The following is a 55469-nucleotide window of genomic DNA, read 5'->3' as shown; positions in this document are numbered from 1 at the left end:
ATCGTGCTGGTCCAGCATGTGGACCAGGTGTTTGCCGCAGGCATGGCCGAGTGGCTCAGCAGCGCGGCAGGCCTGCCGGTGCGCCTGGCCCGTCAAGGCGAACCGCCGCAGCCAGGGCAGGTACTCCTGGCCGGTACCAACCACCACATTCGCCTGCTACAGGGCGGCCAACTGGCCTACACTGCCGAACCTGTGAATGAAATCTACCGGCCCTCGATCGATGTGTTCTTTGAGAGCGTGGCACGTTACTGGAATGGTGATGCGGTGGGCGTGCTGCTCACCGGCATGGGCCGCGACGGTGCCCAAGGCCTGAAGCTGATGCGTCAGCAGGGCTTTCTGACCATTGCCCAGGACCAGGCCAGCAGCGCGGTGTACGGCATGCCCAAGGCTGCTGCGGCTATTGATGCCGCGGTGGAAATTCGCCCGCTGGAACGCATAGCCGGGCGCTTGACTGAATTTTTCGCAAAATGACGAAATGTATTGAATCACGCCGCCAGGCCGGTAGTGATCGGGTGAACAATGATGAATGATTTACCGATCGAAGGTTTCGCGACCACCAATGAGAACTCGGCGATGGTGCTGCTGGTCGACGATCAGGCCATGATCGGCGAAGCGGTGCGGCGTGGCTTGGCCGATGAGGACAATATCGACTTCCACTTCTGTGCCGACCCGCACCAGGCGGTGGCCCAGGCCATGCGCATCAAGCCCACGGTCATTCTTCAAGACCTGATCATGCCTGGCCTGGACGGCTTGACCCTGGTGCGCGAGTACCGCAACAACCCGGTCACCCAGGACATCCCGATCATCGTCCTGTCGACCAAGGAAGACCCGCTGGTCAAGAGTGCGGCATTTGCCGCCGGGGCCAACGACTACCTGGTCAAGCTGCCTGACACCATCGAACTGGTGGCCCGCATCCGCTACCACTCGCGTTCCTACCTGACCCTGCTGCAGCGCGACGAGGCCTACCGTGCCCTGCGCGTCAGCCAGCAGCAGTTGCTTGATTCCAACCTGATGCTGCAGCGGCTGATGAACTCCGATGGCCTGACCGGGCTTTCCAACCGTCGCCACTTCGACGAGTACCTGGAGCTGGAGTGGCGCCGGGCCATGCGTGAACAGCAGCAGTTGTCGTTGCTGATGATCGACGTGGATTACTTCAAAGTCTACAACGACAGCTTTGGCCATCTGGCCGGTGACGAGGCCTTGCGCCAGGTCGCCGAAGCCATCCGTAGCTCGTGCTCGCGGCCGACCGACCTGCCGGCGCGCTATGGCGGCGAAGAGTTCGCCCTGGTGCTGCCCAATACCTCGCCAGGCGGGGCGAGGCTGGTGGCCGAAAAACTGCGCCAGACCGTGCTGGGCCTTGGCATCCCGCATACTGCGCCGACGGCTGATACGTGCTTGACCGTGAGCATCGGCCTGGCCACCCAGACTCCGGCTATCGGCAGCCATTGCCGGCAGCTGATTTCGGCGGCCGATAAAGGTCTTTACCTGGCCAAGAACGGTGGGCGTAACCAAGTCGGTATCGCCTGAGCTCCTGGAGACGGCGCGGCCTGCGTGAGAGCGCAGGTTGCCCTATCTACATACGACCGCCCGGCGGGTCTGCCGCCATGCTGCGGACTCGGTTATACTCGCGGGCTTTTCACCGAATTCGCACGAGTAGCCCGCCCATGGAAATCCAACCGATCCTGAACACCATCAAGGACCTCACCGAGCGTTCCCAGTCAATTCGGGGGTATCTTTGACTACGATCACAAGCATGACCGCCTGATCGAAGTCAACCGCGAGCTGGAAGACCCCAACGTCTGGAACAAGCCTGAGTACGCCCAGGCACTGGGCCGCGAGCGTGCCATGCTGGCCCAGGTCGTCGAGACCCTGGACAAGCTGTCCAACGGCCTGGGTGACTGCCAGGACCTGCTCGACATGGCCGTCGAGGAAAATGACGAAAGCGCCGTCGGCGACGTCGTGACCGAGCTGGAAGGCCTGGAAGAAAACCTGGCCCAGCTTGAGTTCCGTCGCATGTTCAGCGGCGAGATGGACATGAACAACGCCTACCTGGACATCCAGGCCGGCTCCGGTGGTACTGAGGCGCAGGACTGGGCCAACATCCTGCTGCGCATGTACCTGCGCTGGGCCGACAAGCGTGGTTTCGACGCCACCATCATCGAGCTTTCCGAAGGCGAGGTCGCCGGTATCAAGGGCGCCACCGTGCACATCAAGGGCGAGTACGCCTTCGGCTGGCTGCGCACCGAGATCGGCGTGCACCGCCTTGTGCGCAAAAGCCCGTTCGACTCCGGCGCCCGTCGTCACACGTCGTTCTCGGCGGTGTTCGTGTCGCCTGAGATCGACGACAAGGTCGAGATCGACATCAACCCGTCCGACCTGCGTATCGACACCTACCGCTCCTCGGGTGCCGGTGGTCAGCACGTGAACACCACCGACTCTGCGGTGCGTATCACCCACGTGCCTACCAACACCGTGGTGGCCTGCCAGAACGAACGCTCCCAGCACGCCAACAAGGACACCGCCATGAAAATGCTGCGGGCCAAGTTGTACGAGCTGGAAATGCAGAAGCGCAACGCTGCTTCGCAGGCGCTGGAAGACAGCAAGTCGGACATCGGCTGGGGCCACCAGATTCGCTCCTACGTGCTGGATGACTCGCGCATCAAGGACCTGCGTACCGGCGTCGAACGCAGCGACTGCCAGAAGGTCCTCGATGGCGACCTTGACCAGTACCTGGAAGCGAGCCTCAAGCAGGGCCTGTAAGCCGCACACCCATGCCGCGCTACCTGGCCAGCCGCCGGTAGCGCGTGCCCTGCCCGGAACGGGCAACGAATACCTGATGGAAAGAATGACGACATGAGCGACCTGAAGACCGAATCGCAAGACCTGCAACAGGAAGAAAACGCCCTGATCGCCCTGCGCAAGGAAAAACTTGCCGCCGAGCGTGCCAAGGGCAATGCCTTCCCCAACGACTTCCGTCGCGACAGCTACTGCAACGACCTGCAGAAGCAGTACGCGGACAAGACCAAGGAAGAGCTGGAAGCAGCCGCGATCCCGGTCAAGGTAGCCGGCCGCATCATGCTCAACCGTGGCTCGTTCATGGTTATCCAGGACATGACTGGCCGTATTCAGGTCTACGTCAACCGCAAGACCCTGCCGGAAGAAACCCTGGCCGCGGTCAAGACCTGGGACCTGGGCGACATCATCAGCGCCGAAGGCACCCTGGCCCGTTCCGGCAAGGGCGACCTGTACGTCGAAATGACCAACGTACGGCTGCTGACCAAGTCGCTGCGCCCGCTGCCCGACAAGCACCACGGCCTGACCGACACCGAGCAGCGCTACCGCCAGCGCTACGTCGACCTGATGGTCAACGAAGAAACCCGCCACACCTTCCGTGTGCGTTCGCAGGTGATCTCGCACATCCGCAAGTTCCTCATCGAGCGCGACTTCCTTGAAGTCGAAACGCCGATGCTGCAGACCATCCCGGGCGGTGCGGCAGCCAAGCCGTTCGAAACCCACCACAACGCCCTGGACATGGCCATGTTCCTGCGTATCGCGCCGGAGCTGTACCTCAAGCGCCTGGTCGTGGGTGGCTTCGAAAAAGTGTTCGAGATCAACCGTAACTTCCGCAACGAAGGCGTTTCGACTCGTCACAACCCTGAGTTCACCATGCTCGAGTTCTACCAGGCCTACGCCGACTACCGCGACAACATGGACCTCACCGAGGAACTGTTCCGCGAGCTGGCGCAACTGGTACTGGGCTCTACCGACGTACCGTACGGCGACAAGGTCTTCCACTTCGGCGAGCCGTTCGTACGCCTGTCGGTGTTCGACTCGATCCTCAAGTACAACCCGGAGCTGACCGCTGCCGACCTGCAGGACGTCGACCGCGCCCGTGAGATTGCCAAGAAGGCCGGCGCCAAGGTGCTGGGCCATGAAGGCCTGGGCAAGCTGCAGGTGATGATTTTCGAAGAGCTGGTCGAGCACAAGCTGGAACAGCCGCACTTCATTACCGAGTACCCGTTCGAAGTGTCGCCGCTGGCCCGTCGCAACGACGACAACCCGGCCGTTACCGACCGTTTCGAGCTGTTCATCGGTGGCCGCGAGATCGCCAACGCCTACTCCGAGCTCAACGATGCCGAAGATCAGGCCGAGCGCTTCCTGGCCCAGGTGGCCGAGAAGGACGCGGGTGACGATGAAGCCATGCACTATGACGCCGACTTCGTTCGTGCGCTGGAGTACGGCATGCCGCCGACCGCCGGTGAAGGTATCGGCATCGACCGCCTGGTGATGCTGCTGACCAACTCGCCGTCGATCCGCGACGTCATCCTGTTCCCGCACATGCGTCCGCAGGCTTGAGTGAGCTGAACGAGCCGCCTTTCGAGGCGGCTTTTTCTTGCCTGAAGCTTTATGTTGTCAGTACCGGCCTCTTCGCGGGTAAACCCGCTCCTACAAAGGCCTTGTAGGAGCGGGTTTACCCGCGAAGGGGCCAGCACTGACGAAACACCGCCCATGAGGTATCCCCCGTGACACCCGCCATGCCTGACCAAGGCGCCGCCGGCATCGCCACCGCCGTCGCCGAAAGCGTGCAATACCAAGGCCGCAAGACTGCCCGCCAAGGCAGCGAACAGCGTCGCCAGTTGATTCTCGATGCCGCCATGCGCATTGTCGTGCGCGATGGCGTGCGCGGTGTGCGCCACCGGGCAGTGGCCGCCGAGGCCGGCGTGCCATTGTCGGCCACCACCTACTACTTCAAGGACATCGAGGACCTGCTCACCGATACCTTTGCCCAGTACGTCGAGCGCAGTGCGGCTTACATGGCCAAGCTGTGGGCCAACACCGAGGTGGTGTTGCGCCAGTTGCTGGCACAGGGCGATGGCAGCCCGCAGGCCCGGGCGCGGCTGGCTGACGAGGTGGCGCGCATGACCGCCGACTACGTTCAGCGGCAACTGCTGAACCGCCGTGACTTCCTGATGGCCGAGCAGGCCTTTCGCCAGGAAGCATTGCTGTGCCCGCGACTGGCTGAGCTGGTGTGCGCTCATGAGCAGATCCTGCTGCACGGCACCCGGCAATTGCTGCAAGTCGTGGGCTCGCGGCAGCCGGAGCAGGATGCACAGATGTTGACGGCGATTATCGAGCAGTTGGAATATCAAGGCCTGCTCAAGCAAGCGAATGCGCAAGCCGATGGGCAGATGCTCGCTATGCTTACCCGATACCTGCAGCTGGTGCTGGCATCGGCCTGAGCCGAGAACGACCTTTTCAAGGAGAACCTGATGAGAGCCTGGCGTGTGGTGTTGTTGACTTTGTCATTCCTGCTGCTGGGCGGTTGTCTGGTGACCTTCCATGAGCCTTTGCCCAGCAACCAGGCAGCGCCCAAGGCCTTGCTCGGCAAGTGGAGCAGCAAGGACGCCTGGGGAGAGCCGTTGAAACTGGTGATCAGCCGTAGCGGTGGCGACGCCTACAAGGCAGTGGCCACCGCCAAGGGCAAGGCGCCTGAAGAGTACGTGTTCACCGTGTCACGCCATGGCAACCGCTGGTACTTGTCGGCCGGCGTGCCCAAGCGCCTGGGTGGCAATTTCCTGATTGGCGGCTTCGATATCGTCGACGGCAAGGAGCTGGTGGTCTACAACCTGGATGTCGAGCAGGTACAGCAGGCGGTGGACAACAAGGAACTGACCGGTCGCAGTACCGAAGTGCCGGACGACAACGGCGATGGCGTGCTGATCGATAGCCCGGCGGCGCGGGTGCTGGCCTACCTGGACGACCCGGCCAACTCCGACCTGTTCGTCGAAGTGGCGCGGTTCCAGCGTTCCGGCAAGTAGTGGCCTGTACCGGCCTCTTTGCGGGCAGGCCCGCTCCTACAGGGGCCTTACCAAGCCTGGGCTCCGTGATATCCCTGTAGGAGCGGGCTTGCCCGCGAAGAGGCCGGTACAGGTTTCGTGTACTAGAAAGGAGTCCCCGGTGGACGAATACCAGCAAACCATCCGCGCCCTGTCCGACCGCATCGTCGCGGCACAGACGCCTATCCGGGTCCTGGACGCGGTGAAGTGGGACGACAACATCCGCCAGGGCTTTCTCAAGGCCAAGGGCAAGGAGCCGCCGGCGGTTGATCGTGCCTACTACCAATCGCGTCCGCTGTCGTTCGACTCCAGCGCGGTCAAGGCCGAGTTCCAGGGCATCGAGCGCGACATCATTCGCCAGTTGGGCCAGTTCAACCCGGTCGGGCAGATCATGAAGCGCATGTGCCGCGAATACCGCATGGTGGTGCGCATGCTTGAAGCGCGCGGTACCGAGGACTTCGGCCTGATCTCCCAGGAGCTGTACGGCGCCGCCTCGGATGCTTTCCACGCCGGTGATCCGACCCTGGCCGACCTTGGCCTGATGCTGTCGGACTACCTGAACAACATCGATGGCCGTGGTGACCTCAAGGATGAGCCAAAGAATCTCACCGCCAAGGAGGCGGTGGAGATCCTCCAGCACCGGCTGAACAACGTGTTCGGCGAGGCTGAAGGGACCATTCGCGTGTTCGAGTCCGACGGTATCGTCGCCGATGCCGCAGCCGGTGCCGACTACATCAAGGTGCGTGCCGATGCCATGTTCAACGCCCGCGATGTGCGCGCCCTGGAGGTGCATGAAGGGTTGGTGCATGTCGGCACCACGCTCAATGGCCTGAACCAGCCGATCTGCACCTTCCTGGCCAAAGGCCCGCCCTCATCGACGGTAACCCAGGAGGGCCTGGCGATTCTCATGGAGGTGATCGCCTTTGCCTCCTACCCCAGCCGCCTGCGCAAGCTCACCAACCGCACCCGTGCCATCCACATGGTCGAGGAGGGTGCAGACTTCATGCAGGTCTACGGTTTCTTCCGCGAGCAGGGCTTTGAGATGGCGCAGAGCTACAGCAACGCCAGCCGGGTGTTCCGCGGGTCGGTACCCAACGGCCTGCCATTCACCAAGGACTTGTCCTATCTCAAGGGCTTCATCATGGTTTACAACTACATTCAGTTGGCCGTGAAGAAGGGCAAACTGGAACAGATCCCGTTGCTGTTCTGTGGCAAGACCACCCTGGAAGACATGCGCACCCTGCGCCAACTTGTCGAGGAAGGGTTGGTCGAGCCGCCCAAGTACCTGCCTGAACAGTTCCGCGACCTGAGTGCGTTGTCGGCCTGGATGTGCTTCTCCAACTTCCTCAACCACCTGAGCCTGGATCGCATTGAAGCCGACTACGCGAACATTCTCTGAGCACTGCCGCCTGCTCGTCCTCGGCCTGGCCCTGCTGAGCCTTGGCGGTTGCAGCAGCCTGTTGTTCTACCCCGAGCGTGGTCAGGCCTTCACCCCTGAGCGTGCCAAGCTGGAATACCGCGATGTCACGCTGACCACTGCTGATGGCATCCGCCTTCACGGTTGGTGGCTGCCAGCCAAGGCCGGGGTCGAAGTCAAGGGCACGGTGCTGCACCTGCACGGCAACGGCGGTAACCTGCCAGGGCACCTGGGGGGTAGCTACTGGCTGCCGGAGCAGGGCTACCAGGTGTTGATGATCGATTACCGCGGCTATGGCTTGTCTCAGGGCCAGCCGAGCCTGCCGGAGGTGTACCAGGACATTGCTGCAGCCATGGCCTGGCTGGAGCAGGCGCCCGAGGTCAAGGGCAAGCCACTGGTACTGCTGGGGCAGAGCCTGGGCGGTGCCATGGCCATTCATTACCTGGCGGCCCACCCCGAGCAGCGTCAGCGCTTCAGCGCCCTGGTGTTCGATGGTGTGCCGGCCAGTTACCGCGCGGTGGGGCGCTTTGCGCTCAGCACCTCCTGGATGACCTGGCCATTGCAGGTTCCGCTGTCGTGGCTAGTGCCGGACGGCGACAGCGCGATCCGCTCGATCGAGCGATTGAGCAGCCCGCCCAAGTTGTTTTTCCACAGCATCGACGACAACCTGGTGCCGATGGACAACGGCATCCGCCTTTATCAGCACGCGCCACCACCGCGGGTGCTGCAACTGACCCGGGGGGGGCACGTGCAGACCTTCGCCGACCCTACCTGGCGTCAGGTGATGCTGCGGTTTCTCGATGACCCCAGCCATTTCAACGGCCTGCGGCGGCTTGCCGAAGTGCCCAATTTCCCTGACGAGAAGAACAAGCAATGAGTGAAGAACGCAACGCCATCCCGCTGATCCTGACCGGCGTCGGTAGCATCATCGTGACGGTGGGGGCCTTGTGGTATTACGGTTACCTGCATTTCGCCAAGCCCGAAGATGCCCTGCTGCTGCAGGATTTCACCATGCTCAAGACCATCCCCGGCGAGGACTACAAGGTATCGCTGGACCCGGCGCCGCAAGTGGCCCAGTGCGTCGACGGCGTGCTGGTGCTGTTCGACACCCAGCAGAAAGGCCTGACCGGCGTGCTGGTGGACAACCGCAAGCGCGCGGTGCGCTGCATGGGCGAGGAAACACCGCAGCAGGTGCAGTGAGCCGGCTCTTTCGCGGGCAAGCCCGCGCCTGCGACGACTTCATTGCCCCCTGTAGGAGCGGGTTCACCCGCGAAGAGGCCAGAACAGGCAAAAGAAAGCCCCGCGTCGATCGCGGGGCTTGTCCTTTCAGCTAGCCAGCCTTAGCGCTGAACCTGGCTCACCGAGCGTGGTGCCACCGGCTGGTTGTCGTTGGAGATGGTCACCTCCACCCGACGGTTCTGCGCACGTCCCGAGTTGCTCGAGTTGTCCGCTACTGGGTACTCCTTGCCATAGCCCTGGGAAACGATACGCGCCGGATCTACCCCGGCACGCACCAGTGCCATGCGCACGCTGTTGGCACGGCGCTCGGACAGGGTCTGGTTGTAGTTGGCCGAGCCGACGCTGTCGGTGTAGCCCTCGACGATCACCTTGCGTTCCGGGTTTTCCTGAAGGAACTGGGCCAGCTTGGTGATGTTCGGGTAAGCGCTGCTCTTGAGTTCGGCCTTGTTGAAGTCGAACAGCACGTCGCCGAAGGTCACCAGCGTTCCGCGGTCGGTCTGCTTGGCGTTGAGGCTGTCCTGCAGCTTGGCGATCTGCGCGTCGCGGGCATCCAGCTTGGCCTGGGCGCGCTGGGCCGAGGCATTCTTCAGTTCAGCTTCGGCGGTGCGCAGGGCAATGGTCTGCTTGGCCACTTCGACGCGCTGGTTGGTCAGGTAGGCCAATTGGTCGACTTTCTTCTCGTCTTCACGGTCCATGTAGGCCTTGTCGGCCTTGTTCAGCCAGTCCTGAGCGTCCTTGGTCTCCAGTGCCGCGACTTTGCTCGCTTGCGGGTCGCTCTGCAGCGAGGAGAAGTTGGTGCGGGCCGATTCCAGGTTGGCATTCGGATCGTGCGAGCAGGCAGCAAGACCGACGCTCAGGGCCAGCAGGGCGGGAATCATGACGTGTTTGCGCATAGTGTTCATCCTTTGATCGTGTGCGAAGGCTAAGGTTGGCGGGGCAGGGCTTATTGAGCGCTGCGCAGGCCTTCCTCACGTACGTCCTGAACGCCCTGGCGGGCATCCTGCACGGCCTTCTGGGCTTTAGCTGCCTGGGCCTTGCGTTCGGCGAGGCGAGCATCCCACTCGGCCTGTTGGGCCAGGCGCTTGGCCTCGTCGTACTTCTTGTCATGCATGGCGATTTCGGCTTGCTTGAACTTGTCCTGAGCCGCTTTCATTTCCACGGCGGCGAACTCGGTACCGCCAGCGCTGACGGCGGAGTTCACGGCGGACTGGGTAACGGCATACTGCTCGGTGGGCGGATTGCCCGCACAGCCGGCCAGGACCAGGCTACTGCCCAGCGCCAGCGCGGCCAGCTTGAACCCGCGCACATGAGTGGATGACAGTTGGCTAGTGCGGGTCTTCATGGTGGTCAGCTCCATTGGATCACTCCTGATAACGACGATGTCCGTAGCAGTCCATCGCTCAATCCCTGACAAAACCGCGCGCTTCAGCTCAACGGTGCACGAGGGCAGTGTGCAGGGTTTTAGCGTGATGGCTATTGGCTCCGACTCGAACGTTTTTCGAATAGTTCAGAAAAAAGCGCTGTAATCGAATAACTATTTCTGACTGATCGGTCAGTGCGATTTACCTGGAACTTTCCCAGGCTGGAGCGGTATTCCGGGCCTTGAGCAGGCCCGGAATGCTGGGGCGCAGGATTATTTGTCGGTGTCGACTGTCGCGTTGCTCAAGTTGTGCAGGTGCTGGCGGGACAGGGAGAGAAAGCGCGGTGTAGGACCAACGTCTTCGTACAGCGGGTCGCCTTCTTCGTCGGTGGCGATGACCTGGCGGCCCTGCACATAGGGGAAGCTGGCTTCCAGTTCTTCAAGGGCGGCGGCGACCAGTTCGCCGAGCAGTTCTTCGGCGGTGCGCTTGGGGTACATGTCGATCAGCGCGGCCAGGCGCGCTTCGGACTCCAGGTCCAGATGCAGGACATGGCCGGTACGGCTGAGGGTACCGGCGGCATTCTGTTCCCAGTGCTGGGCGAGTTCACGGATTTTCATGATGACCTCTGTTGACGCCTGGAAAGGCTGCACTGCATGGGAGTGCTGTGCTTTCACTTTAGTTTGGTTTGGCCGATCACGGCTTGCCATCGTCGCCCGGCTGTGGGCACTCTTGGGGGATACCGCCCCCCTGTAGGAGCGGGTTTACCCGCGAACACCGGCAACGCCGGTGCCAGGCACCGCATTGGGCTCTTCACGGGTTAACCCGCTCTGGCACAGGGCGCGCCAAGGCTGAGAGGGATGCAACGGAGAGAGCGCCAGTGACCGATATCGATGTGCGTTTGCGTGAAGATGTCCATGTGTTGGGGGAGCTGCTTGGCGAAACCATTCGCCAGCAGCACGGCGATGCGTTCCTGCAGAAAATCGAGGACATCCGCCACAGTGCCAAGGCCGACCGCCGTGGCCCGGGTGAGCAGCTGAGCTCAACCTTGGCGGACCTGGCCGAAGAAGACCTGCTGCCCGTAGCGAGGGCCTTCAACCAGTTCCTCAACCTGGCCAACATGGCCGAGCAGTACCAGTTGATCCGCCGCCGCGACGCTGACCAGCCCGAGCCGTTCGAAGCGCAGGTACTGCCCGAGCTGCTGGGGCGCTTGAAGCAGGCCGGCCACAGCAACGATGCCCTGGCCCGGCAACTGGCCAAGCTCGATATCCAGTTGGTGCTCACCGCACATCCCACCGAAGTGGCCCGTCGCACGCTGATCCAGAAGTACGACGCGATCGCCGGCCAACTGGCCGCGCAGGACCATCGTGACCTGACCTCGGCAGAACGCCAGCAAGTGCGTGAACGCCTGCGCCGGCTGATCGCCGAGGCCTGGCACACCGAGGAAATCCGCCGTACCCGGCCTACGCCGGTAGACGAAGCCAAGTGGGGTTTCGCAGTGATCGAGCATTCACTGTGGCATGCCATCCCCAGCCACCTGCGCAAGGTCGACAAGGCTCTGCTGGAGGCCACTGGCCTGCGCCTGCCACTGGAGGCCGCGCCGATTCGCTTTGCCTCGTGGATGGGTGGGGACCGTGATGGCAACCCCAATGTAACGGCTGCCGTCACCCGCGAAGTACTCCTGCTGGCGCGCTGGATGGCCGCCGACCTGTTCCTGCGCGACATCGATGCACTGGCCGCCGAGTTGTCCATGCAGCAGGCCAACGACGCCCTGCGCAAACAGGTTGGCGACAGTGCCGAACCCTACCGCGCTGTGCTCAAGCAACTGCGCGACCGCCTGCGTGCGACACGCGCATGGGCGCATTCGGCCTTGACCAGCAAGCAACCGGCCGGTGCCGACGTGCTGGTGGACAACCGCGAGCTGATCGCGCCGCTGGAGCTGTGCTACCAGTCACTGCACGAATGCGGCATGGGCGTGATCGCCGAGGGGCCGCTGCTTGACTGCCTGCGTCGTGCGGTGACCTTCGGCCTGTTCCTGGGCCGCCTGGACGTACGCCAGGACGCTGCCCGCCACCGTGATGCGCTGACCGAGATTACCGATTACCTGGGCCTGGGGCGTTACGCCGACTGGGATGAGGAGCAGCGCATCGCGTTTCTCCAGGCCGAGCTGAAAAACCGCCGGCCCCTGCTACCTGCGCATTTCAAGCCGCAGGCGGACACCGCCGAAGTGCTGGCGACCTGCCGGGAAGTGGCCGCTGCGCCGGCCGCCTCGCTGGGGTCTTACGTCATCTCCATGGCCGGTGCCGCCTCGGATGTATTGGCGGTGCAACTGTTGCTCAAGGAAGCCGGCCTGACCCGCCCCATGCGTGTGGTGCCACTGTTCGAGACCTTGGCCGACCTCGACAATGCCGGCCCGGTCATGCAGCGCCTGCTTGGCCTGCCGGGCTACCGCGCGGGCCTGCGCGGCCCGCAGGAAGTGATGATCGGCTACTCCGATTCGGCCAAGGACGCCGGCACCACCGCTGCTGCCTGGGCGCAGTACCGGGCTCAGGAAAACCTGGTGCGTATCTGTGCCGAGCATCAGGTCGAGCTGCTGCTGTTCCACGGCCGTGGCGGTACGGTCGGGCGAGGCGGCGGCCCGGCCCATGCCGCGATCCTGTCGCAGCCGCCGGGTTCGGTGGCGGGGCGTTTCCGCACCACCGAGCAGGGTGAAATGATTCGCTTCAAGTTCGGTTTGCCGGGCATCGCCGAGCAAAACCTCAACCTGTACCTGGCTGCCGTCCTTGAAGCCACGCTGTTGCCACCACCGCCCCCGCAGCCGGCCTGGCGTGAGGTGATGGACCAGTTGGCCGCCGATGGTGTCCAGGCCTACCGCAGCGTGGTACGGGAGAATCCCGATTTCGTCGAGTACTTCCGCCAGTCGACGCCAGAACAGGAGCTGGGGCGCCTGCCGTTGGGCAGCCGCCCGGCCAAGCGTCGTGCCGGGGGCATCGAAAGCCTGCGGGCCATCCCGTGGATCTTCGGCTGGACCCAGACCCGGCTGATGCTGCCGGCCTGGCTGGGCTGGGAAACGGCGCTGACCAATGCCTTGGCCCGTGGTCAGGGAGAGTTGCTGGCGCAAATGCGCGAGCAATGGCCGTTCTTCCGCACCCGCATCGACATGCTGGAAATGGTACTGGCCAAAGCGGATGCGCAAATTGCCGAGGCCTACGACGAACGTCTGGTGCAACCGCACTTGCGTCCTTTAGGTGCGCACCTGCGCGACCTATTGTCGCAGTCATGCCAGGTCGTGCTGGGTCTGACCGGGCAGCCGGTGCTACTGGCGCACAGCCCCGAGACACTGGAATTCATTAGCCTGCGCAATACCTATCTGGACCCGTTGCACCGCCTGCAGGCAGAGTTGCTGGCCCGCTCGCGCAGCCGCGAAGCCGCTCTGGACAGCCCGTTGGAGCAGGCCTTGCTGGTGACCGTGGCGGGTATTGCCGCCGGGCTGCGCAACACCGGCTAAGGGCGAGCCCGGGCCATGTCTGGTGACGGCCATACAGGCCCGGCACAATGACGGGGAGGGCGGTTGCGCCAGGCGCAACCGCCTGCCCGGTCAGCCGCAAGTGGCGCATTCCTGCAACTTTGGGACGCTTGTCTGGCTGCCGGGCGCTGTGTATCTTGAGCAGCCTTCTGACCGATTTATGGTCATACCCGATTATCCGGACTTGGCCCTGGTCGCCGAATCCATTGAATTTCATACAAAAATTTGAGGAGCACAAGATGCGCGTAATTCTGCTGGGAGCTCCCGGGGCCGGTAAAGGTACTCAGGCAAAGTTCATCACCGAAAAGTTCGGTATTCCACAGATCTCCACCGGTGACATGCTGCGTGCCGCCGTCAAGGCCGGCACCCCGCTGGGCCTGGAGCTGAAGAAAGTCATGGATGCCGGTCAGCTGGTCTCCGACGAGTTGATCATCAGCCTGGTGAAGGAGCGCATCGCTCAGCCTGATTGCGCCAACGGCTGCCTGTTCGACGGCTTCCCACGCACCATCCCGCAGGCCGAAGCCATGGTCGCTGCCGGTGTCGACATTGATGCCGTGGTCGAAATTGCCGTGGACGACGAAGAAATCGTCGGCCGCATGGCTGGCCGCCGCGTGCACCTGGCCTCGGGCCGTACCTACCACATTCAGTACAACCCGCCGAAAGTGGAAGGCAAGGACGACCAGACCGGTGAAGACCTGATCCAGCGTGACGACGACAAAGAAGAAACCGTTCGCCATCGCCTGTCGGTCTACCACAGCCAGACCAAGCCGCTGGTGGATTTCTACCAGAAGCTGTCGGCTGCCAATGGCGGCAAGCCGAAGTACAGCCACATCGAAGGTGTCGGCTCGGTTGAAGCCATCACCGCCAAGGTCCTGGCAGCCCTGAGCTGATCCGGCGCCTGACGCACCTCGACAACGGCCCGCTTCTGTGGGAGCGGCCTTGTGTCGCGAAAGGGCTGCAGAGCAGCCCCAGATAATGGTGTGATACCGCTGAAACCCTGGGGCCGCTTTGCGGCCCTTTTCGCGACGCAAGGTCGCTCCTCCAGGGCCAGTGCAGGCTTTGAAATCAGCGTGATGGGCCGCACAGCGGCCCCCTCGGGACACAACGCCGCTGCTGCTCTATACTGCCGCTCTTTTTCATTCGCATCTGGATACCCGTTCGATGACCACCCTGCTGGCCCTGGATACCGCCACCGAAGCCTGTTCCGTCGCGCTGCTGCATGACGGCAAGGTAACCAGCCATTACGAGGTGATCCCGCGCATGCATGCCCAGAAGCTGCTGCCGATGATCAAGCAACTGCTGGCCGACGCTGGCGTGGCACTGAATGCGCTGGATGCCATTGCCTTTGGCCGTGGCCCGGGCGCGTTCACCGGCGTGCGTATTGCCATCGGGGTTGTGCAAGGCCTGGCCTTCGCCCTCGAACGCCCAGTGCTGCCGGTGTCCAACCTGGCCGCTTTGGCCCAGGGTGCATTGCGCGAGCATGGCGTGCAGCAGGTGGCAGCTGCCATCGATGCGCGCATGGATGAAGTGTACTGGGGCTGCTACCAGGCCACGGCGGGCGAAATGCGCCTGGTCGGCCGTGAAGCCGTGTTGCCGCCCGAGCAGGTGGCGCTACCGGCAGGCAGCAATGGCGAGTGGTTCGGTGCCGGTACCGGATGGGGCTATGCCGAGCGCCTGGCGGTACAGGTGGCGGCTAGCAACCCGGGTGCCTTGCCCAACGCCCTGGACGTCCTCAGCCTGGCCACCTTTGCCTGGGCCCGTGGCGAGGCAATCGTCGCCGAGCAGGCGCAACCGGTTTATCTGCGCGATAATGTAGCCACGCCCAAGAAGCACTGAGTGCTGTTCGTCGATTATCGCCGAACACGCTAAAACCTTTTGCGCGATCTGTGGTCCAGTTATCACTCAAGCATTAGCGACGGAACTCTGATGCTGCTAAATTGCCATCATTGGTCCTGAGTGCTCATGCCATGCGTATCGACGGTTTCTCATCGCAGTCCTACCCGCTCAAGCGCCTCTCGCGCAAAGCAGCGGTGCGTGACGAGGCCATCGACGACGCCGAGGTGATCGAGGAGGCAGAAGCCGCCCCGCAGGAAGCCACCGCCCGCCGCCCTGGTGGTGGCCTGCCAGCCCGCCAGCAGGACATGGTTTTCCCTCGCGCCCGTGACCGCCGCACCGCCACCGCACTGGCCAGCTACCTGAGCACTGCAGGCTTTACTGACTGGGACATGGAAGTACTGGGGCTCGACCTGTACATTTGATGGATGAATCCCCTACCACTGCCTTACTTTCTCGGTTGCCCGTCGTGGAGCGAAAACGCCTGGCGCGACTACCTGTACCCCGCTGACGCCAACAGTAATCAAATGCTTGGCTTCTACAGCCAGGTATTCAACGCCGTCGAAGGCAACACCACGTTCTACGCACGTCCCGCTCCCGGCACCATTGCCCGCTGGGCGCAGGTCATGCCAGAGCACTTTCGCTTCACTGCCAAGTTTCCGCGGGATGTCAGCCATGAGGGCGACCTGCGTGACCAGCTTGAGCCTGCCTTCGATTTCACCCGGCTGATGGCCCCGCTGGGCCAGCGCGTATCACCCTACTGGCTGCAGTTGCCGGCCCAGTTCGGCCCGGCGCGGCTGGGTGAGCTTTGTCACTTCCTCGATCAGATTGCCGTGCCCGTGGCTGTGGAAGTGCGCAACCAGGCCTTTTTTGCCAAGGGTGAGGAAGAACGCCTGCTCAACCGCCTGCTGCACGAACGCGGTGTGGAGCGTATCTGCCTCGACCCGCGCGCGCTGTTCAGTTGCACCTCGCGCGACCCTGCCGTGCTGCATGCGCAGTCGAAGAAGCCCAAGGTGCCACCGCGGCCGGCAGCCTTCAGCCAGCACCCTCAGGTTCGCTTCATCGGCCATCCGGAACTGGAGGCCAACCACACCTTCCTCAGCCCTTGGGTAGAAAAAGTCGCCGCCTGGATCGAGGAAGGCCGCAATCCCTATATCTTCCTGCACACCTCGGACAATCGCCTGGCTGCGGCGCTGGCCCAGCGTTTCCATCAGCGCCTGATGGCACGCTTGCCGGGCCTGGCACCTTTGCCGGAATTGCCGCGCGCCCCTGAGGTCGAACAATTGGGGCTACTCTGACCTTTCCCTGACTGCCGGAGGTTGAACCATGGATGTGCAAACCCTGCGAGCTGAGGCCTTCAAGGCGTTACACGCGCGCGACGGCGCGTTCGTCATCCCCAACCCGTGGGATGCCGGCTCCGCCAAGTTGCTCGCCAGCCTGGGTTTCGAGGCGCTGGCTACCACCAGTGCAGGCCTGGCCTTCAGCCTTGGCCGGCCGGACGCCGAAGGCGCCTTGAGCCTGGACGATACGCTGGACAGTGCCGGCGAGATCGTCGATGCCACCGCGCTACCGGTGGCCGCCGATCTGGAAAACGGCTTTGGCGACTTGCCCGAAGACTGTGCCCAGACCATTCTGCGTGCCGCCGAAATTGGCCTGGTGGGCGGTTCCATCGAAGATGCCAGTGGCCGCAGTGATGCGCCCATCTATGACTTCGGGCTGGCTGTGGAGCGCGTGCGCGCTGCCGTACAGGCTGCGCGAAGCCTGCCATTCCCGTTCACCTTGTGCGCCCGTGCAGAAAACCTGCTGCACGGGCGCATGGACCTCGACGACACCATCCTGTGCCTGCAAGCCTATGCCGAAGCCGGTGCCGACGTGCTCTACGCCCCCGGGCTGCGCACCGTGGAGGAAATCCGTGCCGTGGTGCAGGCAGTCGCACCGCGCCCTGTGAATGTGCTGATGGGCATGGCGGGCGTGCCGCTGAGCGTCAACCAGTTGCAGGACCTGGGCGTGCGCCGCGTCAGCGTTGGCTCGTCGCTGGCCCGTGCTGCACTCGGGGCCTTCTACCGGGCCGCGCAGGAAATTCGCGATGAGGGCACGTTCGGCTACGGTGAGCAGGCAATGCCGTTTGCCCAACTGAACGACCTGTTCCGCCGCTGATGAGGGCATTGCTGGCGCTACTGGCCAGCCTGCTGACGGTGGCCGGCCTGGCCTGGCACTTCGGCTGGCGCCTGCCTCTCACATGGAACCCCTGGGCGCCGCTGGACGTACGCCAGCCGCCCAACCTGCTGACCCCCTACAAACTGTCGCGCCTGCGCGATGACCCAGCGCTGTGCCGGCAGGCGCTCGAAACCAGCCACCTGCGTTACCGGGCACAAGCCGACAGCCCGGCGTCGGCCAACTGCCCGCTGCAGAACGTATGGCGTATCGAGGGCGGCCTGGCGCGGTTGGGCAGCAGCTTTATGGCCAGTTGCCCGTTGGCGGTGGCCTATGCACTGTTCGAAAACCATGGGTTGCAGCCGGCGGCGCAGGAGGTATTTGGGCAACCGGTGACGCAGGTCGATCACCTGGGCAGCTTTGCCTGCCGCAATGTCTACCACCGTAAGCAGGGCCGTTTGAGCCAGCACGCCACGGCCAATGCCTTGGACATCAGCGGTTTCCGCCTGCAGGACGGCCAGCGGATCGTGCTGGCGCGTGACTGGCAGGCGGGTGGGCAGAAGGCCGAATTCCTGCGTCGGGTGCAGCGGGCGGCTTGCGAGAGCTTCAGCACGGTGCTGGGGCCGGACTACAACGCGGCTCACCACAATCACTTTCACCTGGACATGGGGCGCTGGCAGGTGTGCCGCTAGCCTCAGGCGTGAGCGCGCACGTTGTTCAGCACCACTGGGCGCGCCCAGTGGATGTCGAACGCCAGGTCATTCTGCTGCTTGGCCAGGGTGGGGTCGTCGAACGGTTCCGGGGCCGGGTCCAGCAGGTTGCGTTCCAGCTCGGCGATGGGCAGGAACAGCGACCGCGGCGTGGGGCCAGGGCCGGGTTCGGCGATCGGCTGACCCTGGCTCATCACCACCGGGCGCAGCCAGCTGTTGTTGATGTCGAGCTGACGCTGCTGCTCGATCAGTTCCATGGCGCTGAACGGCTCGGGGGCCGGCGGCAGCAGCTTGGCTTCAAGCTCGGCCTTGGGCAGAAACAACGGTTCGGGCGGCGCCACGATGGTGTCGTGCACCGGGCAGGCGCGCTGGGCGTCGATCAACGCCAGTGCACGGGCGCCGCCGATGGGTTCGCCGCTGTCCTGGTCGTACTGCACGAACGACTGGCTGATGCCGTCTACGGGCTCTTCCTGCTGCTCGGCCATCGCCCGGGCAAAGAAATCCTGCCACAGGTGGCTGACGCCCCCAAGTGCCTGGGTGTTGTGCTGACTGTAGTTGCCGACAGGCGACAAATAGGTCAAGCCGATGGGAAGAGTATCTGACATGGCAGTCGTGCGCGCTGTGCTCTGGCAGAATAGCGGGATATTGCCTGTATCGGCCGTGGCTGCCGATTCATTAAGGGCTTGGTTTGATTTTTCGGGTGTGAACGATGGAAGAGCAAGGCACGGGTATCAGGGTCGAGGCGATGACAGCTGAGTATGCGCAACAGGCCAGGGCGTGGGCTGAACGCCTGGGCCTGCCGCTGCAGGACGATACCGCCGCCTTCGCGGTGCAGGTGGGCGCCGACGGCTTGCAGATTCAGCAACTGGGCCCGCAGGCGCCTGGGCCGGTGCGTGTGGACTTCGTCGAAGGCCAGGCTGCGCATCGCCGCCAGTTTGGCGGTGGCAACGGGCAGATGATCGCCAAGGCTGTGGGGATTGCCCAAGGTATCCGGCCGCAGGTACTGGATGCCACGGCGGGGCTGGGCAAGGACGCGTTCGTGCTGGCCAGCCTTGGCTGCCAGATGACCCTGATCGAGCGCCAGCCGCTGATTGCCGCGCTGCTGGAGGACGGCCTGGCGCGGGCGCGGGCGGATGAAGAGGTGGGCCCGATTGTCGGGCGCATGCGCCTGCTGACCGGCAACGCCATCGAGCGCATGCGCGCCTGGGAAGGGGAGGCGCCGCAGGTGATCTACCTCGACCCGATGTTCCCGCACCGGGACAAGAGCGCCCTGGTGAAAAAGGAAATGCGCGTGTTCCGGCCTTTGGTCGGTGACGACCTGGATGCCCCGGCCCTGCTCGAAGCCGCCCTGGCGCTGGCCAGCCACCGTGTGGTGGTGAAGCGCCCACGCAAGGCACCGATCATCGATGGGCCGAAGCCCAGTCATAGCCTGGAAGGCAAGTCGAGCCGGTATGACATCTATCCGAAGAAGGCTTTGAAGGGATAGTGTTTATGCAGGGGGAATGTTGCACTGAGTTGATAAATAATTTCTTCTCAGTGCACGTATCTATGGTGTAGCACTGGGCTGCCTTATGGATGTAGGGGTGGTGGGTGGTAGATAGTAGCGCGTCTTACCCTTGTAAAATCCAACTGCCATTTTACTGAGCAGTTTCTGCGTAGCTAAATCGTCGGCATTTGCTTTTGCTGGTGCTTCGAATGCAGCACTTATTGAGGCGTTGGCTTCCCATATTTCCTTTTCAGTATATGCATTGGGGTTGGCGGATATCTCTTTGTCTGCTTCTTTCTGTATGTTCTCGATATGTTCTAAACGTTTTTTAGAGTCAGCCAGGTCTCTATCGGCTAGTTTTTTAAGTTCACGATATTTTCTTCTTCCGAAACTGTTTTCCTTGCTAAGCGGTTTCCCGCTGTTGCGTTGGGCCTCCATTCTGTTTAGTTTGGAATACAGCTGACTTCTGTGGATTCCTTTTAACATTTTTAAGGTTCGCATCAGAAAGTGACCCGAAGGATCGATATTGTTTATTGGCTCACTTTCACAGTATGCCCACCTTTTTCAAAGGGTGATAAGTTGTCTGGACTGAAAAAGCGCATCAACGCTGGATTGAAAACTCGGTAACCGCTTCCCAGCATGTAGCCGATCGCTGTGGGTAACCACCATTGCCCCGTAAATCGGGGTAGTGCCAGGCAACCTGCTGCCAAACTGTCTTGGCCATATGGACTATAAGCGATTGGGGTAAGGCTTTTGGACGCAATGCAGACGGTTGAGCCTTGCGCGTCGGTAGCCAATAAACGTGCTAGTGAATTTTGGCTGGATATTTCGCATAGATTTTGGCCGCTGCTGCTGATAACTGCACGGTGATAATCGTGAGTGCGCATCGTGGCAATGTTGCTGCCTTTATAAAAAAGCTTTAGCTTTTCTGATGTCATGGCGAATGTACTCATGCGCAAGGTTGATATAAGCATGCTGGATGAGTGGCGCATCGTATACTGGTAGAAATGCTAGGTATGATTATTGGTTCGACGGACCCTGTCTAGCGACAGCCCTAGTTGATTGGCTGTACCTGCTCCAAGGAGGAGTGGCCTTCTATCGTGACAGGGCTGCAAGACAGCCCCGGGATTCTAGCGATGTCGCGAGTATTGTCCGGCCCGCTTTGCGGCCCTATCGCGACACAAGGCCGCTCCAGGGGATTGCGCATGCCAGATGATAGTGTTTTCAGGGCTGGAACGCCCTCAAGAACACCCCCACCACCTCGCGCACATGCGCCTCGGCTTCATCGCCCTCTAGCGGCCCCGCACAACCCAGCAGCAAGCGGTAATCTGGCGCCCCCTTGACCAGGCAGAAGAAATGCTCCGCCGCCCTCAAGGGGTTGTCGATGCGCAGCAGCCCGCGCTCATGTGCCCCGCGCAGTAGCGCTTCCATGCCTGCGAGCACGCGCTTGGGCCCGGCTTCGTAGAAGTACTCGCCAAAACTCGGGTCCAGGCTGCCCTGGGCCATGATCAGGCGGCTGAGCTTGACCGCTTCGTCACTGCTGATAAGCGCCTGGAAGTTGCGGGCAATGGTCAGCAGCACGTCTTCCACCGGCACCCCCTCGGGATACTCGAACAGCAGGTCAGGCAACTGGATCTGGCAGGTGGCCATGACCGCCGAGCAGAACAGGGTCTGCTTGTCGGTGAAGTGGCTGTACACGGTAAGCTTTGAAACACCTGCCGCCGCAGCGACCGCATCCATGCTGGTGTTGGCGTAGCCAAGGCTGAGGAACAGCGCCTTGGCCGCTTCGAGAATCGCCTCGCGCTTGGCCAGGTCCTTGGGCCGGCCCGGGCCGATGGGTGCGTCGTTGGACATTGTGGTCTGCATCTGGTTGAAGGTTCACCATCTTAACGGGTCACGCGCCATCCGGCTAAAGCCAGGCTGCATTATCTGCTGTCTGCCAGTGGACAGTTGATTGACAAGAATGTCGTTGCGAAGGTGCCGTTGACCACCCACTGCGCACCCAGGCGCGAAACGCGGGGGGTAATGGGCTCAAACCGCACCCTCGAAAAACCCGCGCATACCCTTCCCGGCATCGTTGCGCTGATTTAATATACCAGCCAGTACAAATATTAAATGTGCACTCCGCGAAAGGATTCATCATGTTGCGCCATGCCTTGTCCATCGCTCTGCCCGCCGCCGCTGCCCTGCTTCTGGCGGCGTGTGGTCAGGAAGCCGCCCCACCCGCCGCGCCGCGCCCGGCGCTGGTGGTGCAGCCACAGCCTGCCGAAGCCGCTGCCGACAGTTACCCCGGCGAAGTGCGCGCGCGCTTCGAGCCGGAGCTGGCCTTCCGCATTGGCGGCAAGGTCAGCAAGCGACTGGTGGAGGAGGGGCAGCGGGTCAAGGCCGACCAGCCGCTGGCCGAGCTGGACCCGCAGGACGTGCGCCTGCAACTTGAAGCCAATCGCGCCCAGCTGGCGGCTGCCGAGGCCAATCTGGCATTGGTGCGCGCCGAGCGCGACCGCTACCAGAAGTTGCTGGAGCGGCAGATGGTCAGCCACTCCCAGTTCGACAACGCCGAAAACCTCTACCGCGCCGGCCTTGCCCGTCTGAAGCAGGCCAAGGCCGAGTTCGAGGTGGCGGGCAACCAGGCCGAATATGCCGTATTGCGTGCGCCGCAGGCCGGGGTGATTGCCAAGCGCCAGGTTGAAGTGGGCCAGGTGGTCGCCGCCGGGCAGACCGTGTTCACCCTTGCCGCCGATGGCGAGCGAGAAGTGGCCATCGGCTTGCCGGAGCAGCAGTTCGCCCGCTTCGCTGTGGGCCAACCGGTGAGCGTGGAGCTGTGGTCTAACCCGCAGGCGCGTTTTCAGGGGCGCATTCGCGAGCTGTCACCGGCCGCCGACCCGCGCTCGCGCACGTTCGCGGCGCGCATCGCCTTTACCACGGCCGCCGTACCGGCCGAGCTGGGCCAGAGCGCCCGGGTGTTCATCGCCAAGGATGGGCTGATCCCGCTGGCGGTACCGCTGTCTGCCGTGACTGCGGAAAACGGTCAGGCCTATGTCTGGCGGGTGAACAAGGAAAGCCGCCTGGAGCGGGCGACCGTGCGCCTGGGGGCTTATGGCAGCGACAGCGTGCCGGTGCTCGAAGGCCTGGACCCGGGTGACTGGGTGGTTGCCGCTGGTGGCCATGTACTGCGCGAGGGCCAGGAGGTACGCCCCGTGGACCGCAGCAACCGTGTAGTGAACCTGACGGCCAAGGAGTAAGTCCCGATGGGTTTCAACCTTTCTGCCTGGGCGCTGCGCAACCGCCAGATCGTCCTGTTCCTGATGATCCTGCTGGCCGTCATTGGCGCCATGTCGTACACCAAGCTTGGCCAGAGCGAGGATCCGCCATTCACCTTCAAGGCCATGGTCATCCGCACCCTGTGGCCAGGCGCCAGCGCTGAAGAAGTGTCGCGACAGGTGACCGAGCGCATCGAAAAGAAGCTGATGGAAACCGGTGAGTACGAGAGAATCGTCTCGTTCTCTCGCCCCGGCGAATCGCAGGTTACTTTCATGGCCCGTGACTCGCTGCACTCCAAGGACATCCCCGCGTTGTGGTACCAGATCCGCAAGAAGGTTGCGGACATTCGCCACACCTTGCCGCCGGAGATCCAGGGCCCGTTCTTCAACGACGAGTTCGGCACCACCTTCGGCAATATCTATGCGCTGACTGGCGAAGGCTTTGACTATGCGGTGCTCAAGGACTACGCCGACCGTATCCAGATCCAGCTGCAGCGGGTCAAGGATGTGGGCAAGGTCGAGCTGATCGGCCTGCAGGACGAGAAAGTCTGGATTGAGCTGTCCAACCTCAAGCTGGCCACCCTCGGCGTGCCCCTGGAAGCCGTGCAGAAGGCGTTGCAAGAACAGAACGCGGTGAGCACCGCCGGTTTCTTCGAGACGCCCAGCGAGCGCTTGCAACTGCGCGTGAGCGGGCGTTTCGACAGTGTCGAGCAGATCCGCCAGTTCCCCATTCGCGTGGGGGATCGCACCTTCCGGATTGGTGATGTCGCCGAGGTGCACCGTGGCTTCAACGACCCACCTGCACCGCGCATGCGCTTCATGGGCGAGGATGCCATTGGCCTGGCGGTGTCGATGAAAGACGGTGGCGACATCCTGGTACTGGGCAAGGCCTTGGAAGGCGAGTTCGAGCGCCTGGCGCATAACCTGCCTGCCGGCATGGCGCTGCGCAAGGTTTCGGATCAACCGGCGGCGGTGAAGGCCGGCGTGGGCGAGTTCGTGCAGGTGCTGGTCGAGGCGTTGGTCATTGTGCTGCTGGTGAGCTTCTTCTCGCTGGGCCTGCGCACTGGCCTGGTGGTGGCGCTGGCCATTCCGCTGGTGTTGGCCATGACCTTTGCCGCCATGCATTACTTCGGCATCGGCCTGCACAAGATTTCCCTTGGCGCGCTGGTGCTGGCCCTGGGCTTGCTGGTGGACGACGCGATCATTGCCGTGGAGATGATGGCGATCAAGATGGAGCAGGGCTATGACCGCCTCAAGGCAGCCAGCTATGCCTGGACGAGTACGGCCTTCCCGATGCTCACCGGGACGCTGATCACGGCAGCAGGCTTTCTGCCAATTGCCACCGCGGCCTCCAGCACCGGCGAATATACCCGGTCGATCTTCCAGGTGGTCACCATCGCTTTGCTGACCTCTTGGGTGGCGGCCGTGGTGTTTGTGCCTTACCTGGGCGAGCGCCTGCTACCCGACCTGGCCAAGCTGCATGCCGCGCGCCATGGCAAGGACGGCCATGCGCCCGACCCCTACGCCACCCCGTTCTACCAGCGCGTGCGACGGCTGGTGGAGTGGTGCGTACGGCGGCGCAAGACGGTAATCCTGCTGACCGTTGCCGCTTTTGTCGGCAGCCTCCTGCTGTTCCGCTTCGTACCCCAGCAGTTCTTCCCGGCCTCCGGGCGCCCGGAGCTGATGGTTGACCTGAAACTGGCCGAAGGCGCCTCGCTGGCCAATACCGCCGAGCGGGTCAAGCAGCTGGAGGCGCTGCTCAAGCAGCAGGACGGTATCGACAACTACGTGGCCTATGTGGGCACCGGCTCGCCGCGCTTCTACCTGCCGCTGGACCAGCAACTGCCGGCAGCCAGCTTTGCCCAGTTCGTGGTGCTGGCCAAGTCGATGGAAGACCGCGAACGCCTGCGCAGTTGGCTGATCAGCACGGTGGACCAGCAGTTCCCCGACCTGCGCGCCCGGGTCACGCGTCTGGAAAATGGCCCACCCGTGGGTTACCCGGTGCAGTTCCGGGTCACTGGCGAGCATATCGAGAAGGCCCGTGCACTGGCCCGTGAAGTGGCGGACAAGGTGCGCGAGAACCCGCATGTGGTGAACGTGCACCTGGACTGGGAGGAACCCAGCAAGGCGGTGTTCCTCGAAATCGACCAGGACCGCGCCCGTGCGCTGGGCGTGAGCACTTCGCACCTGGCGAGCTTCCTGCAAAGCTCGCTGATCGGTACCACGGTCAGCCAGTACCGCGAGGACAACGAACTGATCGAGATCCTGCTGCGCGGCACCCGGCAGGAACGCAGCGAGCTGGGCAACCTGGGTAGCCTGGCGTTGCCCACCGACAATGGCCAGAGCGTGGCGCTGTCGCAGGTGGCGACCCTGGAGTACGGCTTTGAAGAAGGCATTATCTGGCACCGCAACCGCTTGCCGACGGTGACCGTGCGTGCCGATATCTACGACCAGGAGCAGCCGGCGACGCTGGTGAAGCAGATTCTGCCGACCCTGCAGGACATCCGCGCCAAGCTGCCCGATGGCTACCTGCTGGAGGTGGGCGGCACGGTGGAGGACTCCGAACGGGGGCAGAAATCGGTGAATGCCGGCATGCCACTGTTCATCGTGGTGGTCCTGAGCTTGCTGATGATCCAGCTGCGCAGTTTCTCGCGCACGGTGATGGTGTTCCTCACCGCGCCGCTGGGGCTGATCGGTGTGACCCTGTTCCTGCTGGTGTTCCGCCAGCCGTTCGGCTTTGTCGCCATGCTCGGCACCATTGCCCTGGCGGGGATGATCATGCGCAACTCGGTGATCCTGGTGGATCAGATCGAGCAGGACATCGCAGCGGGGATGGAGCGCTGGCAGGCGATCATCGAGGCTACGGTGCGGCGCTTCCGGCCGATCGTGCTGACCGCGCTGGCGGCGGTGCTGGCCATGATCCCGTTGTCGCGTAGTGTGTTCTATGGACCGATGGCGGTGGCGATCATGGGCGGGTTGATCGTGGCCACGGTGCTAACACTGCTGTTCCTGCCGGCGTTGTATGCGGCGTGGTTCAGGGTGAAGAAGGGCTGAAGACCGCTGGGGGAGGGCTTGGCCCTCCCTTCGCGGGTAAACCCGCTCCTACGACGGCCTGTGTCCAACCCCGCCGCCGTGTAGGAGCGGGTTTACCCGCGAATACGGTGGCGGCAGCAACGGTGAGCGGCTGGTGAAAATTGGCCAGCAGGCCCGGCCCTTTCGCGGGTGAACCCGCTCCTACAGAGGACCGCGCAGGCTTTTCGATCAGTGTAGGAGCGGGTTTACCCGCGAATACGGTAGCGGCAGCAACGGTGAACGGCTGGTGAAAATTGGCCAGCAGGCCCGGCCCTTTCGCGGGTGAACCCGCTCCTACAGCGCGCCGAAGACCTTCTTGGCCAGGCTGGTAGCCGCAGCTGCCGGGTTCTGGCGAATGCTCTGCTCCTGTTTGCCGATCATCTCGAACAAACCATCCAACGCCTTCTCGGTCACGTAGTTCTCGATATTGGCGTCATCCTTGACCAGCCCCAGGCCTTTGGCCTGGGCGGCGAAGGCATTGTACTGCTGGGCCACGCCAACCTTGTCGGTGGCCTGCTTGACGATTGGCAGGAACTTGGCGCGGATCTGCTCGCGGCTGCTTTTGTTCAGGTACTGGGTGGCCGAGTCGTCACCGCCGCTGAGGATGCCTTTGGCGTCGGTCACACTCATGTTCTTCACGGCATCCACCAGAATCGCCTGGGCCTGCGGCACGGCGGCCTCGGCGGCTTTGTTCATGCTGGTTTCCAGGGCTTCGACCTGTTCACCCTTGCCGAACATTTTCATCGCCTTGGCGGCTTTGCCCAGGTTGCCTGGCAGCTCGATGCGCACGTCCGGGTTGTTGCTGAAGCCGCCTGGGGTGCTCAGTTGCTTGACGGCCAGCTGCGCACCTTGGGTCAGGGCATCTTTCAGGCCGCCGGTGGCGTCTTTCTGGCTGAGGTCGCCCAGCGACAGGGCCAGGGCACTGGCCGACAGCAGCAGGCCGGCGCACAGGGTGGTGAAGCGCAGGGAAGTGCGGATCATGAAGCTTTCCTTGTAAACGGATGAGTGCGGGTATCAGCGAACCTGATCTACCTTGATGCGTACCGATTGCGGGTCACTGCCATCAAGCGCGACACCGTGGTGTTCGGTATTGATGAACAGCAACTTGCCATTCAGCTCGATGCGCGCGCTCACCGCATAGCGGTGGCCAGGCTTGACCTGCGCGGGGTCATAGGTGAGATGGAACGGCAGCGGCACGTTGCCTTTGACCGGGCCGGCCTGGCGCGCCAGGGTCACGGCAGGGGCGTCCATCAGCGACACATCCTGCAGTTCCACGCTCAGGGTGGCGGCAGGCGGCAGGGCAATGCGCTGCAGGTAGAAGACTTCACCGTCCAGGCTGGCCTGGTTGGGTGGGGTTTGGCTGGAGCAGGCTGCAAGCAGGGATGCGCAACACAGCATAAAGAGCTTTTTCATGGAATCTCCGGTGTCCTTGGAGCTGGCTTGTGGCCAACCCCACGGACTTTAGCGGATTTTGCCGACCGATGAACCGTTAGAGGGTCGAAGTTTCCAACCCGTCGTCACGGTGCAGGGCCACTTGGCGGATCGACAGGCGCAGCTCGGCCGACAGCACTCGCTTGGCCACGCCCTCGGCCAGCTCGCCGAGTTTGTCGTGATAACCCAGCTTGCCTTGCGCATCGGCGTGCAGCACCCCTTGCTGGAGCAGGGTCTGGATGAAGTGGCGAAACAGCGTCTTGTCGAAGAACTCCGGTGCGTTCAGGCCATGCAGGATCGACAGGCGCTGGGCCATCATCACGCACAGGTCTTCCAGCGCTTCGGCGCTCAGGCTGTTCTGCCCGCTGTTGATCAGCAGCGAGGTGGCCATGTAGAAGCGCTGCAGGGTCTGGGTGATGGTGCGGGCGAGCAGGGTCAGCAACACGAACTGCCGCGAGCTGGGCGCCGGGCGCACGTACAGGTCGTTGTCCTGGCGCAGCAGGCCCTGTTCCACCAGCGCGACCAGCCATTGGTCGATGACCTCGTCCAGCTGTTCTGGCGTCCAGCGCAGGAACAGTTCGGCCTGTAGGTAGGGGTAAAGCGCGTGCACATACTGGCCCAGCAGTTCACGGCTCATGCGTGAACTGCTGAGGAAGAAGCTGGCCAGCAGCGCCGGCAGGGCGAAGATGTGCAGCACGTTGTTGCGGTAGTAGGTCATCAGCACCGCGTTGCCTTCATCCAGGTAGAGGATGCGGCCCAGGGCGTCCTTCTGCTCGGCCACCAGGTTCATGCTGCGCACATGTTCGATCAGTGCCTGGCCGTCGCCCTCGGGCAGGGTGGTGTGCGGCGAGTAGGGCACTTGGCGCAGCAGCGCCAGGTACAGGTCGAGAACGCGGGTCAGGGCGCGCTCGTCCAGGGCAAGGCGGCTGGTGGACAGCAGTGCCAGGGCCACCAGGTTGACCGGGTTGATGGCCGCCGCCTCGTTGAGGTGGCGGGCCACGGTTTCTCCCAGGCGGGCGGTGGCGGCGTTGAGCCAGTCCGGCCGGTACTGCGGACCGTGATCCTGTTCACGCCAGCCGGGCTGCTGCTGGTCGAGGAAGCCAGCCAGGCGGATGGGTTCGCCGAAGTTGACGTAGACCTGGCCAAAGCGCTGCTTGAGTGCGCCGAACACCTTGAAGATGTCCAGCACCGACTCCTTCTTCTTGCTGGCGCCGCGCAGTTCGCCCAGGTAGGTACGGCCTTCAAGCACGCGCTCGTAGCCGATGTACACCGGCACGAACACGATTGGCGTACGCGACGAACGCAGGAAGCTGCGCAGGGTAATGGCCAGCATCCCGGTACGCGGCTGCAACATGCGCCCGGTGCGCGAGCGACCGCCTTCGACGAAGTACTCGACCGGGAAGCCCTTGGTGTACAGGGTGTGCAGGTACTCGTTGAACACTGCCGTGTAAAGCGGGTTGCCCTTGAACGTGCGGCGCATGAAGAAGGCGCCACCACGGCGTAGCAGGTTGCCCACCACCGGCATGTTGAGGTTGATGCCCGCAGCCACGTGCGGCGGGGTGAGGCCGTTGCGGAACAGCAGGTACGACAGCAGCAGGTAGTCGATGTGGCTGCGGTGGCACGGCACGTAGATCACTTCATGGCCAGGGGCGATGCCCTGCACCTGTTCGATGTGGTTGACCTTGATGCCGTCGTAGATCTTGTTCCAGAACCAGCTGAGCACCACTTCGAGGAAGCGGATGGCGGTATAGGTGTAGTCCGAGGCTATCTCGTTGCCATAGCGCAGTGCCTGGGCCTCGGCTTTGGCCAGCGGCAGGTTCTCGCGCTGCGCTTCGTCGGCAATCGCCTGGCGCACTTGCGGGGCATGGACCAGGCCTTTGACCAGGGTGCGTCGGTGCGAGATGTCCGGGCCGATGACGGCAGTCTTGAGGTTGCGAAAGTGCACGCGCATCAGGCGCTGGGCCATGCGCACGGTGCGCTCGTGGCCTTTGTTGTGCTGCACCAGTTCGCGCAGGTGGATTGGCGCGGAGAACTGTACCCGGGTCTTGCGCCCCAGGATCAGTACGGTCAGCAGCCGGCGCAGGCGCCCGGTTACCGCCCAGCTGTCGGCGAACAGCAGCTTCCAGGGGCTGGACTCGCTGGCCGGGGTCTGGCCCCAGAACACGCTGACAGGAATGATCTGCGCATCTTCTTCGGCATGCTGGCTGACGGCAGCCACCAGGCGCTCGAGCGTGGGCGGGGCGCCGCTTTTGTCCTGGCGGCCGAGCCAGTCCGGGTCGGGGGTCAGGTAGAAGAACGCGGCGGGTTCCTGCAGTGGGCCCACGGCTACCGGCAGCACCGGGCGCGGCAGCCCCGCCTTGGTGCACTCGTGGTCGAGCACGGCCAGGTCGGTGAGCGCGGGCGAGGGCAACGCATAGAACACCGGCCGGCTGCGGTCGAGGTTGAGGGTCATGGAAGACTGGTTGATGGTCTCGGAGCGCACCCACAGGTACAACAGGCGACGCAGGCCGCCGAATATCAGGCGGTGCAGGGGGGAACGGGTCATGGGGTGTGTGCCCTGGGTGTGATGTTCAGGTGAGTATTCTGCTATTTAGTCTGCCGTATCGGCGTAAGTTCAGCAAAATTCGGCCAACGACGGGACCGTCATCAATTTTTTTTGTTCTGTGTCATATACTCGGCCTGCCACTTGCAGGATATTTCGGCAAGCGGCGTTGGCACGGGGCAGGTGACCTCATGCCTGCAAGGCGATCTTCACAATAAAAATCCGGAGTAGTTCAGATGTCGTCTCGTGAGACTGGGAATGTAAAGTGGTTCAACGATGCCAAGGGTTATGGCTTCATTCAGCGCGAAGGTGGTGCGGATGTGTTCGTCCACTATCGGGCGATTCGCGGTGAGGGGCATCGTACCCTGGTCGAAGGGCAGCGGGTGGAGTACGCCTGCGTGCAGGGCCAGAAAGGCCTGCAAGCCGAAGACGTAGTGGGCCTCTGAGCCTCTGGTTTCAAGCCGTAGGAGCGGGCTTGCCCGCGAAGCAGCCACCACGGTGGCTGCCACGGGCGTGGCCCGTGTTCGCGGGTAAGCCCGCTGCTACAGAAACGAGCAAGCCTGCCGTTTCATGATGTACGCCAGGTGATTTCCTCTTCACCGTCGGCGCTGATGCGGACCCAGCGGTCAGCATCTTCTTCCCCGTCTTCCTCGACCCAGCCACCCGGCGCACAGCGCACTTCCACACCCAGCGCGGCAAATGCGGCGCGGGCGCAGGCAACGTCATCCGCCCACGGCGTCTGGTCGCTTTCCAGGTACAGGCTGTTCCATTTCCCTACAGCCTTGGGTAACCAAGTGACCGGAATGTTACCGGCCTGGCATTTGAAGGTATGGCCTTTCTGCTTCCACTCGGTGCACGGGCCGATTGCCTGGGCGAGCCACTCGGCAATCTGCTTGTGGTCGACGTCGGCGTCCTTCAGGTAGATCTCGATATCAGGTTGACGCATAAGGGCTCCGGGTGTGCTCAGTCTTGGCGCACGAAATAGTCATAACGCATGGAAACCGTGACCTCGAACGGCTCGGGCTGGTCGATCACCCGGGCACGTTTTTCGGCGCTGGCGCGCCAGCCGTGTGGGGTCATGGCCAGCAGGTCGGCGCGGGCCTTGGGCGCGGCCAGGCTCAGGCGGAACTCGAGGGTTTCGCTGTGGGCGTGGGCCATGCCTTCAGGGACCAGGGCCAGGTGCTTGTCGTCGGCGTAAGGGCGTACTTCATCGTAGAGCACTTCACGCAGTTCCATCAGGTGGCCGCTGGTGGGGCCGACCCGCATCAGGCCGCCGCCGGGGCTGAGCAAGCGCTTGGCCTCGGCCCAGTCCAGCGGGCTGAAAACGCTGGCGATGAACTGGCAGCTGGCGTCGGTCAGCGGCACGCGGGCCATGCTGGCGACCATCCAGGTGACCGCCGGTGCTCGGCGGCAGGCGCGCTTGACCGCTTCGCGGGAGATGTCCAGCGCATAGCCGTCGGCGGCCGGCAAGGCCTGGGCGATCTGTGCGGTGTAGTAACCCTCGCCGCAGCCGATGTCCAGCCAGGCGCCAGGCTGGCGCTCGGCGGCCAGCTCGGCCAGGCGGCGGGCGACTGGCGCGTAATGGCCGGCGTCGAGAAAGTCGCGGCGTGCCTCGACCATCGCCTGGTTGTCACCGGGGTCGCGGCTGTTCTTGTGCTGCACCGGCAGCAGGTTCAGGTAACCCTGGCGGGCGCGGTCGAAGCGGTGGCCGGCCGGGCACACCACACCATTATCGAGCCGGCTCAGCGGCGCCTGGCAAAGCGGGCAGGCAAGCATCAGGCGAGCAACCGGACCAGGGTCTGGTAGTAGATTTCGGTCAGCAGATCGAGGTCGCTGGCCAGGATCCGCTCGTCAACCTGGTGGATGGTGGCGTTGACCGGGCCGAGTTCGACCACCTGGGTGCCCATGGTTGCGATGAAACGGCCATCGGAGGTACCGCCGCTGGTGGAGGGCTGGGTATCGCGACCGGTGACGCCCTTGATGCTGGCCGCCACGGCGTCGAGCAGCTCGCCTGGTTCGGTCAGGAACGGCAGGCCCGACAGTGCCCAGTCGACCGACCAGTCCAGTTCATGCTTGTCGAGAATCGCCGACACTCGGGCCTGCAGGCCTTCGACGGTGGACTCGGTAGAGAAGCGGAAGTTGAACAGCGCGGTCAGCTCGCCCGGGACCACGTTGGTGGCGCCGGTGCCGGAATTGAGGTTGGAAATCTGGAAGCTGGTGGGTGGAAAGAACGCATTGCCTTCGTCCCAATGCTCGGCAGCCAGCTCCGCCAGGGCCGGGGCGGCCAGGTGGATCGGGTTGCGCGCCAGGTGCGGGTAGGCCACATGGCCCTGTTTGCCGCGTATGGTCAGCTTGGCGCCCAGCGAACCACGGCGACCGTTCTTGACCACGTCACCCAGCAAGGTGGTGCTGGACGGTTCGCCGACGATGCACCAGTCCAGGCGCTCGTTGCGCGCTTTCAGGCGCTCGACCACCGCCTTGGTGCCGTGGTGAGCCGGGCCTTCCTCGTCGCTGGTGATCAGAAACGCGACCTTGCCGCGGTGGTTCGGGTAGTCCTGCACGAAGCGCTCGCTGGCGATGACCATGGACGCCAGGCTGCCCTTCATGTCGGCGGCGCCACGGCCACAGAGCATGCCGTCGGCGTCGATCAGTGCCTCGAAGGGTTCATGCTGCCATTGCTGGACCGGGCCGGTAGGCACCACGTCGGTGTGGCCGGCAAAACACAGTACCGGGCCGTCCTGGCTGCCGTGGGTGGCCCAGAAGTTGTCGACGTCTTCAATGCGCATCGGCTCCAGCTGGAAACCGACGGCGCCCAGACGGTTCATCATCTGCGCCTGGCAATCGGCGTCGACGGGGGTGACCGAGGGGCGACGGATCAGGTCGCAGGCCAGTTGAAGGGTAGGCGAGAGCTCGGCAGGGGCCGTCATGGGGGACTCCGGGGCAAGGCAAGGCGGGGAAATCTGAGGGGCGTTATCTTATATCAAATGGTTTCGGGCAGCACGGCCCATTCGCGGGCGTGCCCGCGAATGGGCTGCACAGGTCAGCCCAGGCAACTTCAAGCCTGCTGCGCTTCGGCAGCCTTTTCTGCGGGCTTGGGCAGCGACGACAGGAACGCCATCACCAGCGCTGCTACATAAGGCAACGACTGCACCAGCAACATCGCCACCCAGAAGCGCATGTCCGAACTCGGCAGCCCCTGCACCAGGTAGATACCCAACGCCGCGCCCCACAGCAGCAACATGATGAACAGCTCTTCCCTCGCTTCGGAAATCGCCACCAGCAACCCATGGCTGTCAGCGTTCTTCGGCGTGCGGAAGAACGGCATGCTGCTGGTGAAGAAACCATACAGTACCGCCTTGGCGATGGTGTGCGACAGTGCCAGCCCGGCCAGCGCAGCTGCGAAGGCATCCTTGAGGTTCACCCCCACCGCTCGGCGGTACAGGAAGATGATCTTGCCGACCTTGAAGAAGAACAGCGCCAGCGGCGGGATGGCGAAGATCATCAGGGGCGGATCGACCCGATGCGGCACGATGATCATCGCCGCCGACCACAACAGCGCGCCGATGGTGAAGAAGATGTTCATGCCATCGGCGATCCACGGTAGCCAGCCTGCCAGGAAGTGGTAGCGCTGGCCACGGGTCAGCTGGCTGCCTTTGCCACGCAGCAGCGCGCCGGCGTGGTGCTTGATGATCTGGATGGCGCCATAGGCCCAGCGGAAGCGTTGTTTCTTGAAGTCGATGAAGGTGTCGGGCATCAGGCCCTTGCCGTAGCTGTTGTGGGCGTAGGCGGCGGACAGGCCTTTCTCGAACACGCGTAGGCCCAGTTCGGCGTCCTCGCAGATGCACCACTCGGCCCAGCCCAGTTCTTCCAGCACACTGCGCCGGGTCATGGTCATGGTGCCGTGCTGGATGATCGCGTCACGGTCGTTGCGGGTAACCATACCGATGTGGAAGAAGCCTTTGTATTCGCTGTAGCACAGCTTCTTGAAGGCGCTTTCGTGCTGGTCACGGTAATCCTGCGGTGACTGCACCACGGCAATTTTCGGGTCGGCGAAGTGCGGCACCATGTGCTTGAGCCAGTTGCGGTCGACGCAGTAGTCCGAGTCGATCACCGCGATCACTTCGGCGTCCTTTGCCGTGTGCGGGATCAGGTAATTCAGCGCGCCACCCTTGAAGCCGGCCAGCGGCGCGACGTGGAAGAACTTGAAGCGCTCGCCAAGCTTTTCGCAGTGGGCCTTGAGCGGCTCCCACACGGCCGGGTCCTTGGTGTTGTTGTCGATCACCAGCACTTCGTAGTCGGGGTAGTCCAGGGCGGCCAGGGCGTCCAGGGTCTGTTTCACCATCTCAGGTGGCTCGTTGTAGCACGGCACATGCACCGACACCTTGGGCCGGTAGGCACTGTCGGCCTGCACGGGCAGGAACTCGCGGCGGCGCTTGTGTATCCAGACCGCCTCGGCCAGTTCGTGGGCCTCGGTGAGCAGCACGATAAACACGCCCAGCGCGCCGAGGGCCAGCAGCACGCCCACGGTCAGGCTGAACCAGGTGCTGTATTGCTGGCTGTAGTCGTAGGCGATCCACACCAGCACCGACCCGCATAGGAAAGTGATGAACGTCAGGAAGGTACGGCCACGCTGGCGCAGGGCCGAGCCATCGATGAACAGCACCATCAGGGCGATCATTGCCAGCACCACCGACGCCACTGCCAGGGCCCGCCACTGCGGGATCGCCACCACGGGGCCGTCGAAGTTGAACTTCTGCTGGCGCTCGGCGTTGTAGACACCCCAGTAGGCGCCTACCGAACCTTCGTCGCTGGCCTTCCAGGGTTGGTCATAGGCTTCAATGACAAAGTAGTTGTAGCCACGGCGGTTGAGGGTATTGACCAAGGTGCGCAAGTAGATGGCCTGGTCGGCCTGTGTGGCATCGGCACCACCGCGCATGCGGCCGTTGCTCGGCCAGCCGACTTCCGACAGCAGCAGCGGTTTGCGCGGGAACTGGTGCTTCAGTTCACGGGCGCGGTCGAGGACGAACTCGACCGAATCCTTCATCGGCACGAACTCCCAGTAGGGCAGGATGTGCGCGGCAATCAGGTCGACGTGCCTGGCCAGCTCAGGATGTTCCTTCCAGATGTGCCATTGTTCACTGGTGGTCACGGGCACCTTCACGGCTGCGCGTACCCGGTCCAGATATTTGATCAGGTTTTCCGGTGTGATCTCTTCACGGAACAGCGCTTCGTTGCCGACCACCACCCGCACCACGCTGCGCGACGTGTTGGCCAGCTGGATGGCCGTGGCGATTTCGCGCTCGTTGCGCTCCAGGTCCGGGCTGATCCATATCCCCAGCGTCACCCGCAGGCCGAACTCCTCGGCCAGGCGCGGTATGTCAGCCTGGGTGCCTTCCACGGTATAGATACGGATGCTGTCGGTCAGTTTGCTCAGTTGCTCCAGGTCCTGGCGCATTTCGTCGTCGGTGGGGTACTGACCCTTCTGTGGGCTTTCGCCCAGGCGGAACGGCGAATACGAAAAGCCAGAGATCTGTTCTGGCCAGGCGGGGGCGGAGACCGGGCGGTTGATCAGTGCCCAGAACCCGGTGAACAGTGCGGCGATGGCCAGCACCACTACCAGGTTCAGGCCGAATTTACGTGAAGACATCGTCGTCCATTCATGTGGAAGTGATAGGACATTAAAGCAGGGTTGGCAGTCTCTTTCCTAACGATGCAGGCCAAGGGTTCACTGGCATATAATGCGCGCCGGTTTTTTGGGGTATGAACATGAGCACAGAAGATCCACGCTTTGCCGGCGTTGCCCGGCTGTATGGCGACCAGGGGCTGCAACGTCTGGGCCAGGCCCATGTGGCTGTGGTCGGTATTGGCGGGGTGGGCTCGTGGGTAGCCGAAGCCCTGGCACGCAGCGGCGTGGGCGAGATTACCCTGTTCGACCTGGACGATGTCTGCGTCAGCAACACCAACCGCCAGGCCCATGCGCTGGAAGGGCAGGTGGGGCGGCCCAAGGTCGAGGTCATGGCCGAGCGCCTGCGGGCGATCAACCCAGGGTGTACGGTGCATGCGGTGGCCGACTTCGTCACCCGCGAGACCATGGCCGAGTACATCACCGAGCACCTTGACTGCGTGATCGACTGCATCGACAGCGTCATGGCCAAGGCGGCGCTGATCGCCTGGTGTCGGCGGCGCAAGATTGCCATTGTCACTACCGGTGGCGCGGGTGGGCAGATTGACCCGACGCAGATCCAGATCGCCGACCTGAACAAGACCTTCAACGACCCGTTGGCTTCACGGGTGCGTTCCACCCTGCGCCGCGACTACAACTTCTCGCGTAATGTCAGCCGTAACTATGGCGTGCCGTGCGTGTTCTCCAGTGAACAGCTGCGTTACCCCAAGGGTGATGGCAGTGTTTGCCTGCAGAAAAGCTTTGTCGGTGAAGGCGTGCGGCTGGATTGCTCGGGTGGCTTTGGCGCGGTGATGATGGTGACTGCGACCTTTGGCATGGTAGCGGCGAGCAAGGCGATAGAAAAACTGGTGGCTGGAGCGCGCCGGCCGTCGGAACGGGTCAAGCCTGAATAGACCGCGTGGGCGTCTTCGCGGGCCCGCCCGCTACAGGTATTGCATCTCTTCCAAGCATGATGCCGTACCTGTGGGAGCGGGCAGGCCCGCGAAGCAACCAGCGCCGATTCAGCGGTTGGACGCCAACTCCGCCATCCGCTGCAACACCGCATGCAGCCCATTGCTGCGCGACGGCGACAATTGGCGCTCCAGCCCGAGCTGGGTAAACCACTCGCGCAGATCAATCCCGGCCAGCTCCTCACTGGCGAGCCCCTGCACCCGCACCAGCAACAGCGCCAGCAGCCCACGCAACAAGCGGGCATCGCTGCTGGCCTTGAACCGCCACACGCCCTCGATCTGCTCGGCCACCAGCCACACCAGGCTCTCGCAGCCATGCACCCGGTTGGCCTCGGTCTTTTCGGCGTCTGCAAGCGGCTCCAGGCGGTCACCCCACTGCATCAACAGCCGCGCACGCTGTTCCCAGCCTTTGCCCTGTTGAAACGCTTCCAGCGCTTGGTGCGCCTGTTCCGGCAGGCTCATCGCAACAGCTCCAGGCCTTGGTCCAGCGCGTCGAAGAAACGCTGCACGTCATCGCTGTCGTTGTACAAACCCAGCGATACCCGTATCGCGCCCTCCAGCCCCAGCCCCTTCAGCAGTGGCATGGCACAGTGGTGACCGGCACGCACGGCAATGCCCTGTTCAGTCAGCAGATGAGCGATATCGGCGTTGTGCACGCCCTCGATGACGAAACTGGCCAGGGCCGTCTGCGGTGCGCCCAACACCCGCACGCCCTCGCGGTCGCCCAAGCCACGCAGCAGGTGCTGGTGCAGGCTGGCTTCATGCGCTGCGACCGCATGGGCATCGAGGCTGGCCAGGTAGTCCAGCGTTGCACCCAGGCCGATCACCCCGGCAATCGGCGGCGTACCTGCTTCGAAGCCCAGGGGCGCGGGACGGAAGCTGGCGCTGTGGTACTCCGCCAGCTGCACCATCTCGCCACCGAACTGCCAGTGGCGCAACAGCTCCAGGGCCTGGGCGCGGCCATAGAGCACGCCGACGCCGTCCGGACCGTACAGCTTGTGGCTGGAAAACACATAGAAGTCGCAGCCCAGTTGCTGCATGTCCTGGCGACCATGCACCACGCCCTGGGCCCCATCGACCACCGTCAGCGCGCCCTGGGCGCGGGCATGGGCCAGCAGCGCTGGCAGCGGTTGCCAGGTACCCAGCACGTTGGACAGCTGGCTGACGGCGAGCACTCGGGTGCGCGGGCCGATCAGTTGCAGTGCCTGGTCCTGGTCGATACGACCCTGGGCGTCCAGTGGCAGCACCACCAGGCGCAGGTTGCGCCGGTGTGCCAGCTGTTGCCAGGGCAGCAGGTTGGCATGGTGCTCCAGGGCACTGACGGCAATTTCGTCACCGGCTTCGAGGCGGTGCTCCAGGCCATAGGCCAGCAGGTTCAGTGCCGAGGTGGCGCCGTGGGTGAACACGATCTGCCGCGAGTCTGCGGCATTGAGCCAGGTGGCGACCTTGTCGCGGCTGGTTTCGAAGGCCTGGGTCGCCAGCGCACCGGGCAAATGCTGGGCACGGTGCACGTTGGCCGCGCCATGGCCGTAGTAATGGCTCAGGGCATCGAGCAAGGCTTGCGGCTTCTGGGTGGTGGCGGCGCTGTCCAGATAGGTCTGGTGCTGCCGTTGCAGGGCGGCGATGGCGGCGAAGTCGGCACGCCAGGGAGAGGGCTGGAACATGTTTGCGAGGCCTGGAATGAAAATCGGGTCTGGTGCATTGGCGCCAGACCCGATCTTAACACCTCAAACCCGGCAGGGTTCTCAGTTGTGAGCGTGCAGCGCTTCGTTCAGCTCGATGGCCGACTTGTGGGTCTTGCACTCTACCGCGCCGTTCAGCGAGTTGCGGCGGAACAGCAGGTCGGTCTGGCCGGCCAGGTCGCGGGCCTTGACCACTTTGACCAGTTCGTTGTTCTCGTCCAGCAGGTTCACCTTGGTGCCCGCGGTGATGTACAGGCCGGCTTCGACGGTGTTGCGGTCGCCCAACGGAATACCGATACCGGCGTTGGCGCCGATCAGGCAGCCCTCGCCGACTTTGATGACGATGTTGCCGCCACCGGACAGGGTGCCCATGGTCGAGCAGCCGCCGCCCAGGTCCGAGCCCTTGCCGACGAATACGCCAGCGGAAACGCGGCCTTCGATCATGCCCGGGCCATCGGTACCCGCGTTAAAGTTGACGAAGCCTTCGTGCATGATGGTGGTGCCTTCGCCAATGTAGGCGCCCAGGCGCACACGGGCGGTGTCGGCGATACGCACGCCGGCCGGGACCACGTAGTCGGTCATTTTCGGGAACTTGTCCACCGAGAACACTTCCAGCAGCTCGCCCTTCAGGCGTGCTTCCAGTTGCAGCTCGGCCAGTTCGCCCAGGTCGACCGCGCCCTGGTTGGTCCAGGCCACGTTCGGCAGCAGCGGGAAGATACCGGCCAGGCTTACGCCATGCGGCTTGACCAGGCGGTGCGACAGCAGGTGCAGCTTGAGGTAGGCCTCTGGGGTCGAGCTCAGGGCAGCGTCTTCGGCCAGCAGGGTGGCGACCAGCGGCTTGTGGCTCTCTGCCAGGCGGGTCAGCAGGGCGGCCTGGGCAGCGTCCACGCCCTTCAGGGCTTCGGCCAGTTGTGCGGCCTGGGCGTTGCTGAAGGCGATGGCCTGGTTGCCACCTTCGTAACCGAGAACAGGGGCTACTGCAGCAACCAGTTCGGCGCTCGGGTTGAGCAGCGGTTGTGCGTAGAACACTTCCAGCCAGGCGCCCTGGCGGTTCTGGGAGCCGACACCGAAGGCCAGGCTGAACAGGGTATTGGACATGTGATTACCTCGTGCGAAATAGGGTGGGGGCTCAGGCCAGGGCAGCGGCGTACAGGTCGGGCTTGAAGCCAACCAGGGTACGCGCGCCAAGGTCGAGCACCGGGCGTTTGATCATCGACGGCTGGGCCAGCATCAGCTCGACGGCCTTGGCCTGGTCGAGGTCTGCCTTGCTGGCGTCGTCCAGCTTGCGGAAGGTGGTGCCAGCACGGTTGAGGATGACTTCCCAGCCGTGTTCGTCGCACCAGCGGTTCAGGCTGTCACGGTCGATGCCTTGGGTTTTGTAATCATGGAATTCGTAGGCGATGGCTTTGTCTTCGAGCCAGGTACGCGCCTTTTTCATGGTGTCACAGGCTTTGATGCCGTAGAGCGTGTAGGTCATTGTGTACATTGGGGATACAGGTTGCCCCAATCTCTCCGTTTTTCGATGTCAGTCGCGGGATTATGCGGGAACGATCCTCGCGGCGCCACGCCCTTGGCGCCCCTGTTTATTGATCAGGATGTGTTCAAGCGACCAGGCGCTGGACCGACCCGATGATCTCATCGCCGTGTTGCTGTTCGGCTGTGCGCAGATCGAAGGCCGTCTGCAGGTTGAGCCAGAACTCAGGGGTGGTGTCCAGGCAGATGGACAGACGCAGTGCCATGTCGGCGGAAACACCGCCCCGTTCGCGCAGGATGTTGTTGACGGTTGGCGTTGCTACACCCAACGCCCTGGCCAGAGCCGCGGCGCTGAAGCCCATTTCCTTTTGGAAGTCCTCCCGCAGGATTTCACCCGGATGGATTGGACGCATACCGTTCTTGAGCATGATGCACCTCAGTGGTAATCGACAATTTCAACGTTAACTGGCCCGTGCTCTGTCCAGGAGAAGCACAACCGCCATTGGTCATTTACACGGATACTGTGTTGGCCGGCGCGGTTGCCGCTCAGTGACTCGAGGCGATTGCCAGGTGGCGACCTAAGGTCTCGCAACTCTGTTGCGGCATCGAGCGTGGCCAGTTTGCGCTCCGCGACTGACTTGATATCTGACCAGCGCCGTGTCTTTCCCGTTGTGAAGAGCGCTTCCGTGTCGGCACAGCTAAAGCTTTGAATCATGAGCTGAATGCTTAACGTTATTCGTTAATTTCGATTATACGACGGGATCGCTGTAGTTCAAGTCTTCAATAACGGGCGCGCGACTCGCAAGCTCCGGGCACATCTGCTGGGTATCATCATGTTACATATTCCCCCGTCACCTGCGACTATCGTGCAGCGGCCCCGAACCGTCGGTCGCCGCTAACATATTGTTCCAATGGCGATGTTTCGCCTTGCTATCGTTTCTGGTTCTCAAAGGAAGCCTTACCGGATGCAGTCCGCCTACACCGTCCTCATCCTGCTGACCCTGGTCAGCCTGTCGAAGCTGGTCGGCCGTGTGATCCCGCTGCCATTGCCGCTGGTACAGATTGCCGCCGGTGCCTTGCTGGCGTGGCCGACGCTGGGCCTGCATGTAGCCCTTGACCCCGAATTGTTCCTGTTCCTGTTCCTGCCTCCGCTGCTGTTCGCCGACGGCTGGCGCATCCCCAAGCGTGAGTTATGGCGCATTCGTGGCCCGGTAGTGGCGCTGGCCGTGGGGCTGGTGTTGTTCACCGTGGTCGGGGCCGGTTACTTCATCCACTGGTTGCTGCCGAGCATCCCGTTGCCGGTGGCCTTCGCCCTGGCCGCAGTGCTTTCGCCGACCGACGCCGTGGCCGTTTCGGCCATTGCCCAGGACCGCCTGCCCACTCCCCTGATGCACATGCTGCAGGGCGAGGCGCTGATGAACGACGCGTCGGGCCTGGTAACCTTCAAGTTCGCCTTGGCGGCGGCGATCACCGGGGTGTTTTCGTTGGCTGACGCCAGCTTCAGCTTCGTGTTGGTCGCACTGGGCGGCCTTGCGGTGGGCGTGGTACTGAGCTGGTTGATCGGTCGCCTGCGCATGTGGATGATCACCCGGGGCTGGGACGATCCGGCTACCCATGTGGTGTTCATGTTGCTGCTGCCGTTCGCAGCCTACGTGCTGGCCGAGCGCCTGGGCGTTTCGGGTATTCTCTCGGCGGTGGCGGCCGGCATGATGCAGAGCTGGCTCGACCTGCTGCCGCGTCAGACCAGTACCCGCCTGCTCAACCGCAGTGTGTGGTCGTTGCTGGAGTTTGCCTTCAATGGCCTGATCTTCCTGTTGTTGGGCTTGCAGTTGCCAGACATCATCAAGGCTGTGGTCAGCCACGAAGCGACCCTCTGGCCGACATTGGCCTACCGCTGCCTGGACGTGGTGGCGATCTTTGCCGCACTGATTCTGTTGCGGTTCATCTGGGTCCAGAGTATCTGGCGCTCGATCGGTGTGGTCCGTCGCTGGCGCGGCAAGCCGGCACTGGTGCTGATGCCTACGGCGCGTTCCTGCTGGTTGCTGACCTTGGGGGGTGTGCGCGGCGCTGTCACCCTGGCGGGTGTCATGTCGATCCCGTTGCTGATAGGGGCTGGTACAGCGTTCCCGGAGCGTGACCTGCTTATCTTCATTGCTGCGGGGGTAATCCTGCTGTCGTTGATCAGCGCCTGCATCGCGCTGCCGATATTACTGCGCGGGGTGACCAAGAGCCCTGACGAGCGCTTGCACCAAGAGGTGCAGGAAGCCTGGCGGCGCACAGCCGAGGCGGCGATTCATGCCTTGGAGGCAGAAGAGGTGATCGACAGCAACGCACCGCAGGATGCTGCGCAGGCAACGTTGGCGACCGAGTTGAAGGCGCGCTTGATGGCTGAGTACCGGGATGAGCTGGAAAGCTACGACGACAGTGCTGAAGCCAAGGCCCTGGCCGCACAGATGGACTTGCTGGAGCGGCGTTTACGCTTGCGTGCCCTGAGGGCGCAGCGGCTGGAATTGTATAACCTGCATCGCCAGCACCTGGTGGGGGATGAGGTGGTGCGGCAAGTACTGGGTGAGCTGGATATGAGTGAGGCGAACCTGGGTTCAGTCAAGTAGATCCCAAGAGGGCTGCGTTGCAGCCCCTGTAGGAGCGGGTTTACCCGCGAAGAATCCAGCGCGGTAAATGGCACCGGCCGTGCCGCGCTGGTAACCCGCTCCCACAGGCCCCTGCCAGATCAGCGGTTTTGCAGGAAGGCGCGAATCCGCTCCGCCGCTTCGATGCATTCGGCCAGCGGTGCAACCAGTGCCATGCGCACGCGCCCGGCACCCGGGTTCACGCCATTCACTTCACGCGACAGGTACGACCCCGGTACCACGGTCACATGCTGGGCTTCGAACAGATCACGGGTGAACTCGGCATCGTCGCCCGGTACCTTGGCCCACAGGTAGAAACTGCCGTCCGGGCGTTGCACGTCCAGTACCGGCTGCAGAATATCCAGCACGGCATCGTACTTGGCTCGGTATTGGTCGCGGTTCGCGCGCACATGCGCCTCGTCCTGCCAGGCAGCGATGCTGGCCAGCTGGGTTTGCACCGGCATCGCGCAGCCGTGGTAGGTGCGGTACAGCAAAAACGGCTTGATGATCTGGGCATCGCCCGCGACGAAGCCCGAGCGCAGCCCAGGCAGGTTGGAGCGCTTGGACAGGCTGTGGAACACCACGCAGCGCGCAAAATCGCTGCGGCCAAGCTCGGCGCATGCCGACAGCAGACCTGGCGGTGGTGCGTCCTCGTCGAAGTACAGCTCGCTGTAGCACTCGTCGGCGGCGATCACGAAGTCGTGTTCGTCAGCCAGGGCAATCAGCTTCTTCAGGGTGTTCATTGGCACCAGCGCACCGGTAGGGTTGCCCGGCGAGCACAGGAACAGGATCTGGCAACGCTTCCACACCTCGGCCGGTACGGCGTCGAAGTCCGGGTTGAAACCGTTGTTTTCCAGGCACGGCAGGTAGTGCGGGGTGGCACCGGCCAGCAGCGCTGCGCCTTCGTAGATCTGGTAGAACGGATTGGGGCTGATCACCAGGCCGTCATCGGCGCGGTTGACCACGGCCTGGGTGAAAGCGAACAGCGCTTCACGGGTGCCGTTGACCGGGAGGATGTGGCGGTCGGCGTCCAGCCAGCCGGCGGGCACGCCAAAGCGTCGTTCGCACCACTGGCCGATGGCCTGGCGCAGGGCTGGCAAACCAAGGGTGCTGGGGTAAACCGCCAGCTTGTCGAGGTTGTCGGCCATGGCCTGGGCAACGAACGCCGGCGATTCGTGCTTCGGCTCACCGATCGACAGGGCGATGGCGCGTTTGTCCGCCGCAGGCTTCACGCTGCCCAGCAGGGCGCGAAGCTTTTCGAACGGATAGGGCTGAAGCTGGGTCAAGGCATGGTTCATCGGCGCAAGGTCTCGTCAATCGTCTAATCGTTAAAAGGTCACGCGGGTCTGGCTGGTGTCGCTACCTTGGCCGGCCTGCAGTTGCTGCACGATGGCTTCCTGCAGGCGGCTGCACAGCTGCGGGTCTGACAGCGGCTGGTTGTCGGCATCGGTAATGAAGAACACGTCTTCTACCCGTTCGCCGAGGGTGGCGATCTTGGCGTTTTGCAGTGACAGGTCGAACTCCAGGAAGATCCGCCCCAGCCGGGCCAGCAGGCCTGGGCGGTCTGGCGCGGTGATTTCGAGGATGGTCACCGGCCGCTGGGCATCGTTGAGGATGGTCACTTGCGGCGGGAAGTCGAAGTGCTTGAGCTGCCGCGGCACCCGGCGCTGGATAATGGTCGGGTAGTCCTCGGGGTTGCGCAGCGCTTCTGTCAGGCCGTCGCGAATCTGCTTGACCCGCTGCGGGTTGTCGCCGATCGAGCCGCCGTCGTTGTCCAGCACAATATAGGTGTCGAGGGTGAACTGGCTGCTCGACGTGATGATTCGTGCGTCGTGGATGTTCAGGTTCAACTGCGACATGGCCGCCACCGTCACGGCGAAGAAATCGTGCTGGTCGGGGGCATAGATGAAGATCTGCGTGCCGCCTTCGAACTCGCGCTGGGTGGTTTCCTTGATCAGCACCAGCGGCCCGCCATCGGCCGGTTGCTGCAGGATCGCATCCGTGTGCCAAGCCACGTCGGCGGCCGTGTGCTTGAGGAAATAGTCATCGCCCAGTTGCGCCCATAGCTGCTCGACGTCATCCGGGTCGGTGCCCTCGCGCACCAGGATATCCAGCGCTGACGACTGGGTCTGGCGAATCTGCTCTTCACGGTCCAGCGGGTTTTCCAGGCCGCGGCGCAGGGCGCGCTTGGTTTCGGTGTACAGCTGGCGCAGCAGGCTGGCCCGCCACGAGTTCCACAGGCTGGGGTTGGTGGCGTTGATGTCGGCCACGGTCAGTACGTACAGGTAGTCAAGGCGCGTCTCGTCGCCCACGTGCAGGGCAAAGTCGTTGATCACCTGCGGGTCGGACAAGTCCTTGCGCTGAGCGGTGGTCGACATCACCAGGTGGTTCTGCACCAGCCAGACGATCAGGCGGCTGTCCCAGGCCGGCAACTGGTGCCGTTCGCAGAACTTCTGCGCGTCCACTGCACCGATTTCCGAGTGGTCGCCCTGGCGACCCTTGCCGATGTCGTGGTACAGGCCGGCCAGGTAGATCAGCTCGGGTTTGGGCAGGCGCCCCATGAGCTTGCTGGCCAGCGGGAATTTCTCGGACACCGGCGTGTATTGCAGCTTGCGCAGGTGCTTGATGAGGTTGAGGGTATGCGCGTCGACCGTATAGATGTGGAACAGGTCATGCTGCATCTGCCCGACGATCAGGCCGAACTCTGGCAGGTAACGGCCGAGAATGCCGTAGCGGTTCATCCGGCGCAGGTTGCGGTGGATGCCGATTTCGCACTTGAACAGCTCGATGAACAGGCTGGTATTGCGGATGTCGGTGCGGAACGTGTCGTCGATCAGGTGGCGGTGTTCGCGCAGCAGGCGCACGGTATCGGCACGCACGCCCTTGATCTCGGGGTGTTGGGCCATCAGCACGAAGATTTCCAGCATGGCGAATGGCGTGCGCTTGAACACGTTCGGATGGGCGGCCTCGATGTAGCCGTCATGCAGGCGGAACCGCGCGTTCAGCGGCTGGGTGCTGCCACTTTCCTCGTCGGCAAGGATAACCTCTTCGAAGTGCTGGATGATCAGGTCGCACAGCTGGCTGATGCTCATCACCACCCGGTAGTACTGCTGCATGAACTGTTCGATCGCCCGCTTGGGGTTTTCATCGCTGTAGCCCAGCAGCGTGGCGATGCTGCGCTGGTGGTCGAACAGCAGGCGGTCTTCGGCGCGTCCGGCCAGCATGTGCAGGGCATAACGGACTTTCCAGAGGAAGTCCTGGGACGAAGCCAGCAGTTCATTCTCGCTTTCCAGCAAGAAGCCTTCGCCGGCCAGTGCATGCAGGTTGAGCGTCCCGTACTGGCGGCGGGCCACCCAAAGGACCGTCTGGATGTCACGCAGGCCACCTGGCGAACCCTTGACGTTGGGTTCGAGGTTGTACTCCGTGTCGTTGTACTTGTGGTGGCGGGCCTTGAGTTCGGCGCGCTTGGCCAGGAAGAACTCCTTGCTCGGCCACATGTGCGCGGTGCTGGTGACTTCCAGCATGCGCTGGCGCAAGGCCTCGGGGCCGGCGATGGTGCGGCTTTCCATCAGGTTGGTGATCACCGTCAGGTCGGCGCGGGCCTGTTCGGCGCACTCGTCGACGGTGCGCACGCTCTGGCCGACTTCCAGGCCAATGTCCCACAGTAAGGTCAGAAAGCGCTCGATGGCGTCGCGGTACTGCTCGTGCTCGGCAGCGCCCAGCAGAATCAGCAGGTCGATGTCCGAGTGCGGGTGCAGTTCACCGCGCCCGTAGCCGCCCACCGCAACCAGGGCGATGCCGCTCTGGTCGCCCCAGTCGAACTGGTTCCACGCCTGTTGCAGGATATTGTCGACGAGCCAGGCGCGGGCCTCGATCAGCGGGCGGATGTCGCTGCCGGCGCTAAAACGTTTGTCGAGCACCTCGCCGGCCAGGCGGATGGCTTTCTTGAAGGCGGCGATGGGGCTCGCCTTGAGGGCCAGTTCCGCCTGGAACTGGCCACGGTCGAACAGCTCGGGGTCCACCTGGGGCATCGCGTCACGTTCCTGTCGTGGGGTGGCCTGTCGGAGTGCGGTCAGGCCGAAGTGCGCGGGATGGTGTCGTCCTTGCGCAGGGTGAAGATCTCGTAGCCAGTCGCAGTCACCACCAAAGTGTGTTCCCACTGGGCCGAGAGCTTGCGGTCCTTGGTGATGGCGGTCCAGCCGTCGCCCAGCACCTTGGTGTCGGCCTTGCCTTGGTTGATCATCGGCTCGATGGTGAAGGTCATGCCTTCCTTCAGCTCCATGCCCGTGCCCGCGCGGCCGTAGTGGAGGATCTGCGGCTCTTCATGGAACACCTTGCCGATGCCATGACCGCAGAACTCGCGCACTACCGAGAAGCCGTTCTTTTCCGCGTGCTTCTGGATCACTTCACCGATGTCGCCCAGGCGGCAGCCCGGCTTGACCAGCTCGATGGCCTTGTACATGCATTCCTGGGTGACCTTGGACAGGCGCTCGGCCCAGACCGGCACGTTACCGACGTGGAACATGCGGCTGGTGTCGCCGTGGTAGCCGTCCTTGATCACGGTGACGTCGATATTGAGCGTGTCACCGTCCTTGAGCGGCTTGTCGTTGGGGATGCCGTGGCAGACCACATGGTTGATCGAGGTGCAGATCGACTTCGGGTAGCCCTTGTAGTTGAGCGGTGCCGGGATGGCCTGCTGAACGTTGACGATATAATCGTGGCACAGGCGGTCGAGCTCTTCGGTGGTGACACCGGGCTTGACGTGTTCTTCGATCATTTCCAGCACTTCGGCGGCCAGGCGGCCAGCGATGCGCATCTTCTCGATGTCTTCTGCGGTCTTGATGGTGACGGTCATTACAGGCTCTCTACGGCGCCGTGCACGGCGCGAACAAACGGGAAAGGCCGGATTCTAGCAGAGCAGGGCGCCGATCGGTCGGGATAAAGGCGGTCATGCTGTTGTCTACAGCTGGCATTCTGGCGCGAAAGCCGGGGTGCTGCAAAAAGTGCTGACAGACGCAACAGTATCCGGGTTCCGTTCGCTCGCGGTCTGTGGTATAAAATGCGCCGCTTTCGGGGACGACCCCGTCAGCACTTAACCCACACACGTGTCGACACGATGACCTGGGTGCCCCGAGTTGCAGAATTCGCGGGTTGGTCATTGGGATACGTGGAGGCCCAACCCGACTTATCAAGGAACTATCATGTCCCAAGTCAACATGCGCGATATGCTGAAGGCCGGTGTGCACTTCGGCCACCAGACCCGTTACTGGAACCCGAAAATGGGCAAGTACATTTTCGGCGCGCGTAACAAGATCCACATCGTCAACCTGGAAAAAACCCTGCCAATGTTCAACGACGCTCTGTCGTTCGTAGAACGCCTGGCCCAGGGCAAGAACAAGATCCTGTTCGTCGGCACCAAGCGTTCCGCCGGCAAGATCGTCGCCGAGCAAGCAGCTCGTTGCGGTTCGCCGTACGTTGACCACCGTTGGTTGGGCGGCATGCTGACCAACTACAAGACCATCCGCGCTTCGATCAAGCGTCTGCGCGACCTGGAAACCCAGGCCGAAGACGGCACTTTCGCCAAGCTGACCAAGAAAGAAGCCCTGATGCGCTCCCGCGACCTGGAAAAACTGGATCGCAGCCTGGGCGGCATCAAGGACATGGGCGGTCTGCCAGACGCTCTGTTCGTTATCGACGTTGATCACGAGCGCATCGCGATCACCGAAGCCAACAAGCTGGGTATCCCGGTTATCGGCGTTGTCGATACCAACAGCAGCCCGGAAGGTGTTGACTACATCATCCCAGGTAACGATGACGCCATTCGCGCTATCGAGCTGTACATGACTTCGATGGCTGACGCAGTCATCCGCGGCCGCAACAACGTTGCCGGCGGCACCGAAGTTTACGCTGAAGAAGCGGCTGCACCTGCTGCTGAGTAATAGGCGCTAGCGTCTACTTGGCACGCAAAAAGGGGGCTTTGCCCCCTTTTTGCCACCTTGAAATCCTGCTGTCAGCATCGGCCCCGCATCATGGGCCTGCTGAAATGAAAACAGCGGATTTGCAGAATTGAACGCCCGTGATTGACGGGTGGAATGGTTGAAAAACTTTCCAAGAGGATTTTGAAATGGCAGCAATTACTGCAGCGCTGGTAAAAGAACTGCGCGAGCGTACCGGCGAAGGCATGATGGATTGCAAAAAGGCCCTGGAAAAGGCCGGCGGCGACATCGAGAAAGCCATTGACGACATGCGTGCCTCGGGCGCCATCAAGGCCGCCAAAAAGGCTGGCAACGTCGCTGCTGAAGGCGCTATCGCCGTCAAGACCGACGGTACATCCGCCGTCCTGCTGGAAGTGAACTCGCAGACCGACTTCCTGGCCCTGCAAGACGACTTCAAGAACTTCGTGGCCGAAAGCCTCGAAGAAGCCTTCGCCCAGAAGCTGACCGACGCCGCTCCGCTGATCGCCTCGCGTGAAGCTGCTCGTGAAGCCCTGGTTGCCAAGTGCGGCGAGAACGTCAACATCCGTCGCCTGGTGCGCGTTGAGGGTGACGTTGTCGGTGCCTACCTGCACGGCAACAAGATCGGCGCTGTCGTCGTTCTGAAAGGCGGTGACGTGGAGCTGGCGAAGAACATCGCCATGCACGTTGCGGCTTCGAACCCTGAGTTCCTGGATTCGTCGGAAATCTCCGCCGAGGCCATTGAGCGCGAGAAGAATGTCTTCCTGCAGCTGAACGCCGACAAGATCGCCGGCAAGCCGGAAAACATCGTTGAGAACATGATCAACGGTCGTATCACCAAGTTCAAAGCCGAAGCCTCGCTGAAAGAGCAAGCCTTCGTCATGAACCCGGAAGTCAAGGTTGGCGAGCTGGCCAAGAAAGCCGGTGCAGAAATCGTTTCCTTCACCTACTTCAAAGTAGGCGAAGGCATCGAGAAGCCAGTCGACGACTTCGCTGCTGAAGTTGCCGCTCAGGTAGCTGCTGCCAAGCAGTAAGACAGCCCCGTCTGTCGCCCCAAAGAGGCTGCCCGCTCACGCGCGCAGCCTCTTTGTCAAAACGGAGAGGGGTTTATACGACTCCCTCTTCGCTGGCACCGAAGCGGTGCCACGCTACAGTTAGCAGGCTGCAAACAGCCCGCACGAATTTTCTAAAAGTACGCCGCAGGAGAGACTCGCAATGGCTCAGCAGGTGAGTGGTCGCCAACCTCGCTATAAACGCATTTTGCTCAAACTTAGCGGCGAGGCCCTGATGGGCTCGGAAGACTTCGGGATCGACCCGAAAGTGCTGGATCGCATGGCGCTTGAAGTTGGCCAGTTGGTAGGGATCGGCGTCCAGGTCGGCCTAGTGATCGGTGGTGGCAACCTGTTCCGCGGCGCCGCGCTCAGCGCAGCCGGCATGGATCGCGTCACGGGTGACCACATGGGGATGCTGGCTACCGTGATGAACGGCCTGGCCATGCGCGATGCGCTGGAGCGCTCGAACATCCCGGCCCTGGTCATGTCGGCCATTTCCATGGTGGGTGTCACCGATCATTACGATCGCCGCAAAGCTATTCGTCACCTCAACTCCGGGGATGTGGTAATTTTCTCCGCCGGTACCGGCAACCCGTTCTTCACCACCGACTCCGCGGCCTGCCTGCGCGCCATCGAAATCGATGCTGACGTGGTGCTGAAGGCGACCAAGGTCGATGGCGTGTACACTGCCGATCCATTCAAGGACCCGCATGCCGAGAAATTCGATCACCTGACCTACGATGAGGTTCTGGATCGCAAGCTGGGTGTGATGGACCTGACCGCAATCTGCCTGTGCCGTGACCACAAGATGCCATTGCGGGTATTCAACATGAACAAGCCTGGCGCCCTGCTGAACATCGTGGTGGGTGGCGCTGAAGGCACACTGATCGAGGAAGGCCAAGCATGATCAACGACATCAAGAAAGACGCGCAGGAGCGCATGGGCAAGTCCATCGAAGCCCTGTCCCGCAACCTGGCTGCAATCCGCACCGGTCGCGCTCACCCAAGCATCCTGGACAGCGTCAAGGTTACCGCCTGGGGCAGCGAAATGCCGTTGAACCAGGTCGCCGCGATCACCGTCGAAGATGCCCGCACCCTGAAGATCGTCGCTCACGACAAGAATCTCAGCGCTGCCATCGAAAAGGCCATCCTCACCTCCGATCTGGGCCTTAACCCGTCCAGCGCCGGTACCACCATCCGTGTCCCGATGCCGGCCCTGACCGAGGAAACCCGCAAGGGCTACACCAAGCAGGCCAGCGGTGTTGCCGAGGATGCCAAGGTAGCCGTGCGCAACGTGCGCCGCGACGCCCTGGCTGACCTGAAAAAGCTGACCAAGGACAAGGAAATCAGCGAAGACGAAGAGCGTCGCGCCGCGGACGAGATCCAGAAGCTGACTGACAAGTTCGTCGCCGAAGTCGATGCTGCCTTCAAAGCCAAGGAAAAGGACCTGATGGCCGTCTAAGGCCGGGGTTTTTTAATGGAAAAGACCAAGCCAGCGGCGCCGTCCTCGGTGCCGCGTCATGTCGCGATCATCATGGATGGCAACAACCGCTGGGCGAAAAAGCGCCTGCTGCCCGGCGTGGCCGGGCACAAGGCGGGTGTGGACGCCGTTCGCGCGGTCATCGAAGTCTGTGCCAAGTCCGGGGTCGAGGTACTGACCCTGTTCGCCTTCTCCAGCGAGAACTGGCAGCGCCCTGCCGAAGAGGTCGGTGCGCTGATGGAGCTGTTCTTCTCGGCGCTGCGCCGTGAGGCCAAGCGCCTTGACGAGAACAATATCAGCCTGCGCATCATCGGCGACCGTTCGCGTTTCCATCCTGAGCTGCAGGCCGCCATGCGCGAGGCCGAGGCAGTGACCGCTGGCAACAACCGCTTCATTCTGCAGATAGCAGCCAACTACGGTGGCCAGTGGGACATCGCTCAGGCTGCCCAGCGGCTGGCGCGGGAAGTGCAAGCCGGGCACCTGCGCCCGGAAGACATCACGCCGGGCCTGCTGCAGACCTGTCTGGCAACCGGCGAGCTGCCGTTACCAGACCTTTGTATTCGCACCGGTGGCGAGCACCGCATCAGCAATTTCCTGTTGTGGCAGCTGGCCTATGCCGAGTTGTACTTCTCCGACCTCTACTGGCCGGACTTCAAACACGAGGCCATGCGCAATGCCCTGGCCGATTTCGCTTCGCGCCAGCGCCGCTTCGGTAAGACCAGCGAGCAGGTCGAGGCTGGAGCTCGTGCTTAATGCTTAAACAACGCATCATTACTGCGCTGATCCTGCTGCCGGTCGCGCTGGGTGGTTTCTTCCTGCTCAATGGCGGGGATTTCGCCCTGTTCATCGGCTTCGTAGTGACCCTCGGTGCCTGGGAGTGGGCGCGCCTGGCCGGGCTGATGGCCCAGCCGCTGCGCATTGCCTATGCAGCGGTGGTCGCGGGGGCGCTGATGCTGCTGTACATCCTTCCGGAACTGGCGCCCTGGGTACTGGGCGCTGCGGTGATCTGGTGGGGGCTGGCCACCTGGCTGGTGCTTACCTACCCGCGCAGCAGCGACCTGTGGGCCAGTGCTGCCTGTCGGTTGCTGATCGGCCTGCTGGTGTTGCTGCCGGCCTGGCAAGGGTTGGTGCTGCTCAAGCACTGGCCCCTGGGCAACTGGCTGATCCTGTCCGTCATGGTGCTGGTGTGGGCCGCCGACATCGGTGCGTACTTCTCTGGCCGGGCATTCGGCAAGCGCAAGCTGGCTCCGCAGGTCAGTCCGGGCAAGAGCTGGGAAGGCGTGTACGGTGGCCTGGCGGTCAGCCTGTTGATTACCCTGGGTGTCGGCATCAGCCGCGACTGGGGCTTTGGTCAGATCCTGCTGGGCCTGTTGGGCGCTGCGTTGCTGGTGATGTCCTCGGTGGTCGGTGACCTGACCGAGAGCATGTTCAAGCGTCGCTCCGGTATCAAGGACAGCAGCAATCTGTTGCCCGGGCATGGGGGTGTGCTCGATCGCATTGACAGCCTGACGGCGGCAATCCCGATCTTCGCCGTCCTGTTGTGGGCTGCCGAATGGGGTGTGATGTGAGTCGCCCGCAGCGTATTACCGTACTCGGGGCCACCGGCTCCATTGGCCTGAGCACGCTGGATGTGATTGCGCGTCATCCTGACCGTTATCAAGCGTTTGCCCTCACTGGCTATTCGCGCATCGACGAGCTGTTGGCCTTATGTGTGCGTCATCGCCCGGCATTCGCTGTGGTGCCGAGCACTGAGGCGGCGGTGAGGTTGCGTGCGGGTCTGGCTGCGGCCGGCTGCACCACCGAGGTGCTGGAAGGTGAGGCCGGGCTTTGTCAGGTGGCGTCGGCCGCTGAAGTGGATGCAGTGATGGCAGCCATTGTCGGTGCTGCCGGCCTGCGGCCCACGCTGGCAGCGGTCGAGGCCGGCAAGAAGGTGTTGCTGGCCAACAAGGAAGCACTGGTGATGTCGGGCGCACTGTTCATGGAGGCGGTGCGGCAAAAAGGGGCCGTGCTGCTGCCGATCGACAGCGAACACAACGCTATCTTCCAGTGCATGCCAGGCGACTACGCCCGTGGTCTGAGTGCCGTCGGTGTGCGCCGGATCCTGCTTACCGCGTCCGGCGGGCCGTTCCGCGAAACGCCGGTCGAGGCGCTGCTGGACGTGACCCCGGAGCAAGCCTGTGCGCACCCTAACTGGTCCATGGGGCGCAAGATTTCCGTGGATTCGGCCAGCATGATGAACAAAGGCCTCGAGTTGATCGAAGCCTGCTGGTTGTTCGATGCCGTGCCATCCAAGGTTGAGGTGGTGGTGCACCCGCAGAGCGTAATCCACTCGCTGGTCGACTACGTGGACGGTTCGGTACTCGCGCAGTTGGGTAACCCGGACATGCGTACGCCGATCGCCAGCGCGTTGGCCTGGCCGGAGCGGATCGATTCCGGGGTTGCCCCTCTGGACCTGTTCGCCATCGCCCGTCTGGATTTCCAGGCGCCCGACGAACAACGCTTCCCTTGCCTGCGCCTTGCGCGGCAGGCTGCCGAGGCCGGCAACAGCGCACCTGCTGTGCTCAATGCGGCCAACGAGGTTGCGGTCGAGGCATTTCTTGAACGGCGCATCCGCTTCCCGGAGATCGCGGGTATGATCGAACAGGTACTCGACCAGGAACCGGTCGTGCCGCTGCCGTCGCTGGATGCGGTATTTGCCGCCGATCAGCGTGCCCGGGAGCTTTCCCGTGAGTGGTTGAGGCGTCACGGCCGCTGATGCAGCCCCGCCAAGGTTCGTGAGGGGGCTGGGCAGGAATGCCCGCCCGCTGAACATCATTCGGAGATGGACATGACAGCGCTCTACATGATTATCGGCACCCTCGTGGCGTTGGGTGTGCTGGTCACTTTCCACGAATTCGGGCACTTCTGGGTGGCGCGCCGCTGCGGCGTCAAGGTGCTGCGTTTCTCGGTGGGTTTCGGCACGCCGCTGCTGCGGTGGCATGACCGCCACGGCACCGAGTTCGTTGTTGCGGCCATTCCTCTGGGTGGCTACGTCAAGATGCTCGACGAGCGCGAAGGCGATGTGCCGCCGGCGCTGGCCGGGCAGTCGTTCAACCGCAAGTCGGTGCGCCAGCGTATTGCGATTGTCGCGGCAGGCCCGATCGCCAATTTTCTGCTGGCTATCCTGTTTTTCTGGGTGCTGGCGATGCTGGGTACCCAGCAAGTCCGCCCGGTTATCGGCGCGGTCGACAGTGGCAGCCTGGCAGCATCTGCAGGGCTGACCGCAGGTCAGGAAATCGTTTCTGTAGATGGCAAGCCGACCAACGGTTGGTCGGCGGTCAATTTGCAGCTGGTTCGTCGTCTGGGCGAGAGCGGTACCTTGCAGATTGGTGTGCGCGATGAGGGCGCCAGCGCCGAGCGTCAGCTGCAGGTCAAGCTGGACAGTTGGCTCAAGGGCGCCGACGAGCCGGACCCGATTCAATCCCTGGGGCTGCGCCCTTGGCGCCCGGCGATCACCCCGGTGCTGGCCGAGATCGATCCGAAGGGGCCGGCTGCCGCTGCGGGCCTGAAAACCGGTGACAAGCTGCTGGCTCTGGACGATGTGGCAGTGACTGAATGGCAGCAGGTTGTCGACCGCGTGCGCGCCCGCCCGGATGCCAAGGTCGTGGTGCGAGTGGAGCGCGATGGCGCTGCCCTGGAGTTGCCGGTGACCTTGGCCCGCAAGGGGGAGGGCAAGGCCGTCGGTGGCTATCTTGGCGCTGGCGTCAAAGGTGGCGAATGGCCTGCCAACATGCTCCGCGAAATCAGCTACGGCCCGCTGGATGCGGTGGGTGAGAGCTTGTCGCGTACCTGGAACATGAGCGTCCTGACCCTTGAATCGCTGAAGAAAATGCTGTTCGGGGAGCTCTCGGTAAAAAACTTGAGTGGACCGATAACCATTGCTAAAGTGGCGGGCGCTTCAGCCCAGTCCGGCGTGGGGGATTTCCTGAATTTCCTGGCCTACCTGAGCATAAGCCTGGGGGTTCTTAACCTGCTGCCCATTCCAGTACTGGACGGGGGGCATTTGCTGTTTTACCTGGTCGAGTGGGCGCGCGGTCGTCCGCTGTCGGATCGGGTGCAAGGTTGGGGGGTTCAGATCGGTATCAGTTTGGTCATAGGGGTGATGTTGCTCGCCCTGATCAACGATCTGGGTCGACTATAAAGCTTCGCTCAATTGCGAACCTGCCGTTTTGTGACGGCAGGTTGTTTATTGCCAGTTGGAATAAAAGGACTTCATGAAACGTCTGCTGCTAACTGCGGTCATGTCCGCACTGATGATCGCTGAAGTTCACGCCGAGTCCTTCACCATCTCCGATATTCGCGTCAACGGCCTGCAGCGGGTTTCCGCTGGCAGTGTGTTCGGTGCCTTGCCGCTGAACGTTGGCGACCAGGCCGACGACCGCCGCCTGGTGGACTCGACTCGTTCCTTGTTCAAGACCGGGTTCTTCCAGGACATCCAGTTGAGCCGCGATGGCAATGTGCTCATCATCAACGTGGTCGAGCGCCCGTCGGTGTCGAGCATCGAGATTGAAGGCAACAAGGCGATCAGCACCGAAGACCTGATGAAGGGCCTGAAACAATCGGGCCTGGCCGAAGGCGAGATCTTCCAGCGTGCCACCCTCGAAGGTGTGCGTAACGAGCTGCAGCGCCAGTACGTGGCCCAGGGCCGCTACTCGGCCGAGG

The 55469-nt window shown here is 62.9% G+C and carries 54 protein-coding genes (1 of these 54 running past the window's edge); 31 read left to right on the top strand and 23 right to left on the bottom strand.

The features are described from left to right. The 9 genes from wspF to BJQ17_RS21320 all read left to right on the top strand — a co-directional run. Positions 1 to 471: the final stretch of a Wsp signal transduction system protein-glutamate methylesterase WspF gene (wspF, locus tag BJQ17_RS21360; RefSeq protein ID WP_003252202.1), read on the top strand. 543 nt of this gene lie to the left of the window's left edge; only the last 471 of its 1014 coding nucleotides appear in the window; its start codon lies off the left edge, out of view; it ends in the stop codon at positions 469 to 471. A 51-nt stretch (positions 472 to 522) separates the two neighbouring features. Next, on the top strand, positions 523 to 1527 hold the full coding sequence (wspR, locus tag BJQ17_RS21355) for a Wsp signal transduction system regulator diguanylate cyclase WspR (RefSeq protein ID WP_003252204.1): 1005 nt from the start codon (positions 523 to 525) through the stop codon (positions 1525 to 1527). A gap of 137 nt (positions 1528 to 1664) precedes the next feature. Continuing rightward, positions 1665 to 2760, top strand: a protein-coding gene (prfB, locus tag BJQ17_RS31310) for a peptide chain release factor 2 (RefSeq protein ID WP_098089306.1) whose coding sequence is annotated in 2 segments (ribosomal slippage) — positions 1665 to 1736 and positions 1738 to 2760 — 1095 coding nt in all. Because the reading frame shifts where the segments join, the coding sequence is not laid out codon by codon here. 93 nt (positions 2761 to 2853) lie between these two features. Next, a complete protein-coding gene (gene lysS, locus BJQ17_RS21345) occupies positions 2854 to 4356 on the top strand; it encodes a lysine--tRNA ligase (RefSeq protein ID WP_003252208.1) in 1503 nt (500 codons plus the stop codon). A 179-nt stretch (positions 4357 to 4535) separates the two neighbouring features. After that, positions 4536 to 5240 carry a TetR/AcrR family transcriptional regulator gene (locus BJQ17_RS21340; RefSeq protein WP_003252210.1) on the top strand — a complete coding sequence of 235 codons (705 nt, stop codon included), beginning with the start codon at positions 4536 to 4538 and terminating at the stop codon, positions 5238 to 5240. 30 nt (positions 5241 to 5270) lie between these two features. Beyond that, positions 5271 to 5819 carry a hypothetical protein gene (locus BJQ17_RS21335; RefSeq protein ID WP_003252213.1) on the top strand — a complete coding sequence of 183 codons (549 nt, stop codon included), beginning with the start codon at positions 5271 to 5273 and terminating at the stop codon, positions 5817 to 5819. 139 nt (positions 5820 to 5958) lie between these two features. Further along, entirely contained in the window at positions 5959 to 7236 is a 1278-nt protein-coding gene (locus BJQ17_RS21330; protein WP_003252215.1) for a flavohemoglobin expression-modulating QEGLA motif protein, read from the top strand. Further along, the gene (locus tag BJQ17_RS21325) at positions 7208 to 8131 is read left to right on the top strand and encodes an alpha/beta hydrolase (protein WP_003252217.1); all 924 of its coding nucleotides are present in this window, start codon (positions 7208 to 7210) and stop codon (positions 8129 to 8131) included. The genes BJQ17_RS21330 and BJQ17_RS21325 overlap by 29 nt, the downstream gene beginning before the upstream one ends. Continuing rightward, positions 8128 to 8454: a hypothetical protein gene (locus BJQ17_RS21320; protein ID WP_003252219.1), complete on the top strand. Its 327-nt coding sequence runs from the start codon at positions 8128 to 8130 to the stop codon at positions 8452 to 8454. The genes BJQ17_RS21325 and BJQ17_RS21320 overlap by 4 nt, the downstream gene beginning before the upstream one ends. A 140-nt stretch (positions 8455 to 8594) precedes the next feature. Here BJQ17_RS21320 and BJQ17_RS21315 read toward each other — a convergent pair whose 3' ends face one another. The 3 genes from BJQ17_RS21315 to BJQ17_RS21305 all read right to left on the bottom strand — a co-directional run bounded on the left by BJQ17_RS21315 (position 8595) and on the right by BJQ17_RS21305 (position 10471). After that, a complete protein-coding gene (locus tag BJQ17_RS21315) occupies positions 8595 to 9386 on the bottom strand; it encodes an OmpA family protein (RefSeq protein ID WP_003252221.1) in 792 nt (263 codons plus the stop codon). Between the two features lie 50 nt (positions 9387 to 9436). Continuing rightward, positions 9437 to 9850: a DUF4398 domain-containing protein gene (locus tag BJQ17_RS21310; RefSeq protein WP_003252223.1), complete on the bottom strand. Its 414-nt coding sequence runs from the start codon at positions 9848 to 9850 to the stop codon at positions 9437 to 9439. Between the two features lie 276 nt (positions 9851 to 10126). Then, a complete protein-coding gene (locus BJQ17_RS21305; RefSeq protein ID WP_003252225.1) occupies positions 10127 to 10471 on the bottom strand; it encodes a hypothetical protein in 345 nt (114 codons plus the stop codon). Positions 10472 to 10731: 260 nt separating this feature from the next. Here BJQ17_RS21305 and ppc point away from each other — a divergent pair, with 260 nt between their 5' ends. From ppc to BJQ17_RS21270, 7 genes are all read left to right on the top strand, one after another. After that, on the top strand, positions 10732 to 13359 hold the full coding sequence (ppc, locus tag BJQ17_RS21300; RefSeq protein ID WP_003252227.1) for a phosphoenolpyruvate carboxylase: 2628 nt from the start codon (positions 10732 to 10734) through the stop codon (positions 13357 to 13359). 257 nt (positions 13360 to 13616) lie between these two features. Continuing rightward, a complete protein-coding gene (adk, locus tag BJQ17_RS21295; RefSeq protein ID WP_003252229.1) occupies positions 13617 to 14267 on the top strand; it encodes an adenylate kinase in 651 nt (216 codons plus the stop codon). A 271-nt stretch (positions 14268 to 14538) separates the two neighbouring features. Then, complete coding sequence (gene tsaB, locus BJQ17_RS21290) at positions 14539 to 15213, top strand: tRNA (adenosine(37)-N6)-threonylcarbamoyltransferase complex dimerization subunit type 1 TsaB (RefSeq protein WP_003252230.1); 675 nt, start codon at positions 14539 to 14541, stop codon at positions 15211 to 15213. A gap of 131 nt (positions 15214 to 15344) precedes the next feature. Next, complete coding sequence (locus BJQ17_RS21285; protein WP_003252232.1) at positions 15345 to 15635, top strand: hypothetical protein; 291 nt, start codon at positions 15345 to 15347, stop codon at positions 15633 to 15635. Between the two features lie 3 nt (positions 15636 to 15638). Next, on the top strand, positions 15639 to 16508 hold the full coding sequence (locus BJQ17_RS21280; protein ID WP_014754297.1) for a DUF72 domain-containing protein: 870 nt from the start codon (positions 15639 to 15641) through the stop codon (positions 16506 to 16508). Positions 16509 to 16536: 28 nt separating this feature from the next. Continuing rightward, positions 16537 to 17367, top strand: coding sequence for an oxaloacetate decarboxylase (locus BJQ17_RS21275; RefSeq protein WP_070096592.1), 831 nt, complete (start codon positions 16537 to 16539; stop codon positions 17365 to 17367). After that, positions 17367 to 18056 carry an extensin family protein gene (locus BJQ17_RS21270; RefSeq protein WP_070096591.1) on the top strand — a complete coding sequence of 230 codons (690 nt, stop codon included), beginning with the start codon at positions 17367 to 17369 and terminating at the stop codon, positions 18054 to 18056. Before BJQ17_RS21275 ends, BJQ17_RS21270 begins: the two co-directional genes overlap by 1 nt. Positions 18057 to 18058: 2 nt before the next feature. Here BJQ17_RS21270 and BJQ17_RS21265 read toward each other — a convergent pair whose 3' ends face one another. After that, positions 18059 to 18679: an energy transducer TonB gene (locus BJQ17_RS21265; protein ID WP_070096590.1), complete on the bottom strand. Its 621-nt coding sequence runs from the start codon at positions 18677 to 18679 to the stop codon at positions 18059 to 18061. A 104-nt stretch (positions 18680 to 18783) separates the two neighbouring features. Between BJQ17_RS21265 and BJQ17_RS21260 the strand changes: the two genes are divergently transcribed. Beyond that, positions 18784 to 19560: a class I SAM-dependent methyltransferase gene (locus BJQ17_RS21260; protein WP_003252240.1), complete on the top strand. Its 777-nt coding sequence runs from the start codon at positions 18784 to 18786 to the stop codon at positions 19558 to 19560. A gap of 60 nt (positions 19561 to 19620) precedes the next feature. On the opposite strand, the gene BJQ17_RS31300 is transcribed toward BJQ17_RS21260, so the two are convergent. From BJQ17_RS31300 to BJQ17_RS21255, 3 genes are all read right to left on the bottom strand, one after another. Beyond that, complete coding sequence (locus BJQ17_RS31300) at positions 19621 to 20061, bottom strand: hypothetical protein (RefSeq protein WP_139139802.1); 441 nt, start codon at positions 20059 to 20061, stop codon at positions 19621 to 19623. Between the two features lie 29 nt (positions 20062 to 20090). After that, positions 20091 to 20498 (bottom strand): hypothetical protein, encoded by a 408-nt coding sequence (locus BJQ17_RS31295; protein WP_139139801.1) that lies wholly within the window; start codon positions 20496 to 20498, stop codon positions 20091 to 20093. Between the two features lie 286 nt (positions 20499 to 20784). Continuing rightward, positions 20785 to 21426, bottom strand: coding sequence for a TetR/AcrR family transcriptional regulator (locus BJQ17_RS21255; RefSeq protein WP_003252242.1), 642 nt, complete (start codon positions 21424 to 21426; stop codon positions 20785 to 20787). Positions 21427 to 21701: 275 nt separating this feature from the next. On the opposite strand from BJQ17_RS21255, the gene BJQ17_RS21250 reads away from it, so the two are divergent. Continuing rightward, positions 21702 to 22802 (top strand): efflux RND transporter periplasmic adaptor subunit, encoded by a 1101-nt coding sequence (locus tag BJQ17_RS21250; RefSeq protein ID WP_003252243.1) that lies wholly within the window; start codon positions 21702 to 21704, stop codon positions 22800 to 22802. A gap of 6 nt (positions 22803 to 22808) precedes the next feature. Beyond that, positions 22809 to 25874 (top strand): efflux RND transporter permease subunit, encoded by a 3066-nt coding sequence (locus BJQ17_RS21245; protein WP_047604490.1) that lies wholly within the window; start codon positions 22809 to 22811, stop codon positions 25872 to 25874. Positions 25875 to 26186: 312 nt separating this feature from the next. On the opposite strand, the gene BJQ17_RS21240 is transcribed toward BJQ17_RS21245, so the two are convergent. From BJQ17_RS21240 to plsB, 3 genes are all read right to left on the bottom strand, one after another. Further along, on the bottom strand, positions 26187 to 26873 hold the full coding sequence (locus tag BJQ17_RS21240; RefSeq protein WP_003252248.1) for a DUF4197 domain-containing protein: 687 nt from the start codon (positions 26871 to 26873) through the stop codon (positions 26187 to 26189). A 33-nt stretch (positions 26874 to 26906) separates the two neighbouring features. Next, positions 26907 to 27305: a YbaY family lipoprotein gene (locus BJQ17_RS21235; RefSeq protein WP_003252249.1), complete on the bottom strand. Its 399-nt coding sequence runs from the start codon at positions 27303 to 27305 to the stop codon at positions 26907 to 26909. A 76-nt stretch (positions 27306 to 27381) separates the two neighbouring features. Further along, positions 27382 to 29868: a glycerol-3-phosphate 1-O-acyltransferase PlsB gene (gene plsB, locus BJQ17_RS21230; RefSeq protein ID WP_004574735.1), complete on the bottom strand. Its 2487-nt coding sequence runs from the start codon at positions 29866 to 29868 to the stop codon at positions 27382 to 27384. A gap of 233 nt (positions 29869 to 30101) precedes the next feature. Here plsB and BJQ17_RS21225 point away from each other — a divergent pair, with 233 nt between their 5' ends. Next, positions 30102 to 30311: a cold-shock protein gene (locus BJQ17_RS21225; RefSeq protein WP_003252255.1), complete on the top strand. Its 210-nt coding sequence runs from the start codon at positions 30102 to 30104 to the stop codon at positions 30309 to 30311. 122 nt (positions 30312 to 30433) lie between these two features. Here the strand turns inward: BJQ17_RS21225 and BJQ17_RS21220 are convergent, their stop codons facing one another. The 4 genes from BJQ17_RS21220 to BJQ17_RS21205 all read right to left on the bottom strand — a co-directional run bounded on the left by BJQ17_RS21220 (position 30434) and on the right by BJQ17_RS21205 (position 35512). After that, positions 30434 to 30811, bottom strand: a complete 378-nt coding sequence (locus BJQ17_RS21220; protein ID WP_010952612.1) for a hypothetical protein — start codon at positions 30809 to 30811, stop codon at positions 30434 to 30436. A gap of 17 nt (positions 30812 to 30828) precedes the next feature. After that, entirely contained in the window at positions 30829 to 31641 is an 813-nt protein-coding gene (locus BJQ17_RS21215; protein ID WP_003252259.1) for a putative RNA methyltransferase, read from the bottom strand. Further along, on the bottom strand, positions 31641 to 32792 hold the full coding sequence (dapE, locus tag BJQ17_RS21210; RefSeq protein ID WP_004574734.1) for a succinyl-diaminopimelate desuccinylase: 1152 nt from the start codon (positions 32790 to 32792) through the stop codon (positions 31641 to 31643). The genes BJQ17_RS21215 and dapE overlap by 1 nt, the downstream gene beginning before the upstream one ends. A 128-nt stretch (positions 32793 to 32920) precedes the next feature. After that, the gene (locus BJQ17_RS21205; RefSeq protein WP_070096589.1) at positions 32921 to 35512 is read right to left on the bottom strand and encodes a glycosyltransferase; all 2592 of its coding nucleotides are present in this window, start codon (positions 35510 to 35512) and stop codon (positions 32921 to 32923) included. 119 nt (positions 35513 to 35631) lie between these two features. Between BJQ17_RS21205 and tcdA the strand changes: the two genes are divergently transcribed. Then, complete coding sequence (gene tcdA / locus BJQ17_RS21200) at positions 35632 to 36441, top strand: tRNA cyclic N6-threonylcarbamoyladenosine(37) synthase TcdA (protein WP_003252264.1); 810 nt, start codon at positions 35632 to 35634, stop codon at positions 36439 to 36441. Positions 36442 to 36549: 108 nt separating this feature from the next. Here tcdA and BJQ17_RS21195 read toward each other — a convergent pair whose 3' ends face one another. The 6 genes from BJQ17_RS21195 to graT form a co-directional block, all read right to left on the bottom strand. Continuing rightward, entirely contained in the window at positions 36550 to 36960 is a 411-nt protein-coding gene (locus BJQ17_RS21195; RefSeq protein ID WP_003252266.1) for a SufE family protein, read from the bottom strand. After that, a complete protein-coding gene (locus BJQ17_RS21190; protein WP_070096588.1) occupies positions 36957 to 38162 on the bottom strand; it encodes a cysteine desulfurase in 1206 nt (401 codons plus the stop codon). Before BJQ17_RS21190 ends, BJQ17_RS21195 begins: the two co-directional genes overlap by 4 nt. Positions 38163 to 38243: 81 nt before the next feature. Then, positions 38244 to 39278 (bottom strand): 2,3,4,5-tetrahydropyridine-2,6-dicarboxylate N-succinyltransferase, encoded by a 1035-nt coding sequence (dapD, locus tag BJQ17_RS21185; protein ID WP_003252270.1) that lies wholly within the window; start codon positions 39276 to 39278, stop codon positions 38244 to 38246. 31 nt (positions 39279 to 39309) lie between these two features. Next, on the bottom strand, positions 39310 to 39657 hold the full coding sequence (locus BJQ17_RS21180; RefSeq protein WP_003252272.1) for an ArsC family reductase: 348 nt from the start codon (positions 39655 to 39657) through the stop codon (positions 39310 to 39312). 124 nt (positions 39658 to 39781) lie between these two features. Further along, positions 39782 to 40081 (bottom strand): type II toxin-antitoxin system antitoxin GraA, encoded by a 300-nt coding sequence (gene graA, locus BJQ17_RS21175; RefSeq protein WP_003252274.1) that lies wholly within the window; start codon positions 40079 to 40081, stop codon positions 39782 to 39784. 8 nt (positions 40082 to 40089) lie between these two features. Then, complete coding sequence (gene graT, locus BJQ17_RS30320; protein ID WP_003252277.1) at positions 40090 to 40368, bottom strand: type II toxin-antitoxin system toxin GraT; 279 nt, start codon at positions 40366 to 40368, stop codon at positions 40090 to 40092. A 250-nt stretch (positions 40369 to 40618) separates the two neighbouring features. Here graT and BJQ17_RS21170 point away from each other — a divergent pair, with 250 nt between their 5' ends. Continuing rightward, the gene (locus tag BJQ17_RS21170; RefSeq protein WP_060546238.1) at positions 40619 to 42265 is read left to right on the top strand and encodes a Na+/H+ antiporter; all 1647 of its coding nucleotides are present in this window, start codon (positions 40619 to 40621) and stop codon (positions 42263 to 42265) included. Between the two features lie 119 nt (positions 42266 to 42384). Here BJQ17_RS21170 and dapC read toward each other — a convergent pair whose 3' ends face one another. From dapC to map, 3 genes are read right to left on the bottom strand one after another with little or no spacing between them, the layout of a single operon-like run. Further along, positions 42385 to 43581 carry a succinyldiaminopimelate transaminase gene (dapC, locus tag BJQ17_RS21165; protein WP_003252280.1) on the bottom strand — a complete coding sequence of 399 codons (1197 nt, stop codon included), beginning with the start codon at positions 43579 to 43581 and terminating at the stop codon, positions 42385 to 42387. 30 nt (positions 43582 to 43611) lie between these two features. Further along, positions 43612 to 46314, bottom strand: a complete 2703-nt coding sequence (locus BJQ17_RS21160) for a [protein-PII] uridylyltransferase (RefSeq protein WP_003252283.1) — start codon at positions 46312 to 46314, stop codon at positions 43612 to 43614. Between the two features lie 41 nt (positions 46315 to 46355). Continuing rightward, positions 46356 to 47138 carry a type I methionyl aminopeptidase gene (map, locus tag BJQ17_RS21155; protein ID WP_003252286.1) on the bottom strand — a complete coding sequence of 261 codons (783 nt, stop codon included), beginning with the start codon at positions 47136 to 47138 and terminating at the stop codon, positions 46356 to 46358. Between the two features lie 346 nt (positions 47139 to 47484). On the opposite strand from map, the gene rpsB reads away from it, so the two are divergent. The 9 genes from rpsB to BJQ17_RS21110 form a co-directional block, all read left to right on the top strand. Next, complete coding sequence (gene rpsB / locus BJQ17_RS21150) at positions 47485 to 48222, top strand: 30S ribosomal protein S2 (protein ID WP_003252287.1); 738 nt, start codon at positions 47485 to 47487, stop codon at positions 48220 to 48222. A 185-nt stretch (positions 48223 to 48407) separates the two neighbouring features. Beyond that, positions 48408 to 49271: a translation elongation factor Ts gene (tsf, locus tag BJQ17_RS21145; protein ID WP_003252290.1), complete on the top strand. Its 864-nt coding sequence runs from the start codon at positions 48408 to 48410 to the stop codon at positions 49269 to 49271. A gap of 181 nt (positions 49272 to 49452) precedes the next feature. Beyond that, on the top strand, positions 49453 to 50196 hold the full coding sequence (gene pyrH / locus BJQ17_RS21140) for a UMP kinase (RefSeq protein WP_003252294.1): 744 nt from the start codon (positions 49453 to 49455) through the stop codon (positions 50194 to 50196). Next, positions 50193 to 50750, top strand: a complete 558-nt coding sequence (gene frr / locus BJQ17_RS21135; protein ID WP_003252296.1) for a ribosome recycling factor — start codon at positions 50193 to 50195, stop codon at positions 50748 to 50750. The genes pyrH and frr overlap by 4 nt, the downstream gene beginning before the upstream one ends. Before the next feature lie 15 nt (positions 50751 to 50765). Beyond that, complete coding sequence (gene uppS / locus BJQ17_RS21130) at positions 50766 to 51521, top strand: polyprenyl diphosphate synthase (RefSeq protein WP_003252299.1); 756 nt, start codon at positions 50766 to 50768, stop codon at positions 51519 to 51521. Next, positions 51521 to 52336: a phosphatidate cytidylyltransferase gene (locus tag BJQ17_RS21125; protein ID WP_003252301.1), complete on the top strand. Its 816-nt coding sequence runs from the start codon at positions 51521 to 51523 to the stop codon at positions 52334 to 52336. Before uppS ends, BJQ17_RS21125 begins: the two co-directional genes overlap by 1 nt. Next, positions 52333 to 53523, top strand: coding sequence for a 1-deoxy-D-xylulose-5-phosphate reductoisomerase (gene ispC, locus BJQ17_RS21120; RefSeq protein WP_004574729.1), 1191 nt, complete (start codon positions 52333 to 52335; stop codon positions 53521 to 53523). The genes BJQ17_RS21125 and ispC overlap by 4 nt, the downstream gene beginning before the upstream one ends. Before the next feature lie 72 nt (positions 53524 to 53595). Next, positions 53596 to 54948, top strand: coding sequence for an RIP metalloprotease RseP (gene rseP, locus BJQ17_RS21115; RefSeq protein WP_004574728.1), 1353 nt, complete (start codon positions 53596 to 53598; stop codon positions 54946 to 54948). Positions 54949 to 55021: 73 nt separating this feature from the next. Then, on the top strand, positions 55022 to 55469 hold a 448-nt coding region (locus BJQ17_RS21110; RefSeq protein ID WP_083285088.1), incomplete at its 3' end, for a POTRA domain-containing protein.

Origin of the sequence: Pseudomonas sp. NBRC 111139, assembly GCF_001753955.1 — a bacterium.
Taxonomy (GTDB): domain Bacteria; phylum Pseudomonadota; class Gammaproteobacteria; order Pseudomonadales; family Pseudomonadaceae; genus Aquipseudomonas; species Aquipseudomonas alloputida.
The sequence above is the reverse complement of the archived record's forward strand: the minus strand, read 5'-3'. Positions and strand labels throughout refer to the sequence as shown.

Excerpts from the sequence above, each read along its gene's own strand:
- BJQ17_RS21335 (WP_003252213.1), top strand. The coding sequence starts at position 5,271 with ATGAGAGCCTGGCGTGTGGTGTTGTTGACTTTGTCATTCCTGCTGCTG.
- BJQ17_RS21340 (WP_003252210.1), top strand. The coding sequence starts at position 4,536 with ATGCCTGACCAAGGCGCCGCCGGCATCGCCACCGCCGTCGCCGAAAGC.
- pyrH (WP_003252294.1), top strand. The coding sequence starts at position 49,453 with ATGGCTCAGCAGGTGAGTGGTCGCCAACCTCGCTATAAACGCATTTTG.
- rpsB (WP_003252287.1), top strand. The coding sequence starts at position 47,485 with ATGTCCCAAGTCAACATGCGCGATATGCTGAAGGCCGGTGTGCACTTC.
- BJQ17_RS31295 (WP_139139801.1), bottom strand. The coding sequence starts at position 20,498 with ATGACATCAGAAAAGCTAAAGCTTTTTTATAAAGGCAGCAACATTGCC.
- graT (WP_003252277.1), bottom strand. The coding sequence starts at position 40,368 with ATGATTCAAAGCTTTAGCTGTGCCGACACGGAAGCGCTCTTCACAACG.
- BJQ17_RS21170 (WP_060546238.1), top strand. The coding sequence starts at position 40,619 with ATGCAGTCCGCCTACACCGTCCTCATCCTGCTGACCCTGGTCAGCCTG.
- uppS (WP_003252299.1), top strand. The coding sequence starts at position 50,766 with ATGGAAAAGACCAAGCCAGCGGCGCCGTCCTCGGTGCCGCGTCATGTC.
- BJQ17_RS21280 (WP_014754297.1), top strand. The coding sequence starts at position 15,639 with ATGAATCCCCTACCACTGCCTTACTTTCTCGGTTGCCCGTCGTGGAGC.
- lysS (WP_003252208.1), top strand. The coding sequence starts at position 2,854 with ATGAGCGACCTGAAGACCGAATCGCAAGACCTGCAACAGGAAGAAAAC.
- BJQ17_RS21255 (WP_003252242.1), bottom strand. The coding sequence starts at position 21,426 with ATGCAGACCACAATGTCCAACGACGCACCCATCGGCCCGGGCCGGCCC.
- dapE (WP_004574734.1), bottom strand. The coding sequence starts at position 32,792 with ATGACGGCCCCTGCCGAGCTCTCGCCTACCCTTCAACTGGCCTGCGAC.
- dapD (WP_003252270.1), bottom strand. The coding sequence starts at position 39,278 with ATGTCCAATACCCTGTTCAGCCTGGCCTTCGGTGTCGGCTCCCAGAAC.
- BJQ17_RS21195 (WP_003252266.1), bottom strand. The coding sequence starts at position 36,960 with ATGAGCCTGCCGGAACAGGCGCACCAAGCGCTGGAAGCGTTTCAACAG.
- graA (WP_003252274.1), bottom strand. The coding sequence starts at position 40,081 with ATGCTCAAGAACGGTATGCGTCCAATCCATCCGGGTGAAATCCTGCGG.
- BJQ17_RS21215 (WP_003252259.1), bottom strand. The coding sequence starts at position 31,641 with ATGCTTGCCTGCCCGCTTTGCCAGGCGCCGCTGAGCCGGCTCGATAAT.
- BJQ17_RS21270 (WP_070096591.1), top strand. The coding sequence starts at position 17,367 with ATGAGGGCATTGCTGGCGCTACTGGCCAGCCTGCTGACGGTGGCCGGC.
- BJQ17_RS21205 (WP_070096589.1), bottom strand. The coding sequence starts at position 35,512 with ATGTCTTCACGTAAATTCGGCCTGAACCTGGTAGTGGTGCTGGCCATC.
- BJQ17_RS31300 (WP_139139802.1), bottom strand. The coding sequence starts at position 20,061 with ATGCGAACCTTAAAAATGTTAAAAGGAATCCACAGAAGTCAGCTGTAT.
- dapC (WP_003252280.1), bottom strand. The coding sequence starts at position 43,581 with ATGAACCATGCCTTGACCCAGCTTCAGCCCTATCCGTTCGAAAAGCTT.
- frr (WP_003252296.1), top strand. The coding sequence starts at position 50,193 with ATGATCAACGACATCAAGAAAGACGCGCAGGAGCGCATGGGCAAGTCC.
- tcdA (WP_003252264.1), top strand. The coding sequence starts at position 35,632 with ATGAGCACAGAAGATCCACGCTTTGCCGGCGTTGCCCGGCTGTATGGC.
- BJQ17_RS21245 (WP_047604490.1), top strand. The coding sequence starts at position 22,809 with ATGGGTTTCAACCTTTCTGCCTGGGCGCTGCGCAACCGCCAGATCGTC.
- BJQ17_RS21250 (WP_003252243.1), top strand. The coding sequence starts at position 21,702 with ATGTTGCGCCATGCCTTGTCCATCGCTCTGCCCGCCGCCGCTGCCCTG.
- BJQ17_RS21240 (WP_003252248.1), bottom strand. The coding sequence starts at position 26,873 with ATGATCCGCACTTCCCTGCGCTTCACCACCCTGTGCGCCGGCCTGCTG.
- BJQ17_RS21265 (WP_070096590.1), bottom strand. The coding sequence starts at position 18,679 with ATGTCAGATACTCTTCCCATCGGCTTGACCTATTTGTCGCCTGTCGGC.
- BJQ17_RS21125 (WP_003252301.1), top strand. The coding sequence starts at position 51,521 with ATGCTTAAACAACGCATCATTACTGCGCTGATCCTGCTGCCGGTCGCG.
- BJQ17_RS21220 (WP_010952612.1), bottom strand. The coding sequence starts at position 30,811 with ATGCGTCAACCTGATATCGAGATCTACCTGAAGGACGCCGACGTCGAC.
- tsaB (WP_003252230.1), top strand. The coding sequence starts at position 14,539 with ATGACCACCCTGCTGGCCCTGGATACCGCCACCGAAGCCTGTTCCGTC.
- BJQ17_RS21160 (WP_003252283.1), bottom strand. The coding sequence starts at position 46,314 with ATGCCCCAGGTGGACCCCGAGCTGTTCGACCGTGGCCAGTTCCAGGCG.
- adk (WP_003252229.1), top strand. The coding sequence starts at position 13,617 with ATGCGCGTAATTCTGCTGGGAGCTCCCGGGGCCGGTAAAGGTACTCAG.
- BJQ17_RS21275 (WP_070096592.1), top strand. The coding sequence starts at position 16,537 with ATGGATGTGCAAACCCTGCGAGCTGAGGCCTTCAAGGCGTTACACGCG.
- rseP (WP_004574728.1), top strand. The coding sequence starts at position 53,596 with ATGACAGCGCTCTACATGATTATCGGCACCCTCGTGGCGTTGGGTGTG.
- BJQ17_RS21285 (WP_003252232.1), top strand. The coding sequence starts at position 15,345 with ATGCGTATCGACGGTTTCTCATCGCAGTCCTACCCGCTCAAGCGCCTC.
- BJQ17_RS21320 (WP_003252219.1), top strand. The coding sequence starts at position 8,128 with ATGAGTGAAGAACGCAACGCCATCCCGCTGATCCTGACCGGCGTCGGT.
- BJQ17_RS21315 (WP_003252221.1), bottom strand. The coding sequence starts at position 9,386 with ATGCGCAAACACGTCATGATTCCCGCCCTGCTGGCCCTGAGCGTCGGT.
- BJQ17_RS21190 (WP_070096588.1), bottom strand. The coding sequence starts at position 38,162 with ATGTTCCAGCCCTCTCCCTGGCGTGCCGACTTCGCCGCCATCGCCGCC.
- BJQ17_RS21305 (WP_003252225.1), bottom strand. The coding sequence starts at position 10,471 with ATGAAAATCCGTGAACTCGCCCAGCACTGGGAACAGAATGCCGCCGGT.
- BJQ17_RS21310 (WP_003252223.1), bottom strand. The coding sequence starts at position 9,850 with ATGGAGCTGACCACCATGAAGACCCGCACTAGCCAACTGTCATCCACT.
- map (WP_003252286.1), bottom strand. The coding sequence starts at position 47,138 with ATGACCGTCACCATCAAGACCGCAGAAGACATCGAGAAGATGCGCATC.
- BJQ17_RS21180 (WP_003252272.1), bottom strand. The coding sequence starts at position 39,657 with ATGACCTACACGCTCTACGGCATCAAAGCCTGTGACACCATGAAAAAG.
- BJQ17_RS21235 (WP_003252249.1), bottom strand. The coding sequence starts at position 27,305 with ATGAAAAAGCTCTTTATGCTGTGTTGCGCATCCCTGCTTGCAGCCTGC.
- BJQ17_RS21225 (WP_003252255.1), top strand. The coding sequence starts at position 30,102 with ATGTCGTCTCGTGAGACTGGGAATGTAAAGTGGTTCAACGATGCCAAG.
- wspR (WP_003252204.1), top strand. The coding sequence starts at position 523 with ATGAATGATTTACCGATCGAAGGTTTCGCGACCACCAATGAGAACTCG.
- BJQ17_RS21260 (WP_003252240.1), top strand. The coding sequence starts at position 18,784 with ATGGAAGAGCAAGGCACGGGTATCAGGGTCGAGGCGATGACAGCTGAG.
- plsB (WP_004574735.1), bottom strand. The coding sequence starts at position 29,868 with ATGACCCGTTCCCCCCTGCACCGCCTGATATTCGGCGGCCTGCGTCGC.
- tsf (WP_003252290.1), top strand. The coding sequence starts at position 48,408 with ATGGCAGCAATTACTGCAGCGCTGGTAAAAGAACTGCGCGAGCGTACC.